This window comes from Kribbella sp. NPDC058245, assembly GCF_042882005.1.
In the GTDB taxonomy this organism is placed as follows: Bacteria; Actinomycetota; Actinomycetes; order Propionibacteriales; family Kribbellaceae; genus Kribbella.
Map to the genome: position 1 here is coordinate 82,019 of NZ_JBHVWY010000020.1, position 57,671 is coordinate 139,689.

Sequence of the window (57,671 nt, forward strand, 5' to 3'; positions counted from 1 at the left end):
CTGCCGTGTCGGAGCTGACCCCGTACGACGCCCTGGTCGCGAAGGGCGTTGCCTGATGCCCGAACCCGGCGCTCCCTATCGCCCCGGCCTGTGCGTGATCGACACGAGCGACTGCAGGTAGTCCCGCCTCCGCGGCTCCGCGCCACGCCCCGACCCCGCGTCCGCGCGTGCCGCGTTCACTACCTGCAGTCCTTCGTGCTGCCGTGTCGGAGCTGACCCGTACGACGCTCTGGTCGCGAGGGGCGCTGCCTGATCCCCGAATCCGGCATCCCTATCACCCCCCCGGCCGGCGCGTGATCGACACGAGCGACTGCAGGTAGTCCCGCCTCCGCGGCTCCGAGGCACGGCCCCAGCCCTCGTCGGCGCCTGCCGCGTTCACCACCTGTAGTCCTTCGTGCTGCTGCGGATGGTGGTCCGGTTGGCGACCGCCTGGCCGTCTGCGCATTTCAGCGGATATCCGTTCAAGTGGCTCCTTCTCCCCTCAAATCTCGGGGGGAGAAGGGACAACTTCAGGGGTTATCCGTTCAAATTTCTCGACGCGAGGCGCGAGGCGCGAGGCGCGAGGCGGGTGGGCGGGGAGGGCGGGAGGGCGTGGACAAGGGGTGGGGGTGGGGCGGGAGGCCCAGGCTCGGGAGTACCTGCAGTCGTTCGTGTTGGTCGGGCGCATTGGCCGGGATGGCGGAGGCCGTGGGGGCGGGCGTGGACGAGGGGCGGGCGTGGACGAGGGGTGGGGGTGGACGAGGGGTTGGTGGGGTCGGGATTGGGGGATGGGCGGGGAGTTATCCACAGGGGGTGGTGGGTGGACTGCGGTTGGGGGGTGGGGGCGTCTAGGGTCGGGGGCATGGCTGACAGCAATGCGAGTTTGACCCTGACTGAGGCGCGCGCGGGGATTGCGGGTGGCGTGATCCAGGCGATCGCGGGGGAGGGCGCGCGGCTGCGCGACGACCAGGAGACTGCGGTTGCGGCGCTGTGTGAGCCGGCGGCGCGGGTGCTCGTCGTACAGGCGACGGGGTGGGGCAAGTCGGCTGTTTACTGGGCAGCTACTGCGATCCGGCGGGCGGAGGGTGCGGGGCCGACGTTGGTGGTTTCGCCGCTGCTGTCGCTGATGCGGGACCAGGTCGGTGCGGCCGGGCGAGCGGGTCTGCGGGCGGCGACGCTGAACTCGAACAACGTGGACGAGTGGTCGGGGATCGAGCAGGATCTTCGCTCTGGAGCGATCGACGTACTGCTGGTGTCGCCCGAGCGGCTCGCGAACCCCGGCTTCGGTCGCCGGGTGCTGGACAGCCTGGCGGGTGAGGTCGGGCTGCTAGTGATCGACGAGGCTCACGCTGTTTCCGACTGGGGTCATGACTTCCGGCCGGACTACCGCCGAGTCTCCGATGTGCTTCAGCACCTGAACCCCAAGACACCGGTCCTCGCGACGACAGCGACCGCCAACGAGCGAGTCACCGATGACGTCGCCCACCAGTTGGGCGAGTCCACGCTGGTACTACGTGGGCCGCTCGCGAGGTCGAGTCTCCAGCTCGCAGTGGTGGACAGGTTGTCGCCGTTGCAGCGGTTCGCGTGGGTGGTTGATCACCTGCCGAAGCTGCCGGGATCGGGCATCGTCTACGCGCTGACGGTCGCGGATGCGCAGCGGCTGGCCGCGACGATCCAGGAGATCCACGGCCGCGACTTACCAGTGGCGGCGTACACGGGTCAGTTGGAGGCCGGGGAGCGGCATAGCCTCGAAGACGCGCTGCGCGAGAACCGGTTGAAGGCGCTGATCGCGACGTCTGCCCTTGGCATGGGATACGACAAGCCTGACCTCGGGTTCGTGGTCCACGTCGGTTCACCGCCGTCGCCGGTCTCGTACTACCAGCAGGTCGGGCGTGCCGGCCGCGGCATCGACCACGCGATCGTTGCCCTGCTGCCCTCGGATGCCGACTCCGGCATCTGGGACTACTTCGCCACCGCGACCATTCCCGTCCCGGAAAACGTGAACCGTCTCCTTCACGCCATGGAGGCCTACGGGCCGGACCAGCCGGCGTCCGTACCCGCGCTCGAGGCCGAGACCGGCCTGCGCCGGACCCGCGTCGAGCTGATGCTCAAGCAGCTCGCCGTCGACGGCGTCACCGAGCGGCTCGAGAAGGGCTGGATCCGCACCGGCAAGGACTGGACGTTCGACGCTGCACACTACGACGGCATCGTTGCGGTACGGCGGCGCGAGGCCGACATCATGCGCGCCTACACCCGCGGCGAACGTTGCCTCATGCAACTGCTCCAGGAGTCCCTGGACGACGCGTCAGCGGAGCCCTGTGGCCGCTGCTCGGTCTGCCTCGGCGCGTTGCCGGAGCCGTTGTCAGCAGCGCCTAATGCCGACACGGTCGCCACCGTCACCGGTCTGCTCCGTGGTGAGGTGCACGTCCTCGAACCCCGCAAGATGTGGCCGGGCGGTTCCTTCGGGCCGCGCGGGAAGATCCCCGCGAACCTGTCCGCCGACCACGGTCGCTCCCTCATCTACGCCGACGCCCCGGAATGGCGCGAGGTCCTCGCCGCCGCCTTCGGAGGAGGCGGCGAGCCGTCCGCCGACGCAGTCGAGGCGCTCCAGGCGGGCGCGGTCGCCGCGCTGTCCCGCTGGCGCAGCACGTGGTCCAGCCGACCGGAGGTGGTCGTCCCGCTCGCCGCAGCCGGTCACACTGCGGTCACCAATGCGGTCGCCGACCGGATCGCCACCGTCGGCCGCCTGGATCGAGCCGACCTCACTGTGGATCGCTCCGGCTACACCGATGACCTGTCCTCGGCCGACGAGGCCCGGGTCTGGCGTGACGGTCTCGCGGTCGATCCCACCACCGCACAGACGATTGCCGGTCGCACCGTGCTGCTCCTGGTCGACGCCAGCTCGTCCCAGTGGCCGGTCACCGTCGCCGCGGCCAAACTTCGAGAGGCCGGAGCATCCGCCGTACTGCCACTGCTCCTGCACAAGCGCCCCTGAAACCGGATTGACGACGCAGGAAGGATAGTTGGGTGGAGATCAACAGCCTTGGCTACCGTACCGACCTGTTCCTGCTGGGCCTGGGCGGCAGCGAGATCAGCGACACCGGCCCGTACGTCGTCATCCGCACACCCGCCAACCCGACGTTCTGGTGGGGTAACTACCTGCTGCATCGCACTCCGCTCGAGCCCGGGGATCTCGAGCGGCGCGTGACGGAGTTCCGCGCTGAGTTCCCCGCGGCGAAACACGTTGCCCTGGGCATCGACACCACCGACGGGGTGCTGGGCATCGACCCGCAGGAGGTGATCGCCGCCGGCGGCCGGGCGGACCCCAGCGTGGTGATGACGACGTCGAGCGTGAACGCGCCCAAGCGCCCGAACACGACCTCGACGTTCCGGTTCCTCGACGGTGACGACGACTGGCAGCGGGTCGTCGACCTCACCCTCGCCACCAGCACCATGACGGTCGACGACGGCCATCGCGAGTTCACCCGGCTGAAGGTGGCGCACGAGCGGGAGCTTGTCGAGGCCGGACACGGGAAGTGGTTCGGTGCGTTCGACGGCGACCGGCTGCAGGCGTCGCTGGGCCTGATGCTCGACGGCGAAGGCCTCGCCCGGTTCCAGAACGTGCAGACCCATCCCGACGACCGCAACCAGGGCATCGCCAGCACCCTCATCCACCGCGCGTCGACGTATGGGTTCGAGCAAGGCGCGAAGACCCTCGTGATGGTCGCCGACCCCGGCTACCTCGCCATCCACATCTACCGCACCCTCGGCTTCAACGACACGGAAACCCAACTGGCGATCACGATTCCGCCGGCCTGACCATTCAGGGAGACTGCCATGCGCCCGACCCACATCATCGCGAATCTCTCGGTCCCCGACATCGGAGCGGCGCGCGAGTTCTACGCGGACTATCTCGGGCTCAGTGACGAGGGAATCACAATGGACTGGGTCTCCAGATTCCAGTCCCCGGACGGCCGTGCTGCCGTCCAGTTGGTGACGCACGACGCGACCGCTCCGCAGGACTCAGTGCTCTCGGTCGCGGTCGGCGACGAGGTCGAAGAGGCGTACGCGGAAGCCCAACGGCGCGGCTTCGAGATCGTCCATCCGCTCACCACCGAACCGTGGGGTCTGCGGCGCTTCCTCGTGCGCGCTCCCGACGGCAACGTGATCAACATCAACAGCCACCGGGACGAGTGAACACGCCTTCTCCTAGGCTGGGCGGTATGACGGACTCTGGGGTCGTACTGGTGACCGGCGGTAGCCGGGGGATCGGCGCCGCGGCCTCGATCGCCTTGGCGGCGGACGGCTGGGATGTCGGCATCGGCTATCGCACCCGCGACGACGAGGCTGCCCGCGTGGTGGAGGCAGTCGAGAAGCTCGGTCGCCGCGCGATCGCCGTACAGGCAGATGTTGTCGAGCCGGAAGACGTCGAGCGCCTCTTCGACGCCGTGACCACCGCGCTCGGGCCGATCACCGCGCTCATCAACAACGCCGGCGTGGTCTCCCCTGCAGGCAGGGTGGACCAGTACGACGTCGCCCGGCTCGACAACGTTTTCCGGATCAACGCGATCAGCGCGTTCCTGGTCGCGGGAGCCGCGGTGCGGCGGATGTCCACCCAGTACGGCGGAAGCGGCGGCGTGATCGTCAACGTGTCCTCGCGAGCCGCCGTCCTCGGATCGGCGGGGGAGTACGTCGACTACGCAGCCAGCAAGGCCGCGGTTGACGCATTGACGGTCGGCCTGGCCAACGAGGTCGCGAAGGAAGGAATCCGCGTCCTCGGCGTCCGCCCCGGCCTGATCGAGACCGACAGCCATGAACCAGGCCGGCTCGATCGACTCGGTACGACGCCGCCACTCGGCCGACCCGGTACGCCGGAGGAGGTCGCCGAGCTGATCACCTTCCTCGCCTCGGAGCGCTCGTCGTACATGACCGGCACGACCATCGATGTCTCGGGCGGCCGCTGACGATGGGGTTGCGGCCGGTCGACCTGGCACGGCGGGCGGGCGTGTCCACGCAGCTCATCCGCAACTACGAGGCGGACGGGATCCTGCCGCCGGCACCGCGCACGGACAGCGGCTATCGCCAGTACGGCGAGGAGCACGTGTCGGCGCTACTCACCTATCGCGCGCTCGCGCCGGGGTTCGGCGCAGAGATCGCGCGGTACATCATGCAGGCGGTTCACGCGGGGGACGAGGAATCGGCGTACCGGCTGGTGGACCAAGCCCACGCTGGTCTCTACGAGCAGCGCCTTGCGACGGACGCCGCGAGCGAAGCGCTCAACTCGGCCGCGGCGGAGTTCCGCGACGAGCCAGCACCGACCGGCCCAGCTCTCCTGGTTGGCGAGTTGGCGCACCGCCTTGGTGTGCGAACCTCGGCCCTGCGCGTGTGGGAGGCGGCTGGCCTGCTGCTGCCGACCCGGGAGCGAACGACGAAGTACCGTCGCTACGAACCCGAGCAGATCCGCGACGCTCGCATCATCCACATGCTCCGCCAAGGGCGGTACTCGTTCGACCAGATCCGACCGGTCCTCGAGGGCCTGCGTCAGACCGGCAGCACCGAAGCGCTCCGGAACGCGATCGCCGAACGCCGGGCCGCGCACGACCGGATCACGAAGGCGATGCTGTACGGCGCGGGTCTCCTCCATCAGCTGGTCGAGGAGAAGCGAGCTGAGTCGGTTCCGACCGCCCTCTGACCGTCACCCGATCACCAGGCTGCCAGTGCGCACCCTCGGTCGGTCCCGCGTCCTCGACCGCGGACATCGAGGCGATCAGTCGCGACGGCGTGCCCTTGGCCAGCTCGCTCAACCGGGCCGCCTCGTTCACCGGATCACCGATCACCGTGTACTCGAGCCGCCGCACATCGCCGACAGTCCCGGCCACCACGATCCCGGCCGTCACCCCGATCCCAGCCGTTGCCTCAGGCAACTCCGCACTCAGCCGCCGACTCAGCGCTCGTCCAGCGCGCAATGCCGCACCCGCAGGATCGATCAGCTCAGCCGGCGCCCCGAAGATCGCCAGCGAGGCGTCACCGGCGAACTTGTTCACAAACCCGCCTTCACGCGCCACCTCGTCGACCACGATGGCGAAGAAGCGGTTGAGCAACTGAACCACCTCAACCGGCGGCCGCTCCGCCGCGAGCTTCGTCGACCCGACGAGGTCAACGAACAGCACCGCGACGAACCGCTCCTCACCACCGAGCCGGTCACTGGTCAACGCCTCCCGGACGACCTCAGGGCCGACGTACTTGCCGAAGACCTCGCGGATTCGTTCGCGCTCGCGGAGCCCGGCCGCCATCCGGTTGAACCCGGCCTGCAGCGAACCGAGCTCGGTCCCGTCGAAGACCGGGATCCGGATGTTCAGCTCGCCCTCACCGATCAGGGTGAGCGCATTGCGCACCGACCGGACCGGGGCAACCACCGAGCGGGCCGACAGCAGGATCAGCAGCCAACCCATGCCGATGGCAACGATGCCCAGGGCAAGGATCATCACCGACAGCCGGGTCGCCGAGACCGTACCGTCGATCAGCGCGAGGATCGCTGCCAGCATCAGGCCCGCGACCGGCGTCGCCGAGCCGGCCGCCCAGAACAGGACCACCCGCGCCTTGAGGCCGAAGGCCAGCAGCCGTCGCGGGGGAGCGGCGTCGGCCAGCGCCCGCGCGGCGACCGGCCGCAGGGCGAACTCGGTCAGGAGGTAGGAGACCGCGCAGGTGACGATCATGCCGTCGAAGATGGTCACGGCGATCCGCAGCGCGTTCTCAGGCTGGATCACCACGGTGACCGCCGTAAAGGCGATCGTGGCAACCATCCACAGCACGGCCTCGATCACGGTCAGGCGCAGCGGGAGCCGGAGCGTGGAGATCTGCTCCTTGCGGGTGGCCGCGCGGTCCTCGTCGACCCAGGCGGTGTAGCGGAGCGCAACCCTGCTGGACCAGACCACGCCGACGATCAGGGCGAGCAGGAAGTACGCCGGTACGCCGATCGCCTCGATGTGCTGCAGTTCGTCGCTCAGCGGGGGACCGGGGAGCACGAACACGGCCAGCACGAAGACCACGGCCGCGCCGATCAGATTGGTACCGATCGAGAACGTTGTCATCAGCACCCGGAGCCGGATCCGCAGCATCCGGGTGCTCTGATCGGCCGGCCCGAGCAGCCAGGATCCGAACGGCCGCCGGTTCAGGACCAGCTCGGCATCACCGTGCGATGTCATGATCACAGTCTGCTCCGGGCCTTGCAGCTTCGTGCAACAACCCCGCCGATGAGGCGCGATGACACCGGGTATTTGGCACGGTGGTGCGGGTGGCCCAGATCGGCCGCCTGAGACGCCATGCCCGTGGGTAATGTTCCCCGGACGCACTCACTCGGGAGCTTTCCGTGACGCACGATCGCCACTCTTATGCCGAACCACTCGTGGTCCGGACCACCCATCTCGAGCTCGATCTCGAGCTGGATTTCACCGCGAAGGTGCTCACCGGCACCGCCACGCACACGCTCGACTGGGGCGGGTCCAGCGACCGGCTCGTGCTCGACACGCGTGACTTGACCGTGCTCGCGGTCGAGGGCGAGACGCCGGACGGCTGGGAGCCGCTCGAGTACAGCCTCGCGGTGCCGGACAAGGAGCTGGGATCGGCGCTGACGATCCGGACCTCACGGCAGGAGCGGGTCCGGGTGAGCTACCGGACGGCGCCGACCGCGACCGGGCTGCAGTGGCTGGAGCCGTCGATGACGGCCGGCGGCGTGATGCCGTTCATGTTCAGTCAGTCGCAGGCGATCCACGCGCGCAGCTGGGTACCGATCCAGGACACCCCCGGCGTTCGGTTCAGCTACGCCGCGCACGTGACCGCGCCGCCCGAGCTGATGGTACTGATGGGCGCGGACAACGGGACCGCCTCCCGCCGTACCGGCTCGTATGACGTCGTGATGCCCGAGCCGATCCCGTCGTACCTGCTGGCGATCGCGGCCGGTGACCTCGTGTTCGAGCCGATCGGTGAGCGATCGGGCATCTGGGCCGAGCCGACAATGGCCGGGCGGGCGGCGCAGGAGTTCGCCGACACCGAAGAGATGATGCGGGTCACCGAGGCGCTGTTCGGCCCGTACCGCTGGGGCCGCTACGACATCCTCGTGCTGCCACCGTCCTTCCCGTACGGCGGGATGGAGAACCCGCGGATGACGTTCGCGACGCCGACCGTGGTGATCGGCGACAAGTCGCTGGTCAGCCTGGTGGCCCACGAACTCGCGCACAGCTGGTCGGGCAACCTGGTCACCCAGGACAGCTGGGACGACATCTGGCTGAACGAAGGCTTCACGGCGTACGTCGAGAACCGGATCGTCGAGGCGGTCTACGGGACCGAGTTCGCGATGATGGAGACCGCGATCAAGCAGCACGCGACCGTGGTGAAGCTCGACCCACTCACCCCGGCCGAGCTGGCCGTCGAACTGCCGGGCCTGAACCACCGGTCCGAGTACCACGGCATCACGTCGCTCGGCCCGTTGAAGGGCTCATGGTTCCTGACCTGGCTGGAGGAGCGGTTCTCGCGGGACGTGTTCGACCCGTTCATCCGCGGCTACTTCGATCGCTTCGCCTTCCGCAGCATCAACTCCGACGACTTCGTCGGCCACCTGCAGGAGCACCTCCTCGACCCGCACCCCGGAGTTGTCACCGACGCCGAGCTGGCCGCCTGGCTCGAAGAGCCCGGCATCCCCGCCTTCGCCGAGCGCGCGGTCTCCGCCCGCTTCCAGGTCGTCGACGAGGCCCGCACCCAATGGTTCGCCTCCGGCGAGCTCCCGGCCGGCGCATCGAGCTGGACCACCCAGGAGTGGCTCCGCTTCCTCGACGCCGCCCCCGACATGCTGAGCCCCAACCAGCTCCAGCAACTGGACCGAGCCTTCGGCCTCACCGGCACCGCCAACGGCGAGATCGCCCGCCGCTGGTACCAGATCGTCGCCGCCAGCAGCTACGAGCCCGCCTACGCCGAACTAGCCGCCTTCCTCACCGAAGTAGGCCGCATGAAGCTAGTCCTCCCCGTCTACCGAGCCCTGGCCGGCAGCGACCGAGCCTTCGCCTCCGAAGTCTTCGCCAAAGCCCGCCCCGGCTACCACCCCATCACCACCGCCGCAGTCCAAAAGATCCTCGGCCAGTAGTTCACTGCGGTACGTGCAGGACGCAGCGGTGGAGGGTGTGGGTGGGGGTGTAGCCGAGGGTGGCGTTGATTCGGCGCATGGGGTGGTTGGTGTCGACGGTGTCGGTTAGTACGGCGGGTAGGTCGGGGAAGCGGGTTTGGGCCCAGCGGATCTGTTCGGTCTTGACCCAGCGGGCTAGGCCTCGGCCGCGGTGGGCTGGGAGGACTGCGGTGCCGTAGTTCTGGGCGTCGGTCTTGCCGTCGCCTGGTACGACGAGTTCGGTGAAGGCGACGATCTCGCCGGTGGACTCGTCGAGGGCAGCCACCGTCATCAGGTGCTCGCCGCGTTGGGCGATCAGCTCGGCGGCGTGCCGGGTGCGGGCGACGTCCCACGGGTCGGGGCCGTAGGTGATCCCGCCGGTTGGGGCGTCGTCCATGCCGGTTCGTGCGTTTGTGAACGTCTGTGCGAGCTCATCCGGTACGACGTCTGCCCACGTCAGCAGGCGGTACCCGGGAGGCGGCGGCATCGGGGTGACCGCGGTCCTGAGGTCGAGGCGGCTGTAGATGAGCGTCATGCCGATCGTGAACCCGTGCCGCACCAGGAACTCGTACGACGGTGAGTCCGCGCCGACCTCGGCCACGACGAGCCGCGCGTGCTGATCACGGGCAGCAGCGACAGCGGCGTACAGGAGTTGGCTTCCGACACCACGGCGGCGCTCGGCCGGGTGGACGGTGATCTCCAGATCGGCCAGGTGTGCGATCGAGTCGCGGCTGTGCAGGCGGAGGAAGGCGGAGCCGACCGGGTTGCCGGCGGCGTCCGCGGCGAGCCAGGCGATGCGGTGGCTGAACGGCCGGTAGTCGGGATCGGTCAGCGGAGTCAGTCGAATGCTCAAACCGCGACGATAGCGCCCGAGCGGGCCACGTGCCGCGAGACCCCGAATCGGCTACGGTGCTGCGGAGCTGACCGGGGTACACGCCGCATGGGGAGACAGGAGCATTGGGTGGATGAGCTGAGTGCCGACGCGATCCGGACGATCGGGGCCGACCACATCGCACTACGCGAGCAGGTCCTGTTGGAGCTGCGCCGGCGGATCGTCGACGGTGATTACGCGCAGGGCGAGCGGCTGACCGAGACCCGGCTGGCCGACGACTTCGGCGTCTCCCGCAACCCTGTCCGCGAAGCGCTCCGCGTCGTCGAGGCCGAAGGCTTCGTGCAGATCCTGCCCCGCCGCGGTGCCGTCGTCGCCACGCTCGACGAGACCGCCGTCCGCGACCTCTTCTCGGTCCGCGAACAGCTCGAGACCCTCGCCGCCGGCCTGGCCGCCGAACGGGCCAGCGAGGAAGACATCGCCCGGCTGCGGGGCGTGTGCGACCAGGCTCGCGTCGCCACCGACGCGAAGGACTTCGACCGCGTCGCCGAACTGAACAGCGACTTCCACCGCGCCGTCATCGAGGTCAGCGGCAACCGCTGGCTGCACTCGATCTCCGCCGCCATGTACCACCACGTGCACTGGGTCTTCCGCGTCGGCGCCGCCCAACGAGCCCCCCACTCGTCAGAGGAGCACGTCCGCCTCGTCGACGCCATCGCCGCCGGTGACGCCCCCGCCGCCACCGAAGCCGCCCGCCTCCACGTAGAAGCCGCCGCCAAAGCAGCCCTCGGCCACCGCCCCACCCCCTAACGCAATTTCCCTGGCTAGGCACCCACCTTGGGGGTTCTCCACCCATAACCGGGGTGCTTAACCCCCAATCTCACTGCCTAGCCAGCCAAATGCAGCCGTGGCGCCGCCGCCCGCGCCGCCCTGGACCGCCAATCCACCGGCTAAGCCCATTTCCCTGGCTAAGCACCCGCGTGGGGGGTTAAGCACCGATAACCAGGGTGCTTAACCCCTGATGGGGGTGGCTAGCCAGGCAAATGAGGGGGAGGGGTTCAGCGGCCGACGGCGTAGCCTTGCATGCCGCGGGGGTTGGCGGCCGCGGACAGGACACCATCCGGGTCTCGGCGTACGGCGCAGAGGCGGCCGAGGCTCCACGGGTCGGACTCGGTCACCACGTGGCCGCGTCGTACCAGCTCATCCCGTACGGCGTTCCCTAGCCGGCTCTCGATGACGAGCCCGCCCGGCTCGTTCGCGCGCGGGTAGAACGACGACGGGAACCCGGTCGTGTGCCAGGCCGGCGCATCGATCGCCTCCTGCAGGTCCATCCCGCCACCGAGGTGCCGCAGCAGGAACAGCAGTTGCCACTGATCCTGCTGATCCCCGCCCGGCGAACCACACGCCAGTACCGGCCGCCCGTCCCGCAGCACGAGCGTCGGCGTGAGCGTGGTCCGCGGACGCTTGCCCGGAGCAAGGGATGCGGGCAGCCCTTCCTCGAGCCAGAACATCTGCGCCCGGCTGCCCAGGCAGAACCCCAGCGACGGGATCGTCGGTGATGACTGCAACCACCCACCACTTGGCGTCGCCGAGATGATGTTGCCCCAGCGATCCACCACATCGACATGACAGGTGTCGCCCCGCGTCACGCCGTCCCGCGCCACCGTCGGCTCACCGACACTCGCATCGATCGCATAGTTGCCCTCAGCAATGGATGGCAGCCGCGGCGCACGACCGTCCGGCGACCCCGGTCGCAGCTCGAACGTCGCGTCGGAACCGACCAGCCGCGCCCGCTCAGCGGCGTACGCGGGGGAGAGCAACGACTTCAGCGGTACGTCGCCATCGCCGTACCAGGCCTCGCGGTCCGCATACGACAGCTTCATCACCTCAACCGTCGTGTGCACCCCCTCAGCACTCGCCAGGTCCACATCACCCAACTCAGCCAGCACCGCCAGCGACTGCAGCAACGCCGGTCCCTGACCCCAGGCCCCGGTCTTCGCGACCGTGTGCCCGTTCCAGTCCAGCGTCGTCGCGTCTTCCCAATGAGCCTCAAACCCAGCCATGTCGGCCCCGGTGATCAACCCGCCATGGTCCGAACCACTCGAGTCCCGATGCGGCAGCCGCGAGAACTCATCAATCGCCTCGGCAACGAAACCCTCGCGCCAAGCCTTCCGAGAACCCTCCAGCTGTACGACGCGATCGGCCCCAGCCGCCTCGCCCTCCACCACGAGTCGCTCCAGAGTCTCGGCGTACGCCGAGTTCCGGAAGAGCCCGCGGGGCGGCTGCCCGTCGACCAACCACAGCGCAGCCGACGTCGGCCAGTGCTCCGAGAACAACCCCTGAACCGTCGCCACGGTGTCGGTCACCCGCGGCACCAGTGGATGCCCGTTGCGGGCGTAGTCGATCGCCGGTTCCAGTACGACGCGCAGCGGCAGCGTGCCGTGGTCGCGCAGCAACAGCAACCACGCATCGACCGCCCCCGGCACAGTCGCGGCCAGCGGCCCGGACCCAGGCACCAGCGTCAGCCCCAGCGACGTGTAGTGCTCGATGGTCGCCCCAGCCGGCGCAACCCCCTGACCACACAGCACTCGCGGCGTCGGGTCGTCTGCCGTCGCCACGATCGCCGGTACCTCACCGCCAGGCCCATTGAGATGCGGCTCCACCACATGCAGCACGAACCCCGCGGCCGCCGCCGCGTCGAACGCGTTCCCGCCGAGCTCCAGCATCCGCATCGCCGACTGCGACGCCAGCCAGTGCGTCGACGAGACCATGCCGAACGTGCCACGCAGCGTGGGCCGGGTGGTGAACGTCATCAGGCAACTCCTTCAGCTGTTCGTACGTCGGGACCGCTACCGTCGGCCGCCACCAGGTGACAGGCCACCTGATGATCACCCGATCCGATCACACGCCGCTCCGGCACGACAGTCCGGCACTTGTCGATCGCCACCGGACAGCGGGTGTGGAACCGGCAACCGTCCGGCGGATCAATGGCCGACGGCAGGTCATCACCCAGCAGCACTGGCTTGCGCTGCCGCTGTGCCACCGGGTCGGGAACGGGCGCGGCCGACAACAACGCCTGCGTGTACGGATGAGCCGGCGTACCGAAGATGCGCGCCCGCGGCCCCTGCTCAACCAGCTGACCCAGGTACATCACGGCGACCTCATCAGCCAGGTACTCCACCGCCGACAGGTCGTGCGTGATGAAGAGGCACGCGAACCCAAGATCGCGCTGCAGGTCAGCCAGCAGATTCAGTACGGCGGCCTGCACCGACACGTCGAGTGCACTCGTCGGCTCGTCCGCCACGAGCAGCCGTGGCTCGGAGATGAGCGCCCGGGCGATGCTGACCCGCTGGCGCTGTCCGCCCGACAGCTCATGCGGAGACCGCTGAGCGACCTCCGGGCGCAGCCCCACTCGCGTGAGCGCCTCAGACACCTGCCCTGCAATGTCCTTGCGGCGCATCAGCCGCAGTGGCTCCCCAATGATGTCTCCGACCGACAGTCGCGGATCCAGCGAGCCTGCGGGGTCCTGGAAGACGATGGAGACATCTCGTCGGTGCGAGCGCAGTTGGCGGCGGTTTAGGTGGGTGATGTCCGCACCGGCGAGTCTGACCGTGCCTCCGGTCGGTTCGAGCAGTCTGACGATGCAGCGGCCGACTGTGGACTTTCCAGAGCCGCTCTCGCCGACCAGCGCGACCACTGAGCCTTCACGGATCCGCAGGGTGACACCGTCGACCGCACGGACCGGACCGAAGTGCATGACGAGGTCTTCGACCTCCAGTGCGTTCATAGGGCTCCCACCGGGTTCCAGCATGCCAGTCCGTGCGCATCACGCGTCAGCTCCGGCTGAGACGCCGTACAGGTGTCTAGAGCTTGTCCGCAGCGGTCGGCGAACGTGCACGCGTCCGGTTGCTCAGCCAGCACCGGCACCAGCCCCGGAATCTCCGCAAGCCGGTGCGTGCCCGCGTGACGGCCGGCGGCGGGTGAGGCGCCCAGGAGGCCGGTTGTGTACGGGTGCTGTGGATGCGCGAACAGCTCGTGCACCTCGGCCGTCTCGACCACGCGACCGGCGTACATGACCGCGACCCGGTCCGCGAGATCGGCCACCACCCCGAGGTCGTGCGTGATCAGTACGACGCTCGTCCCGAGCCGTTCGCGTAGTCCTCGCAGAACGTCGAGGATCCCCGCCTGGATGGTGACGTCGAGAGCCGTGGTCGGCTCGTCGGCAATCAGCACCTTCGGATCGCAGGCGACCGCCATCGCGATCATCACCCGTTGCCGCATCCCGCCTGAGAGCTGATGCGGATAGTCGTCGACGCGGCGTTCGGCCGACGGAATCCCGACCAGCTTCAGCAGCTCGATCGACCGCGCCCGGGCTGCGTGCTTTCCCAGCTTGAGATGCGTGCGCAGGACCTCACCGATCTGTGAGCCGACCGTGAAGACCGGGTTCAGCGATGTCATCGGCTCCTGGAAGATGTAGGCGATCTCGCGGCCGCGGATCGAGCGCAGCGTGCGCTTGTCCGCGCCGATCAGCTCAACACCGTCGAGCCGCACCGAACCCTCAACGCGCGCCGATCGGGGGAGCAGCCCGGCCAGACTCATCGCCGTCACGCTCTTCCCGCAGCCCGACTCGCCGACGATCGCGAGCACCTCACTCGCACCGACCTCTAGACCAACCCGATCGACAGCTGACAGCTGACCGTCCTCGGTCCGGAACGACACGGACAGATCCCGCACTTCCAGTACGGCGCTCATCGGCGACTCGCCTTCGGATCGAGGGCGTCACGCAGACTGTCGCCGACGATGTTGAACGCCAGCGTCAGCAGCATGATCGCGAGACCCGGCATCACCGCCGCCCACGGCGCTCGCGCGGCGAACTGCTGCGCATCGGACAGCATCGTGCCCAGGCTCGGCGCCGGCGGCTGAATCCCGAGGCCGAGGAACGACAACACGGCCTCGCCGAGGATCGCGGCCGGAATCGCGACCGTCGCCTGGACGATGATCACCGACGCCGCGTTGGGCAGGATGTGCCGGCCGAGTACCCAGGCGTCACTCGCGCCCTCGACGATCGCTGCGGCGACGAAGTCCAGCGACTTGAGCCGCAGCGTCTCCGACCGCACGATCCGGATCACCCCCGGGATCTGCGCGATCCCGATCGCGATCGCCGCATTCCCCAGACTCGCGCCGCGGATTGCGGCCAGGCCCACCGCGAGGATCAGGAACGGGAAGGCCAGCACCAGATCGGTCATGCGCGAGATCAGCGCGTCGATCGCCCGGAAGTAGCCAGCCATCAGCCCCAGCGGTACGCCGATCACCAGCGAGGTCGCGACCGCGAGCAGCCCGACATGGAGCGAGGCGCGCAGCCCGAACATGATCCGCGAGACCACGTCCCGGCCGAGATCATCGGTCCCGAGCAGATGGCCCGCCGTACCGGGTGGTGCGAAGGCTTGCTCCAATGCGGTCTGCGTCGGTTCGTGCGGTGCGAGGAAGTTGGCGAAGACCGCGAGGATGATCGCAAGCACGAGAACCACGAGCCCGGTGATCGCGAGCGGGTTGCGCAGGATGCGCCGTACAACCTTGTGCCTCATGCCTCACCCCGGACGCGGATCCGCGGATCGATGACGGAGTACAGGAGGTCGACGAGCAGGTTGATCACGATGTACGCCGTTGCTGTCACCAGCACGACCGCCTGGATCACCGGATAGTCGCGCTGGAACACCGCGTCGACCGTGAGCTTGCCGAACCCCGGCAGCGCGAAGATCCGCTCGGTCACGACCGCACCCGAGATCAACGCACCCAGCTGCAGACCGACGATCGTCACCACAACGATCAGGCTGTTGCGCAGCGCATGCCGGCCGATCACCGCACGCGGCGACAGGCCCTTGGCTTCGGCGGTGCGGATGTAGTCGGCCGACAGTGCGTCGAGCATGGACGATCGGGTCTGCCGCATGATCACCGCGGCCAGGCCGGTGCCGAGGATCAGCGCCGGCAGGACGAGGTGGTGCAGATTGGCGACCGGGTTCGTGAAGAACGGGACGAACCCGGAGGCCGGAAAGAGGCCGAGGGCAACGGACAGGTAGAGGATCGCCATCAGGCCGAGCCAGAAGTTCGGCACCGACAACCCGAGCAGAGCGAGTGCGTTCGCAGCCCACTCGGCCGGACGACCTCGCCGTACGGCGGCAACCACGCCCGCGCCGATCCCGATCACACCGGCCACGAGGAGCGCGAGCACCGACAGCTCGATCGTCACGGGAAGCGCGCCGGCGATCATCCCGCCGACCGGCTCACCGGTCCGGATCGATTGACCGAGATCACCGCGCGCCGCGTGACTGATGAACTGCCAGAACTGCACCAGCCACGACTGGTCGAGCCCGTACTGCTCCCGGATTGCCCGCAGCGATTCCGGATCGCGGTCCTCACCGGCCAGCGCCAGCGCGGGATCGCCCGGGAGAGCGCGCACTCCGGCGAACACCACGATCGTCGCGAGGATCAGCGTCACCGCCGACTGCCAGAGTCGATGCAGGAGGTACCGGCTCATTTCGCGAACCCGGCGAACGCCGTCCGGATCACCCCGTCCGGGTAGGTCTGCACGCCGAGCAGCTTCTTCGAGACGCCGGTCAGGTTGCGTTGCCGGTACAGGTAGATCAGCGGCTCGTCCTGCTGCAGCTTGGTGACGACATCGCCGTACAGCTTGATCCGCTGCGCCTGGTCGGTCGACTGCCGCGCGTCGGTGAGCAGCTTGTCGACCTCGGGGCTGCTGTACCCGGCAACGTTCTGGCTGCCCGTCGTACCGACGAAGTTGAAGATGTTCGCGTCGGGGTCGACGCGGCCGGACCAGCCCAGCTGGAGGATCTCGAAGTCGCCGCGGTCCTGCTGATCGAGCAGCGAGGCATACTCGACCGGCTTGATCACCAGGTCGAATCCACCGTCCTTCACCATCGCCTGCAGCGCCTGCGCGAGCCGCAGACTGTCCGGGTTGTTCGAAGTGATCATCGAGACCTTGTACGGCGTGCTCACGCCGGCCGCCGCGAGTAGTTCCTTCGCCTTGGCCGGGTCATGGGCCGGACACGCCTGCGCGGCCTCGGAGGTGAACTCGCTTCTCGGCGAGATCGGTGAGCAGGCAACGGTGTTGAGCCCGTTGAAGATCGTCTTGACCAGTGCCGCGCGGTCGATCGAGAGGTCGAACGCCTGCCGGACTCGCGGGTCCTTCGCGATCGGGGTGTCGAGCTGCTTGAGCGGATTGCCGACGCCGTTCGCGTTGGCAATGTTGATCGTGATGCCCTGGTAGCCGAGCGACTGCGACTGCAGGACGCTGATCGTGCTGTCCTTCTGCAGAGCGGGCGCATCCTGGCTCGAGAGCGAGTCGGCGACCTGTGCATCGCCGGATCGCAGGTTGGCCGAGCGGATGCTGGAGTCGGTGATGATGCGGTACTCGATCGTGTCCAGGTGCACCTTGGCGGCGTCGTAGTACTGGGGATCCTTGACGACCTTGATCGAGTTCTGCGCGACCCGGTTGGCGAACTTGAACGGGCCGACACAGGCGGGCGCCGTGGAGAAGTTCGCACCGAGCTTCGCGACCGCGGTCGGGCTCAGCACCATGCCGGCCCGGTCGGCCAGCGCCGCGGTGAGCGGAGCGAACGGCTTCGACAGCTTGATCACCACGGTGTTCGGATCAGGTGTATCGATCCCGCTGATCGGGCCGAGCTCGCTCTTGCGCGCCGATCCGGCGAGCGTCAGGCCACGCTCGATCGTCGTCTTCACGGCGGCCGAGTCGAAGGTGCCGCCGTCGGAGAACTTCACGCCCTGACGCAGCGGGATCGTCAGGCTGAGTCCGTCCGCCGCGACCGTCGGAAGTGCAGTCGCCAACTGCGGTACGACCTTGGCATCCGGACCAAGGTCGTACAGCTTCTCGCACATGGTGTGGAAGACATACCGCGAGTACAGGCTGCGCGACAGCGTCGGATCCAGCTTGTCCGGATCCGCGGAGAGCGCGACCGTCAGCGTCCCGCCCGCCTTCACCTGCGCCGGATCCGCCGGGTCCCCGAACACGTCCTGTCCAGCCTGGCTGGTCGTCGTACCGGGGGAGTCCCCGGCCGGCTGCACCGGCGAGCAGCCGACCGTGACGAGGGCGATCGCGGTCGCGAGAACGAGCGGAAGTCGAGGAGTCATCAGGTGCTCCCATGCGTAGGCGGTTCCCCGACTGTTTCATGTATACAACCCACCTGCGCAAGTGATTGGGCGAGTTTTCCCGAACCTTTGCTCTCGGTGATCAGCCCTCGACGGGATAGGTCAGCAGCCCGGCCGGTACGGCGCGATCACCGACCGCGAGCGCCATCAGATGCGGCCCGTCGTGCTGCGGATGGTGGATCCCGAAGCCGGTCGCCTGCCGGAACCCGAACCGCGGGTAGTAGTCCGCGTGCCCCAGCACCACGACGGCCGGTGCGTCATAGTCGGGCGCCAGCCTCAGCACAGCTCGCACGGCCGCGTTGCCGGCCCCTCTGCCCTGGTACGCCGGTAATACGGCAACCGGGCCGAGCGACAGCACCCGCGTGGATCCCACAGCGGCGTGGGTCAACAGCGCATAAGCGATCGGCTGGTCGTCAGCGATCGCCACGCACACGAGTTCAGGAATCCAAGCCGCTGGTTCGGCGCGCAATGCGTCGAGGTAGTCGACCTCGTACTGCCGACCGAACGCTTCCCGGGTGATGTCACGCAGTACCGGCTCGTCGGCGGGCGTCGCGACACGGGTCTTCCAGGTAATGGACAACGGAGAATGCCTCTCGGAGAGAGCGACCCGCTCAGGCGGATCAGGGGTGAGTTGGATGACCGTCCGGCTGTCGCGGCTACGCGACAGCGCCGGCGCGCGCGGTCATCAACCCACCTCCTCAGATCTCCGAAGTCGCCATCACCTTATCCCTGCTTGGACTTCTTCGGAATCGGTTTTGCCGGACTCGGAAAGGACTGGACGAGGTGACGCTTGGGCTTGTAGCTTGCGACGACCGCGACACTGCCCGAGGAGGTGGTACCCGATGACCGCAGTAGCTCTGTGGGTGCTCCCTGCCCTGGCGCCGTCGGGCAACTGACGGAGGCGTCGCCGGGAGCGCTTCGACGACTCCCGAAAGGCAACACCTCATGGATTCTCCTCAGTTCGATGTGATCATCGCCGGGTGCGGGCCGACCGGCGCGATGCTGGCCGCCGAGTTGCGGCTGTACGACGTACGGGTGCTCGTGCTGGAGAAGGAGACCGAACCGGCGTCGGCCGTGCGCATCGTCGGGCTGCATATCCGCAGTCTCGAGCTGATGGCGATGCGCGGTTTGCTGGATCGCCTTCTGGAGCAGGGAAGGCCGCGGCCGGCTGGCGGGTTCTTTGCCGCCATCAACAAGCCCGCGCCGCCGGATCTGGATTCCGCACATGCCTATCTGTTGGGTATTCCACAGCCGGTGATCGTTCAGCTCCTTGAGGAGCATGCTGTCTCTGGCGGTGCGTCGGTACGACGCGGTTGCGCGGTGACCGGTGTCTCGCAGGACGCCACCGGCGTATCGGTCGAACTGGCCGACGGTGAGGTGCTGCGGTCGCGGTACCTCGTCGGCTGCGACGGCGGGCGCAGTGCGGTTCGGAAATTGGTCGGCGTCGGCTTCCCGGGGGAGCCCGCCCAGACCGAGACGCTCATGGGTGAGCTCTCGCTGACCATGCCTGCGGATGAGCTTGCCGAGGTGGTGCGCTCGGTCCGCTCGTTGCGCAGATCCTTCAGCGTGACGCCCTTCGGAGACGAGGTCTATCGCGTCGTGATCCCGACCGGGGGAGTCAGCGGACGGGATGAGCCGCCGACCCTCGAAGACTTCCAGCAGGCTTTACTCGCTGTCGCCGGAACCGACTTCGGCGCGCACTCGCCGCGCTGGCTGTCCCGCTTCGGCGACGCGACCCGCCTGGCGGAACGGTACGTCGTAGGGCGGGTGCTGCTGGCCGGCGACGCGGCCCACATCCATCCGCCTCTCGGCGGTCAAGGACTCAACCTCGGACTCCAGGACGCCTTCAACCTCGGCTGGAAACTGGCCGCCGAGATCCGCGGCTGGGCCCCACCTGGTCTGCTCGACACCTACGAAGCCGAACGCCACCCGGTCGCCGCCGACGTCCTCGACAACACCCGCGCCCAGATGGAACTGAACGCCATCGGACCTGGTCCACAAGCATTGCGCAGGCTGTTCACCGAACTGATGGACTTCGACGAGGTGAACCGCCTCCTGATCGAAAAAGTCACCGGCCTCAACATCCGCTACGACTTCGGCGAAGGCCCCGACCTCCTCGGCCGCCGCCTCCGCGACCTTGAGGTCAAGTCCGGCCGCCTCTACGACCACCTCCACCGCGGCCGCGGCCTCCTCCTCGACCGCACCACCCACCTGACCGTCGGCTCCTGGTCAGATCGAGTCGACCACCTCGCCGACCCGACCGCACCCATCGACGTACCGGCCCTCCTCCTACGTCCCGACGGCCACATCGCCTGGATCGGCAACAACCAACCCGACCTCAACCACCACCTCACCCGCTGGTTCGGCGCCTAACCGAACACCGGCACACACTGACCACGGCCCGCGCCGGCGGTGGTGGCGGCACGAAGGACTGCACGTGGTCGGCATCCGCCTCAGCCACCGATGGGTCGTCCCGCGCCACCACTGGCGGCAGGAGACAGGAACTTGCGGCCAGAGACCTCAAGCAACAGGTCTCCGGCCACCACAACCTGTCTCAGGCCATCACAGATGGCGCGGACCTGGTCATCTCCATGGTCTGCAATGTGCATTGTGCAAGAGGTCTTGTCTAACCGCTGAGGCGAAATTGCCTCTCCGACAGGAAACCAGCAAAAGCAGCAGTCAGGCGTCGAGTCGCCAGGTGTCGGCTCGGAGGAGGTCGATGGGGCCGCTCGGTGTGGTGGCGGTGACGGTCAGGCCTTCTCCGCCCAGGACGACGTCGGTGTGGATAGACGAGTTGTTCAGTCCGCGGGTGTATCGCTCTTCCGCCGTCATGGTCGTGCCGCCCTCGAGGGCGAAGGGGAAGCTCTGGCCCCAGGCGATGTGGGAGCCGGCGTTCTCGTCGAACAAGGTGTTGTGAAAGACGACCTTCGCCTGGGCGATCCGGGAGTCTCGGTCGACCAGCGCCACTTCGCCGAGGCTGCGGGCGCCTGGGTCCGTGTCGAGCTGGGCGCGAACAACATCTGCGCCGCTGCTGGCCGAGACGTCGGTGATCCGGCCGCCCGCGAAGGTGAGTTGCAGGCCCTCCACCAGTTGCCCGGCGATCACGACCGGTCTGGTCAGCCGGACCGCCCCGTCGGCACGACGTCGATCGGGGCTGGTGAAGACTTCCTCGGTCGGGATGTTCGGGAGATACGGGATGCCGGCCGGATCGACGATCGAACCGCCGGTCCAGCGGCAGTCGGGCAGCAGTCCGACGGTCAGGTCGGTACCTTCGCCGACGTACCGGAGTTCGCTGATCTGCAAGGCGTCGAGCGCGGCGCACCGAGCGGCGAGGGCTGCCGCCCGCTCCCGCCAGGCGGTGACCGGATCCACCTCGTCGAGCCGCATGGCTCGAGCGATGACGTCCCAGAGTCGATCGACGTCCGGCTCGCCGTACACCTGGGTTGCCCAGTGCTCAGTCGGCGCGGCCACCACGGTCCACCGCGACTGCCCGGTCATCGCCGCCTGCTGCCGGGCGATCCGCTCCTGGAGTCGTACGGCGGCCATCCGTGCGGGGTCGATTCCGGCGTACAGGCTGGGATCCGGCGTACCGACCACGTCGATCGATGCGACGCCCTCCTCGGTCCAGCCCCGCGTGCGTTCGAGCGCCCAGGCCCGGTCGGCCGTCAGTGTCGGCAGGTCGCTGTGCATGAGGTCGGACCGGCGGGTGACGGCGTCGGACCAGACCACCTCCACCCATCGTGCTCCGATTCGGTAGGCGCTCTCGACCACCGCCCGCGCTACCTCGGCCTGAGCAACGTCGGCGTTGATCACCACGCCCTGCCCGGGTTGGACGTTCACGCCGACCTGCACGACCAGATCGGCGAATCGCTGCAGCAGTTGTTCCTTCATCCCCAGCCCCTCACATAGCTATTCACGTTGGCGTGAACATTGGCAGATGTGTGAACATTGCACAAGACACGACGATGAAGGAGCCGCTATGCAGCGTCCGGCCGAGCCTCGCCCGGTGCGGGTGATCACCGACGTCGAGACGATGCGGGTGCTGTCGGATCCGACCAGGGTCGCGATCCTGCGCCTGTTGATGAGTGGTGATCGGAGTGCGCCGCCGGTGCTGTCGGCCAAGGAGATCGCGGCAGCCCTCGGCGAACCGCAGACCAAGCTGTACCGCCATCTCAAGCAACTGGAGGCGGTCAGCCTGATCGCGGTGGCTGAGACGCGGCTTGTCTCCGGCATCCAGGAGCACCGCTATCGAACCGGTCAACTCGACTTCACCATCAGCCGCGACCTGGTCACCAACGAAGGGTCGGCCGAGTTCGCCGACACCCTCACCGCCCTCTTCAGTGAGTTCCGCACCGAATTGATCGCGAACCTCAGCAAGGGCCGGGTGCCGGTCGGCTCAGCGTCGGAGGATCCGCTTGGCCTCGTGGTGGGGCGCGGGATGGTGACCAGGGTGAACCCAGGCCGCGCCGCCGAGTTCCGGCGCCGCCTGGTCGCGCTGCAGGCCGAGTTCGATGCCCTCGAGGACGACGATCCGGACGGCATCCCGGTCCACCTTCTGGTCGGCTGGTACGCCGTTACCGAGCCTGAGTGACGGCCTCCTCCAAGGCGAGGAGTGGATCAGGTGACGCGAGTGCGGCTGGGGTCCAGACCTCGTCGATCAGGCGATAGGCGTGCCAGTTGCCGTGGTGATCCAGCCGCAGTTGGGCGTCGGGTCGCACGGTCAGCCGGTTGCCGGTGATCCCGATGGTGTCGATCTCCTCCGCGAGGAGATCCATCCGTGCCCTGGCCAGCTCCGCGGGCGTCGGTTCCCAGGGGCGCTCGAGTACGTCGAGTCCGGCGACACCGCCGTACCGCCAGGCGTGAACGCCGAGGCCGAGCTCGGTCGGTCGCGCGGTCGCTTCGGCAAGGCCGGCGAGCAGTTCGGGGAAGTCGGCAGCCAGCCGTACGGCGTCCTGCCATTCGTCCAGCGGTTGTGGTTCCGGCGTTCCGTTGAGGAGGGCGATGAGCAGTGCACGCGCTCGCCGGGAGGCGTCGAGGACGAGGATCGGCAGTACGCCGGGAGCCAGCGGCGGCGGTGGCTCGATCCCGCTGACCGCCAACTCCTCCAGCGATACCTTCCGTGGTACGTCGGGCAACTCCGGCAATGAACCTCGGGGTGAGCTGACCTGAACCTCAGGTCGAGCCTCAACCTCGGCAGCCGGACCGGCGGAGCGGGCGACGAGTTGGTCGAGCAGTACGTCGCGGGAGCGGCCTCGCAGGTGGAGCAGGACGAAGGGATCGGAGTCGAGCAGCCAGGCGACTTGGTAGGACAGGCCGGCGGCGTGTTGGCACGGCAGTTCCCAGGCGTCGCATGTGCAGCTCGGGTCGAGATCGCCGATGCCGGGCAGCAGCGCGATGCCGGCGGACTCTGCGGCCTCGACCAGGTCGTGCGGCATCTCACCGTCAAGGAGAGCTGCAATGTGCCCGGCCCGCGACGCGACCTGGTCCAGGAACCGCTCCCACTCGGGCTCGGTCAGCTCGTCCACCCGGACGGCGACCTCGTAGGTGTCGTCGGGGGAGTAGACCGTCGCGCCGATCCGGCCCGGGCTGATCGTGATCGTCCCGACGTACCCGGAGTTCGCGTACCGGCGGCCCTTCTTCAGCTGCATGTTGTCCAGCGAGGTGTCCTCCAACGCCTGCACCCACGCGCGCGCCCACCACGACTGGCCGCGGGTGCTCCGCCGCTGCGCCGGGAAGGCCGGGTACCCCTGCGCGGCGCTCATCGCAGACCTCCCCGCAGCTCGACGAGGTCGGCGAGCTCGTCATTCGACAGCTCGGTGAGGGCCGCTTCGCCGCCGGCCAGTACGGCGTCGGCCAGCTCGCGTTTCGCGGCGAGCATGGCCGCGATCCGGTCCTCGATCGTGCCTTCGGCAATCAAGCGGTGGACCTGCACGGGCTTGGTCTGTCCGATCCGGTACGCGCGGTCGGTCGCCTGATCCTCGACCGCCGGATTCCACCAGCGGTCGTAGTGCACGACGTGGTCTGCCCGCGTCAGGTTGAGCCCGGTCCCGGCTGCCTTCAGTGACAGCAAGAAGACCGGTACGTCGCCTGCCTGGAACCGCTCGACCATCTCCTCGCGCCTCCGGACCGGGGTCCCACCGTGCAGCAGTTGGGTCGCGATGCCACGCGCCGCCAGATGACGCTCCAGCAGTCGCGCCATCGCGACGTACTGGGTGAAGACCAGGACCGCGCCGTCCTCGGCGACGATCGTCTCGAGCAGTTCGTCGAGGAGTTCGAGCTTGCCGGAGCGGCCGGTCAGTCGTGCGTCCTCGCCTTCCTTCAGGTACTGCGCGGGGTGGTTGCAGATCTGCTTGAGGCCGGTCAGCAGCTTCACGATCGCGCCGCGGCGGGCCATTCGATCGCTGGCGGTGACCGCTGCCATCAGTTCGCGCACGGTCGCTTCGTAGAGGCTGGCCTGTTCCCGGGTGAGCGAGACGGCCTGATCCGTCTCGGTCTTCGGGGGCAGCTCGGGTGCGATCCCTGGGTCGGACTTCTTCCGCCGGAGCAGGAACGGCCGGACCAGTTTCGCGAGCCGCTCCGCGACCTCTTCGTCTTTGTCGGCCTCGATCGGCGTTGCCCACTGGGTCCGGAACGTGCTGAGCCGCCCGAGCAACCCGGGTGTCGTCCAGTCGAGAATCGCCCAGAGCTCGGACAGGTTGTTCTCCACCGGTGTGCCGGTCAGCGCGACCCGCGCCTGGGAAGGCACGGTTCGCAGCGCCTTCGCCGTCCCGGATGAGGGGTTCTTCACGTGCTGCGCCTCGTCCGCGACCAGGAGACCCCAGCGATGGGCGCCCAGTCGGGCGGCGTCGCGCCGAAGTGTCCCGTACGTCGTGAGCACGAACCCCTCCTCGGCTCCTTCGAGTGATCGAGCCGAACCGTGGAAACGCCGCACTGGTGTGCCGGGGGCGAAGCGGTTGACCTCGCGCTCCCAGTTCCCGAGCAGGGAGGCCGGGCAGACAACCAGCGTCGGACCGGCAGTCCCGGCGGACTCCTGCCGATGCAGGTGCAGCGAGATCAGCGTGACCGTCTTGCCGAGACCCATGTCGTCGGCGAGGCAGCCACCGAGTCCGAGCGACGTCATCCGGGCCAGCCACCGCAGGCCGCGCAGTTGGTAGTCGCGCAGTGTCGCCTGCAGCCCGGCCGGTACGTCGATGAGCTCGTCCGCGTGCTCGGGATCGGCGATCCGGGTGCGCAGCTCGGACAGCCACTCGGTGGGCTCGACCTTGATCTGCTGACCGTCCACCTCGGTGGTGCCGGTCAGGGCAGCGCTCAAGGCGTCGATCGGCGTGACCGGTTTGAGGATGCGATCGCGGGCCTTGCGGGCCAGCTCGGGGTCGATCAGCATCCACTGGTCGCGCAGCCGGACCACCGGGCGGGTTGCCTCGGCGAGCTTGTCCAGCTCGTCTTCGGTCAGCGGGTCGTCGCCGAGCGCGACTTGCCAGCGGAAGTCGAGGGTGGCGTCGCCGCCGAAGAAGCTCGGCAGGTCGCTTGGCCGGCGCTGTGGTGCGGTGATCGCGGCTCGCGCCTTGAGGTCGCGACCGAGGCTGCGTGGCCAATGAAGCTCAACCCCAGCGGCGGCCAGCCGCTGGGCAGTGCCGGTCAGGAGGTCGCCGACCTCGTAGTCGGCCAGCTCGATCTGATCGGGTACGGCGGAATCCAGCAGCCGCGCCAACGGCGCCCAGACTCGCCCGGCCCGGCGGAGTGCGAGGGTCACGTCGATCCGGGCGCGTGGACCGAACCCGGGGACCACGGCGGCCCAGACGTCGTCCGCGTCGCGCACGAGCGTTGGGTCCTTGAGGCTGTGCAACTGGACGACGGCGTGAAATGCCTGCGATTCCGACATCTCGATCCGCAGTGAGACTCGGACCCCGCTGTCGAGCCCGACCGACACCTCGTCGGCCCAGCGCCGCAGTCCTTCGGCCCGCTGTGGAGCCTTGGCCGCGAACAGACCACTGCCCTGTGCCTTCGCGGCGGCGGGGGAGCGCGGCATCCCGTCGGCCACCGCATCCCAGAACGCCCGGACCAAGGCTTCGGCCTCGAGCTCGCCAGGGATCTCAAGAGCCGGCATCGCGGAGGCGAGCGCGACCAGCCGGGTGACGTCAGCCGACTCCAGTGGTCCCATCCGCCAGGCGTCGTACCCGTCGGGGGAGACCCCGGGCAACAACTTGCCCCGGGCAACCAATTGCAGCGCCGCGACCGCCGCGGAACCCCAGAACGCCGCCGACGGATGCGCGCCCGGCTCGCGCCGCATCCGTCCGAGCATCGGTACGGCGTCGGCCACGCGCACGCTGATCGCGCGCACTGAGCCCGTCTCCAGTTCGACCTGGACCTGCTCACCAAGACCGAGCGGGAGCGAGCCGCCGTCCGGATCCCAGAACAGGACCTTCCCCTCGCGCGGTGGATCCGATGGCACGAACCCGACCGCACACCCCGACAACTCAGACAACCGAACTCCCCAACAGTCCCGACCGATCAGTCCCCGTCACCACAGTTCGCTCAGGCCGTGACCACCTCGACCTCAGCCGGGTCGGCGAACTGTGTGCGGTAGAGCTCTTCGTAGCGACCCTCGGCCGCGAGCAGGGCGGTGTGCGTGCCCTGCTCGACGATGCGGCCGTCCTCGATCACGAGGATCTGGTCGGCGGCGCGGATGGTGGAGAGCCGGTGCGCGATGACAACCGCCGTACGGCCGGCAAGCGCTTCGGTGAGTGCAGCCTGCACGGCCGCCTCGTTGGTCGAGTCCAGCGCGGCGGTTGCTTCGTCGAGGATGACGACGCGCGGTTGAGCCAGCAGCAGGCGCGCGATCGTCAGTCGCTGCCGCTCACCACCGGACAGCCGGTAGCCACGCTCGCCGACGACCGTGTCGAGGTTATCCGGCAGCGACCGGATCAGGTCCTCGAGCCGGGCGCGGCGCAGTGAATCCCACAGCTCGTCTTCAGTCGCCTCGGGCCGGGCGAGCAGCAAGTTCTCCCGGATCGAGTCGTGGAACAGGTGGCCGTCCTGCGTGACCATGCCGAGCGTTTCCCGCAGCGATTCGGCCGATACATCCCGTACGTCGATGCCCGCGAGCTGCACCGAGCCCGAGTCGACGTCGTACAGCCGGGGGATGAGCTGGGCGATCGTGGACTTGCCGGCACCGGAGGAACCGACGAGCGCGACCATCTGTCCAGCCTCGGCCCGGAACGACATGTCGTGCAGGACCTCGACTCCGCCGCGCGTGTCGAGCTTCGCAACCTCCTCGAGCGAGGCCAGTGAGACTTTGTCGGCCGATGGGTAGGCGAAGCGGACGTTGGTGAACTCGACCGAGACCGGTCCGGCCGGCACGGTGCCCGCGTCGGGCTTGTCCTGGATGAGCGGCTTGAGGTCGAGGACCTCGAAGACCCGCTCGAAGCTGACCAGCGCGGTCATCACCTCGAGCCGCGCACTCGCCAGCGCAGTGAGCGGCGCGTAGAGACGCGTGAGCAGGAGCGCCATCGAGACGACGGCGCCGGCGTCGAGCTGGTCACGCAGGGCGTAGAACCCGCCGAGGCCGTAGACCACGGCAAGCGCCAGTGCCGACACCAGGGTCAGCGAGGTGACGAAGATCCATTGCACCATCGCCGTCCGGACACCGATGTCGCGCACCCGCCGGGCCCGCGTGGCGAACTCGGCCGACTCGCGCGCCGGGCGGCCGAAGAGCTTCACCAGCGTCGCGCCGGGCGCGGAGAACCGCTCGGTCATCTGCGTGCTCATCGTCGCGTTGTAGTTGGCGGCCTCGCGCTCGAGCGCGGCCAGCCGTCGCCCGACCCGCCGGGCCGGAATCACGAAGATCGGTAGGATCACCAGCGCGAGGAGCGTGATCTGCCAGGACACGCGCAGCATCACCACCAGCGTCAGGGCGAGCATCACGAGGTTGCTCACCACGCCGGACAACGTGTCGCTGAACGCGCGCTGCGCGCCGATCACGTCGTTGTTCAGCCGGGAGACCAGCGCGCCGGTGCGGGTGCGGGTGAAGAAGGCGATCGGCATCCGCTGGATGTGGTCGAAGACCGCGGTCCGCAGGTCGAGGATGAGCCCTTCCCCGATCCGGGCCGACAGCCACCGGGTGAGCATGCTGATGCCGGCCTCCGCGACCGCGATCACCGCGATCAGCACGGCCAGGCGCACGACGATCTCGACGGCCTTGTTGCCGACGATGGCGTCGACCACGCGGCCGGCCAGCACCGGCGTGGCCACGGCGAGCACGGCCGCGCCGATGCTGAGGATGAGGAACGAGATCAGCTGGCGTTTGTGCGGGCGCGCGAACGCGAGGATCCGGAGCAGGGTCGCCTTCGAGAACGGGCGTCTGTCGTCTGAGGCGTGCATCGCGTGGTACAGCGAGTTCCACGCGGTCATTTCCATACTCACAGCTGGCTCCACGGCGTCGGTCGATCGGGTGAGTCGATGATTCCCTACCTCACCGACAGTTTCCGACCGTAGAACCTCGACACAGCTTGAGGTCAATCCCCGATCGAACTGGGTACAGTGTACGAAGAATATCCGATCCGGCAGAATCGCGCACATGACGCAGGAGTACAGCGGTAGCGGGGACCCGGCGAAGAGCCTCGAGCTGCTCTGGCGCAAGCAGAAGCAGCCGACCCGGGGCCCGAAGCCGGCGCTGACCGTCGAAGGCATCGTCGAGGCGGCGCTCCGGATCGCCGACGCGGAGGGGATCGGCGCGATGTCGATGCGCCGGGTCGCCGACGAGGTCGGTGCCGGTGCGATGACGCTCTACCGCTACATCCCCGGAAAGGCCGAGCTTCTCGACGTCATGCTCGACACCGTGTACGGCGAGCTGCCGCGTCGCGTCGTACCGGGGGATTGGCGGGCGAAGCTGGATGAGGTGGCTCGGGAGAACCGGGAGCTCTACCTGCGACATGCCTGGATGCTGCAGGTGGCGGTGAGTCGCCCGCCGCTCGGTCCGCACGTGATGGCGAAGTACGAGTACGAGTTGGCCGCGATCGAAGGGATCGGGCTGACCGACGTCGAGATGGACGCCACGGTCGCCCTCGTCAACGGTTACGTGCACGGCGCCGTACGGGCGGCTGTGGAGGCGCGGCAGGTCATCCAGCATTCGGGGATGACCGACAAGGAGTGGTGGCTGGCCCATGTGCCGCATCTGGACCGGATCGCCGATGTCGAGAGCTTCCCTCTGTCGACCCGCGTCGGGAGTACCGTCGGCGAGGAGTTCGACGCGCCGTACGACTCCGATTACGCCTTCGAGTACGGACTGGCCAGGCTGCTCGACGGGATCGCGACTCTGGTGCGGGATCGCCGGTAAATACAGTTGTGAGTGAGTACTCACTCAGTTAGTCTCGACGCGTGACCCCACGAGCCACTCCCATGCCACCCGACGAACGGCGCGCAGCCATCGTCGCGGCCGCGTTGCCGTTGCTCGAGGAGTTCGGCGCGGATGTGAGCACCAAGCAGATCGCCGACGCGGCGGGAATCGCCGAGGGGACGATCTTCCGCGCCTTCGGCAGCAAGGACGCCCTCATCGACGCCGCGCTCGCGAAGGCCTTCGACCCCAGCTACCTGCTGACCGAGCTCACCGCCGTCGACAGCTCGCTGCCGCTGCGCGAGCGCATGGTGGCGATGGTCGACGTCAGCCAGCAGCGGCTGCGCGGGGTGTTCCGGCTGATGTTCGCGATGCGCGTCGCCCGGCCGCCGGAGCTGAAGTCCACAGCGCTGGACCAGGCCCGGCGCAAGCGTCAGGGCGACCTGGTGAACCTGGCGTACGCAGACCTGCTGCGCCCGGATGCCGACCAGCTGCGCTTCTCGCCCGAGGAGGTCGTGCACCGGCTGCGGATGATCACGTTCTCCGCGACCCACCCAATGATTTCCGATGGCCACGCACTGACTGCCGAGGAGATCGTCGACTTCGCCCTCGACGGTGTCCGCAGGAACGCAACAGGTCAGTCATCGGTCACCGAGGAGATCGCCGAATTCGCACTCGGCGGTCGCCAGTCACACCACCCAGGGGATGATTGATGTTAGTTCGACTCTTGCGTACGCACCTGCGTCCGTACGCGGGAAACCTGACCCTGGTGGTCGTCCTGCAGCTGGTCGGGACGATCGCCTCCCTCTACCTCCCCAGCCTCAACGCCGACATCATCGACAAGGGCGTCGTGACCGGGGACACCGGTTACATCCTGCAGACCGGCAGCTGGATGCTCGGCGTCAGCCTGGTGCAGATTCTCTGCACGGTCGTCGCGGTGTTCTTCGGGGCCAAGACCGCGGCGCTGTTCGGTCGCGACGTGCGCGCCGCGGTGTTCCACAAGGTCGGCGAGTTCTCCGCCCGTGAGGTGAACCAGTTCGGTGCCCCGACGCTGATCTCGCGCAGCACTAACGACGTCACCCAGGTGCAGATGCTGGTCGTCACCACCTGCACGATGCTGGTCGCCGCGCCGATCACGATGATCGGCGGCATCTTCATGGCCGTCCGTGAGGACGCCGGCCTGTCCTGGCTGGTCGCTGTCGCGGTCCCGCTGCTGGCAGTCTGTATCGGCCTGATCGCGAGCCGGATGGTGCCGCAGTTCCAGCGGATGCAGAAGTACGTCGACGGCGTGAACCGCGTGCTGCGTGAGCAGATCACCGGCATCCGGGTCGTCCGCGCGTTCGTCCGCGAACCGCACGAGACCGAACGCTTCGGTACGGCGAACGGTGACCTGACCGACTCCGCGATCCGGGCCGGCCGGCTGATGGCGCTGATCTTCCCTGTCGTGATGCTGATCCTGAACCTGTCCAGCGTCGCGGTGCTGTGGTTCGGCGCCTCCCGCGTGGAGAGCGGGGCGATGGAGGTCGGTGAACTGACCGCCTTCCTGAGCTACCTGATCCAGATCCTGTTCTCGGTGATGATGGCGACGTTCGTGATGATCATGGTGCCGCGCGCTACCGTCTGTGCGGACCGGATCACCGAGGTGCTCTACACCGACTCGTCGGTGGTGGTGCCGCTCAGCCCGATCACGGAGTTCACCGGTCAGGGGCAGCTGGTCTTCGAGAACGCGTCGTTCTCGTTCCCGGGTGCTGCTGAGCCGGTCTTGCGCGACGTCAGTTTCGTGGCGTCGCCAGGGCAGACGACCGCGATCATCGGGAGCACCGGCGCCGGTAAGACGACGCTGCTCTCGCTGGTCCCGCGCCTGATGGACGCCACCGAGGGACGCGTGCTGGTGGACGGGATCGATGTACGGGACATCGAGCCGGAGGCGCTCTGGGAGCGCATCGGGCTGGTGCCGCAGCGTCCGTACCTGTTCTCTGGGACGGTGGCGAGCAACCTGCGCTACGGCAATCCCGAGGCCACCGACGAGGAGCTCTGGACGGCGCTGGAGATTGCCCAGGGCAAGGACTTCGTCGAGTCGATGGCGCAGGGGCTGGAGTCGCCGATCGCGCAGGGCGGCACGAACGTGTCCGGCGGTCAGCGGCAACGGCTGGCGATCGCTCGGGCGCTGGTCCGCAAACCGGAGATCTACCTGTTCGACGACTCGTTCTCGGCGCTCGACCTGGCCACGGACGCCCGCCTGCGGGCGGCGCTGCGGCCGGTGACGCGCGAGGCGTGTGTGGTGATCGTTGCCCAGCGGGTGTCCACGATCGTGGATGCCGACCAGATCATCGTGATCGAGGACGGCGCGATCGTCGGCCAGGGCCGGCACGACGAGTTGCTCGACACCTGTCCGACGTACGTCGAGATCGTCGAGTCCCAGCGTTCTGCGGAGGAGGCAGCATGAGTGAGGAAAACGCTGTCCCCGAGGGGGAGCCGAAGACGGTCAAGGCCACGGAGCGGCCGACCACGGGCCGGGCGTTCGGGCCTCCGGGAGGGATCCCGGGGGACAAGTCGATGAACTTCGGTCCGTCGGCCAAGCGGCTGCTCAAGCGGCTGCGCCCGCAGCGGGTGCAGGTGTCGGTCGTCGTCGTACTGGCGATCTGCAGTGTCGGCCTGTCGGTGCTGGGCCCGAAGATCCTCGGCCGGGTCACCGACATCATCTTCGCCGGCTTCATCGGCAAGAAGTTCCCGAACACCATGACCAAGCAGCAGATCATCGAGCAGACCCGCGCCTCGGGCAACGGCCGGCTCGCCGACCTGTTGCAGGGGATCGACCTGGTCCCCGGCGCCGGTATCGATTTCGATGCCTTGCGCAACGTTCTGATGCTGGTGCTGGCCCTGTACGTCGGCTCTTTCTTCCTGTCCTGGATGCAGGGCTACATCCTGAACGGCGTCGTCCAGCGGACTGTGTTCAGCCTGCGGTCCGAGGTCGAGGACAAGCTGAACCGGCTGCCGCTGAGCTACTTCGACGGTGCGCCGCGCGGTGAACTGCTGAGCCGGGTCACCAACGACATCGACAACATCTCGACCAGCCTGCAGCAGACGCTGAGCCAGTTGCTCACCTCGCTGCTCACGGTGATCGGCGTACTGACGATGATGTTCGTGGTCTCGCCGTTGCTGGCGCTGATCGCACTGGTGTCGATCCCGATCTCGATGATCGTGACGGCCTTGATCGCCAAGCGGTCGCAGGCCAGGTTCGTCGCCCAGTGGCGGCACACCGGCGCGCTGAACGGCCAGATCGAGGAGGCGTTCACCGGGCACGAGCTGGTGAAGGTGTTCGGCCGGCAGAAGGAGATCGAGGCGTCGTTCGCGAAGAAGAACGAGGAGCTATACCAGGCCGCGTTCGGGGCCCAGTTCATCTCGGGCCTGATCATGCCGCTGATGATGTTCGTCGGGAACCTGAACTACGTGGTGATCGCGGTCGTCGGTGGTCTGCGGGTCGCCTCCGGTCAGTTGTCGCTGGGTGACGTGCAGGCGTTCATCCAGTACTCGCGCCAGTTCACCCAGCCGCTCACCCAGGTCGCCTCGATGGCGAACCTGCTGCAGTCGGGTGTCGCGTCGGCCGAGCGGGTCTTCGAGGTCCTCGACGCCGAGGAGCAGGTGCCGGACGACGCCACCCCGGAGACCGTCACGCAGGCCCGGGGCCGGGTCGAGTTCGAGCACGTGTCGTTCTCGTACAACCCGGACAAGCCGCTGATCACCGACCTGAGCCTGGTCGCCGAACCCGGGATGACGGTCGCGATCGTCGGCCCGACCGGCGCCGGCAAGACCACCCTGGTCAACCTGATCATGCGGTTCTACGAGCTCAACGGCGGCCGGATCACGCTCGACGGTATCGACATCACCGAGCTGACCCGCCACGACCTGCGCTCGCGGATCGGGATGGTCCTGCAGGACACCTGGCTGTTCGGCGGCACCATCCGCGACAACATCCTCTACGGCAACCTGAACGCTACCGAGGAAGACATGCTGGCCGCGGCCAAGGCGACGTACGTGGACCGCTTCGTGCACAGCCTGCCCGACGGCTACGACACGGTCATCGACGAGGAAGGCAGCAACGTCAGCGCCGGTGAGAAGCAGCTCCTCACCATCGCCCGCGCGTTCCTGGCCGACCCGCAGTTGCTGATCCTCGACGAAGCGACCAGCTCGGTCGACACCCGCACCGAGGTCCTGGTCCAGCGCGCCATGGCCGCACTCCGGTCCGATCGCACCAGCTTCGTCATCGCCCACCGGCTCTCCACCATCCGGGATGCGAACCTGATCCTGGTGATGGAGAACGGCGCCATCGTCGAACAGGGCAACCACCGAGAGCTGCTCGCCCTCGACGGTGCCTACGCCAACCTCTACAACGCCCAGTTCAGCGGCGCGGTAGCGGACATCGACGCCGAAGCTGTAGCCGTCGGCCCCGGAGGAGCACCGGTCCTCCGCAGCTGACCTGTAGATAACTGGCCCGCAGTTGTTGGGGGTGTGGACAGGAAATGGGTGCCTTGAACAAGGCATAACTTGTTCAAGGCCCCCGCAGCCAGTGCACACCCCCGGGATCTGCCCCGGGGATTCCCGCTGGAGTCCCGACGGGTCGAGATCTCGATGTCGGTCAGCGTCGACTACCAGGCGGTCATGGCTTGGCTTGATGCGGCGCTGGCGTGATGGGTCAGCCATTCCCGGAACGCGGCGGGGGCCGAGTACATGGGCATGTGGTCGGCGTGGGGGAGCACCGACAGCGTCGTGTCGGGCGCTTCGGCGGCTAGGCGTTGGGCCCAGAGCTGGGTGCCTTGGAAGTCGTGTCTGCCGACGAGGACGTGCACCGGTACGGCGAGTTCGGCGAACCGGGTCTTGATCGGCGGGTCGAGTTCTTGGCCGTGGGCCTCGGGCATGGTCAGCACGCGGGCGTTGGCGACGGCGAGCCCGGTCAGGAGCCGGCGGTCGGCCTCGGCGACCTGTGGGCACCAGCCGTCGATGTCGTGAGCTGCCGCCGCCGGGATGCCTTCGGTCTCGAGGAGGTCCGCGATCTCGGCGAAATGCGCGCGCATCACGACGCGAGCGCCTCCTCGACCGGCGACGGATCGGGGAACTCGCCGAAGGACGGGGCCAGCGCGCAGACCTTGGAGACCCGCTTGGGATGGCGGTGCGCGAAAGCCAGTGCCCGGCGGCCGCCGTCCGATGAACCGACCAGGACCGCCCGGGAGATACCGGCCGCGTCCAGTACGGCGAGCAGGTCCGCGATCTCGTCGTACGGGCTGAACGACGGGGACGACAGACCGTTGTCGCGATAGTCCCAGGTGGTGACGCGGGCGAACTTCGCGAGCCAGGCGACGGTCGGACCCCACATCCGGGTGTCGGCCAGGCCGCCGTTCAGGAGGACGACGTCGAGACCGCCGTCGCCGTGCTGTTCGTAGTAGAGGTACCCGTCAGGGACGTCGACATAGTGTCCGCGCATGCCCCGGAGTTTCTCGCTCGCCGGGGCATGCGCACATCGGGAAGATTCCCTAGATGCCGCGGGACAGGCGCCGTACGGCGAGTTCGGCCAGGAGGGCGGCGGCGTCGGGGAGGACGGAGTCGTCGAAGTCGGCCAAGGGGGAGTGGTTGTCGGCGGCCTTGTCGGGGTCGGCGGCACGGCAGGCGCTGAGGTTGAGGTAGACGCCCGGGACCTCGTTCAGGACGTAGGACATGTCCTCGGAGCCGCAGCGCGGGTTGGCGCGCTCGCGGAAGCGATCGGCACCGAAGAGATCGACGATGGTGTCGCGGGCGAAGGCGAACTCGTCAGGGTTGTTGACGGTGACCGGGTAGCCGATGCGGTACGCGACCTCGGCGACCAGACCGTGGGCGGCCGCCATCGCCTCGACCAGCTGCGTTGACGCCTGCTGGACCTTGGCCCGGGTCTCCTCGGAGAACGTCCGGACAGTCGCGTCGAAGAACGCGTCGTCCGGGATGATGTTCTCCTTGGTGCCACCGGCGATCCGGCCGACGGTCAGCACGACCGGGTCGAACACGTCGAACTGCCGCGTGATCATCGTCTGCAAAGCGGTCACCATCTCGCAGGCGACCGGGATCGGGTCCTTGCCACGGAACGGTGTCGACCCGTGCGTGCCGGCGCCGACGACGCGCACCGAGAGCTGATCGGCCGCGGCCATGAAGGGACCGGGCCGGCTGCTCCACATCCCCAGCGGCTGGACGGCGGAGCCGACGTGCAGACCGTAGGCGGCGTCCGCCCGGCGGCCCGCGGCTTCGAGCACGCCCTCGCGGATCATGATCGGCGCGCCGCCGGTGGTCTCCTCGCCGGGCTGGAACATGAAGACCACGTCACCGGTCAACGTGGCCTGCAGCGCGGACAGGATCTTGGCCGCACCGACCAGGCCGGCCACATGCAGGTCGTGGCCGCAGGCATGCATCATGCCGGGATGCTGCGACACGTACGGTACGTCGACGCGCTCGGTCACCGGCAGCGCGTCCATGTCGCCGCGCAGCAGAACGACCGGACCAGGCCCGCCGCCACCACGCAGTACGGCGGTCACAGAGGACAGCTCCTTGCCCAGCGTGATCTCCAGCGGCAGACCGGCGAGCGCGTCGAGGATCAGGCGCTGGGACTTGGGCAGCTCCAGGTCGTACTCGGGGACCTGGTGCAGGGCGCGCCGGAGCGCGATGATCTCGTCGCCGAAACCGCGGGCGAGATCCTGCGTGGCCGTCATGACCGCGGTCCGAGGTTGAGGGCGTTCATGACCCGCTGAGCGCTGCTGCCGAGCTCAAGCAGTTCGACCAGGTCGAGCCATTTCTCCGGGTCGTGCACCTGCTGCGGCATCTGGAAGTTGGCGATCGTGACCGGCGCGTCCTTGGCGACCGCGACCACCTTCGGCGCGACGTCCAGATAGTCGGCCGCGTCGAGGATCTTCCGTTTCACCCCGGCGGCCATCGGCGTACTGGGATCGGCGGCAGCCGCGCGGATGCTGTCCAGATCGCCGTACGACGTAATCAGTGAGGCGGCGGTCTTCTCGCCGACCCCCTTGACGCCGGGCAGGCCGTCGGAGGCGTCACCGCGCAGGGTAGCGAAGTCGGCGTACCGGTTCGCGGGGATCTCATACTTCGCGAGCAGCGCCTTCTCGTCGTACACGTCCGCACGGCCGACGCCCTTGGCCGCGGTGTAGATGATGCGGATGCGGCGGCTGTCGTCGATCAGCTGGAACAGGTCCCGGTCACCGGTGACGACGTCGACCGGCATGGTCGCCTGGTGCGACAGCGTGCCGATCACATCGTCGGCCTCGTGATCGGCCGCACCCACGATCGCGATGCCGAGCGCGTCCAGGCAGGCGCGGATGTACGGCACCTGCACCTCGAGCCGGTCCGGCACGTCCTCGACCTGGTCGCCCTTCGGCGACACGTACTCGACCCGCTGCGCCTTGTACGACGGGATCAGCGCGACCCGCCAGGACGGCCGCCAGTTGTCGTCCCAGCACGCGACCAGATGGGTCGGCCGGTGGTTCTCGACCAGGCGGGCGATGAAGTCGAGCAGCCCGCGGATCGCGTTCGTCGGCGTACCGTCGGCGGCCTTCATCGTGTCCGGTACGCCGAAGAACGCCCGGAAGTACAACGACGCGGTGTCGAGCAGCATCAGCCGCTGTCCGGTCCCAAGATCCATCTCAGCCATGAGGGGATGCTTTCATGCCGGGGTCCCACGGCAGTAGGGTCTCCAGGATGGAGGACCTGGACCGCAAGATCGTCGGCCTGCTCGCGGCCGACGGCAGGATGAGTTTCACCGACCTGGGCAAGGCCACCGGCCTGTCCACCTCGGCGGTGCACCAGCGGGTGAAGCGCCTCGAGCAGCGCGGCATCATCCTGGGGTACGCCGCGCTGATCGACCACACCGCCCTCGACCTCCCGCTGTCCGCGCTGATCTCGATCCGCCCGATCGACCCCTCCCAGCCCGACGACTCGCCCGAACGCCTGCGCGACGTCCCCGAGATCGAGTCCTGCTACTCCGTGGCCGGTGACTCCAGCTACATCCTGATCGTCCGGGTCGCCTCACCCGGCGCGCTGGAGAACCTCCTGGCCGTGATCCGCGCCCGCGCCAACGTCTCCACCACGACCACGATCGTCCTCAGCACGCCGTACGAGCACCGCCCGCCCGCGCTCAGCTGAGCAGGTTGAGCAGTCGCAGGTCTGCGACGTACTTCGCGATCAACTCCGCCGACAGATGCGGAAGGTCGAGCTTGGCGTCCTGTACGGCGGTCTCGAACTCGGTAGCCGGTACGGCGCCGCCGGGGACCGAGGGTGCTGGGTCCTGGAAGGCGTGCAGCAGGGGGAGCAGCGAGTGTTGCTTCTCCTGGTCCGGTAGCGCGCGGAGCTTCCCCTCGAACCGGGTGAACCAGGCGCGGTAGTCAGGGACCCGGCTGATCGAGACGCCGGCTTCGACCAGCCAGTCGACGATGGTGTCCAAGGAGATGCCGTCGTCGTGCGGGTTGAGGGTGTTGTAGGTGCTGAAGCCCTGACCGGTCTGCTCGCCGATCGTGGTGATCGCCTCGGCGGTGAAGTCCACGGGCAGGCCGTCGTAGTGCGCACGCTCGGGGTGTGACGCGTAGAACGAGCCAGGCGCGATCCCGGTGACGACCAGGCTGAACAGCAGCCGGGTGAACATGTCGGGGACGTTCACCTGACCGGCGTACCGGCTGTGCGCGAGGATCAGGTCCGACCGGAAGACCGCGACCGGTAGGCCATAGCGCTCACTGGCCTCGCGCAGCAGGACCTCGCCAGCCCACTTGCTCGCGCCGTACCCGTTGGCGTAGCCGTCGTTGAGGTGGCGCTCCGGGCTGCTGATCCTGATGTCGGCGGCCTCGTCCGTGGTGCTGACGTCCGCCATCAGTACGGCGATTGTGGACAGGAAGGTCACCGGCTTGATTCGGTCGGTCAGTGCCAGCCGGATCACCTCGGCGGTGCCGACGACGTTGGGACCGAACTGCTGGTCGTAGGGCAGCACGTGGTTGACCAGTGCGGCCGGGTGCACGATCAGGTCGACCGTGCTGGTGAGGCGATCCCAGGTCGGCTGGTCGAGGCCGAAGTCGGGCTGGGCGAGGTCACCGGCCAGCACTTCGAGATGGTCGGCAGCCAGCTCGTGGAAGCGGCGAAGCAGCTCCGGGTCGCCACTGTCGAAGACCTCCGTCAGGCGTGCCCGCGCAGCGTCGGCGTCGCGGCCGCGGACCACGCAGATCAGAGTGCCGTCGCGCTCCGCCAGTCGCTCCAGCCAGTCCAGGCACAGGAAGCGGCCGAGATAGCCGTTCGCGCCGGTCAGCAACACCGTCCGTACGGCGTCGGCCGGCTCCTGCCTCCGGGCATGAAGGATGACCGGGTCGATGAAGGTGTCCAGCTTCAGATCGGCCGCGCGGACCACCGTGGCGCCGGCACCGTGAACGGTCGACGCGGTCGGGCGAGCGGCGCCGAACTGCTGGGTCTTCTCGATGTGTTCGGCCAGGTCGCGCAGGGTTGTTGCCGGACTGACCACCAGGTTGACCGGTACGTCGACCTCGAAGATCTCCTGCAGCAGGCTCGACAACGTCAGGGCAGACAGGGAGTCGCCACCGATGTCGGCGAACCGGGTGTCCGGTGCGACAGAACCAGTCAGATTCAGTACGGCGCGGGCCGCGCGCTGCACCGCCTCCAGGGCCGGCTGGTTCGAGCCGGCCTCGCGCAGGGCGTCCAGCTCACCCGCCTCCGCGGTCGCTAGTTCGGCGTACAGTCGCTCGAGCTGATCGCCGTACCGGGCCTTGAGTTTGGGGCGGATGAGTTTGCGGACGCCGCTGAGCAGGCCGTTGTCCGTGCTGAACGGCTCGGTCTCGATGATGAAGTCGCGGGGAATCTCGTAGGCGTTGAGCCCGGCCTCGTCGGCGAGCTGCCGGATCGAGGCGCGCAATGCGGTCTCCAGATCCGGTACGTCGCTTTGGGTCGGGACGACGACAGCCAGCAGATAAGAGCGCGCACTGTTGCCGTAGACAAAGATCTGCCGGATCAGCGGGCTCGCGACGAACAAGGCCTCGAGCCTGGACACCGCGACGAACTCACCCTGGGCCAACTTGAGCACGTTCGAGCGGCGATCGACGTACACGTAGCGGTCTTCGCCGACCCGGGCCATGATGTCGCCGGTGTGGTAGTAGCCCTCGGCATCGATCACCTCGGCGGTGATGTCGGGTCGCTGGTAATAGCCGGGGAAGAGGTACTCGGTCTTGACCAGCAGCTCGCCGCGGGGATGCGGAGTATCGGTAGTGAAGTACCCGAGCTCCGGAACGTCTTCAAGCCGTACGTCGTGCACCCACGGCCGCAGGACCTTACTGTCCTGGAGTACACAGGCAGCCTCGGTGGATCCGTACACATCGCGCAGCGGTACGCCGAGCAGGGAATCCATGAACTCGGACATCTCGGCACTCATTGGTGCGGACCCGGTGCTGGCCCACACCACGCGACCACCGAGCAGGTGCTCGCGCATCTCGGCCTTCACCCGGGCTGCGTCACCGGAGTGGTGTAGCTGATTCGTGTAGTGCTGGAACAGGGTGTCGCAGACCCGGGGGACCAGGATCAGCTCGGTCGGGCCGGCCAGCTCGAGGTCCTCGAAGAACGTGGACATGTCGGCCGACGCCGTGAAGTACGCCGTGCCTCCGGCCGAGAAGGTGGTGTAGAGGCCGATGCGACCCATCATGTGGCTCAGCGGCAGGTAGTTGAGGCTGATTCGCGGGAGGTCGGCGTATCGCGGAAGGGCGTCGAGCCAGGCGTTCGCGACCATCCGGTCGGTGTAGATCGCGCCTTTGGGCGTGCCGGTGCTGCCGGACGTGTAGAGCAGCAGTGCGGTGTGGTCGTCGTCGATCGGGGCGCTGAAGTCCGGTGCGGCCTCGGTTTCGCGCCCGCGGTCGAGTAGTTCGGTTAGCGGCTCGAGCGTGATTCCGGCGGTTGCGAGGCGGGTGCGCGCGGCGTCGACGCCAGTGTCCACCGCGGGGTGGTAGTCGAACACGATCACGCGGCGCACCGTCGTACCGGCTAGTGCGCACTCGACTGCGGTCTCCAGCATGGCGGCACTGGTGGCCAGGACGCGCTGTTCGGTCTCGGCGATGATCGGCGTGAGATTGGCGATGGTGGCGCCGGTCTGCAACGGCACGGAGACCGCGCCCAGCCGCAGGACGGCGAGGTCGACGACGGTGAAATCGATGCTGCCGGTACCGATGATGCCCACGAAGTCGCCGGCCTTGACCTGCTGGGAATGCCATTCGGCGGCGAGCGCGCCGGCGCGCTCCCAGAGCTCGCCGTAAGTGATCGTCTCGAAGCGAGGCTCCAGCTCCAAGGACGCCTGGCCGGTCGCCGGGTCGGTCACCAGTGTTCGTGCCCGCTCGCCGACCGCGGGCCGATCGGCGTACGACGTCATCAGCGTCCGCACGAGATCGACCAGCGGCAGCCCCGGCCGATGGACGGCCTCGGTGACCTCGGCGAGCGGGCGCGCGGCGCGGATCTCCGGGTCGGTGTCGTACAACGCGGCGAGGAGCTGGTCCTGACGGTCGGTACGGACGGCGGGCACGATCGGCATCGGTGGGGTCCTCTCGGGGGCAGCGCGTGGTGGTTCAGTTGCTCACCGTTACTAGACGACATCGTCTAGACGATTCCGTCAAGCGTCTTTAGGGTGATGTGATGATCGCCACCGAAGGCCGAACGGGCAGTGCGGACCGCCCTGTCGAGACGCATCGCGACCGGCTGCTGCGCGAGGGGCTGGCGCAGCTCTACGCCCGCGGCTTCCACGGCACCACCGTGGACGGGATCCTGACCAGCTCCGGCGTCCCGAAGGGGTCCTTCTACCACCACTTCGGCTCCAAGGAAGCCTTCGCCGCCGAGCTGCTGCGCGGCTACACGAGCCGCCAGCTGGAGCGGATCGATCGGTGGAGCGCGACCCCCGGTCTCAGCACGGCCGACGCTCTCACCGGGTACTTCGGTGAACTGACCGGCATGCTCGTCGAGTCCGGGTACCGGCGCGCCTGCCTGATCGGCAAGCTCGCCACCGAAGTTGCCGTCAGCAACGATCAGTTCCGCGACCAGCTCAGCCTGGACCTCGACGTCTGGAAGCAACGCCTCACCGTCCTGTTCGAGCGCGGCCGCGAGCGCGGCGACGTCCGCACCGACCAGCCCGCCGCCGAACTCGCCGACGTCGTCCTCGCCCTGATCCAAGGCGCCTTCGTCGTCACCCTCGCCACCCGCGACCGCAGCTCCCTCGAATCAGTCGCCCACGCCCTGAAGATCCTCATCGCCCCTACGGCCTGATCCTCAGCGCACTGAATCGCTGGGTGAGGTCGTCCACCCACGCTTCGGGGGTGCGGTGGTCAGGCAGCGGCACTCCCGCTTCGCTACGCCAGAGCGCGTCGCCGAGGACTGTGCGCACATGCCACGCCATGATGCGGCCGACGTTCAGAGGGCGACCCGTGTAGTGCCAGAGGGTGCTGGCCAGGACTTCGAGGCGTGGGCCGGTGCTGGGGAAGAGACGGAGGTCGTACTCGGGGTCGGCCAGACCAACAGTCTCGAAGTCGACGACCACACGGAGCTGACCGTCGTACCAGACCTGGTTGCCACCGTGCAGATCGCCGTGCACGAGCACCTGCGGTTGCGGTGTGGCCAGTACGTCGTCCGCCCAGTCACACCATCGCCGTACGGCGGAACGCTGGTCCGGGCGCACCCAAGTGGGGAACCGCTCTCTGATGATCTCAGCGGTGGCCGGCGGCAACGCAGCCGGAGGCGGATTCTCGATCGAGGACCCATGCAATGCAGCGAGGAACTGCGCGAGCTGCCGACCCGCGTCCGCGCGATCGATGGAGTCCACGACGTCGAACAACGTCGCACCCGGCACCAGTGCGGTCACCAGCAGCACCGGATCAGTGCTGCTCGCGACCACCTCGGGCAGGAACGGAATCTGCAACGACGCCAGCACCGCGATCTCGTGGGCCAGCCTGAGTGCGGCCGGCTCCGACCAGGCGAACTTCACCACGAACCGCCTACCGACCACAGCACTCGCCGACCACCACACCGGATCGGCCTCAACCCGCCCAGCCCGGAACACGATCGGCTTGTCACCGAGCTCCGGGGCGACCAGCCGTAACGCCGCGGACACGGCTTCCGGCGTACCGGCTTCCAACCACCGCACAGCGCGAGGCTACTGTCCACGCCGCACCATTTCCAGCGCCTTGGTGCCGAGGGTGACGTAGGGTCTGGGGATGCGTCGAGTGCTCCTGAGTGACTTGTTCAGCACGTTGATTCCCGGTGGAGATGCCGAGCGGAGTGTGCTGAACGAGACCATGGCACGGCTGCTCGGAGTCGACACCGCCCGCTTCGTGCGTGAGTTCGACGCCGCGGCCTACGAGCGGTTCACCGGCGTGTACGGCGATCTGGAGACCACCGTGCGCGTGATCGCGGAGCGCGCCGGCGGCGAGCCCACGGACGAAGAGGTGCTGGAGGCAACCAATCTCCGTCGCGCCCTCACCCGCCGCCTCCTGTTCGCCCCGCCCTCGGCGACCCTCGGTACCCTCGCCAAGCTCCGCGCCGACGGCTGGCGGATCGGTCTCATCAGCAACATCACCACCGAAACCCAGCTCCAATGGCGTGACAGCCCGCTGGCCCCGTACTTCGACACGACTGCCTTCTCGTCTGAGTTGGGCGTCGCCAAGCCCGAGCCCGCTATCTACCTCGCCGCCTGCGGCGCCCTCGGCGTCACCCCGTCCGACTGCGTCTACGTGGGTGACGGCCACGACAACGAACTCCCCGCCGCCGCCTCCCTGGGCATGCACGCCATCCGCACCCTCGAGCACTCCAACAGCCACCCCGCCTGGCCCGGCGACACCATCAACACCTTCGCCGAACTCCCCGCTCTCCTGATCTGAACCGCGCGACGCGATCTCGCCAGCTGTCCGCGACCTAACGTCCGAAGGACTCGCGCACCTGGTCGGCGATCCTTCGGACGTTACGCGATGGGTCCGCCGCGCCGGGCCGGTCTGGGGAGGATCCCCGACCGGTTCGGGCGGTGAATCCTCCCCAGATGGTCCGTCCGCAGGAGCAAACCCTCCCCAAACCGGTTTGGGGAGCACACAGCGGCGGTGAGCTACCGCGAATCGACCCCGACCGGGGCGAGTACCGCTAACGTCCGAAAACACGCCGACCAGGTGCGCGAGTCCTTCGGACGTTGGGGGGCCGGGGTTAGGGCTTGAGGACGATCTTGCCCAGGCTTGTGCGGCTGGCCAGGTGGTCGTAGGCGGCTGCGGCTTGGTCCAAGGGATAGGTCGCGGCTATGGCTGGGTGGATGGCGTTGGTGGCCAGGAGTTGCCAGAGGTCGTCTCGCCAGGCGCGGATGAGGTCGGGGCGGTGGCGGTGGATCTGGCCCATTGAGAGGCCGGTGACGGTGCGGAGGCCGGTCAGGAGAGTGTGGGACTCGATGTGGGCGGGGGCTGCGCTCAGGGTGATGAGGCGGCCGAAAGGGGCGACGCGGTCGAGCGCGTCGTTGAGGACCTGTCCGCCGACGCCTTCGATGACGATGTCGACGGGTGCGGTGCCGGCCAGGTCGTTGCTGAGGACAACCTCGTCGGCTCCTTGGGCGCGGACGAAGTCGGCCTTGGCCGGGTCGCTGACTGTGCCGACCACGCGGCCGGCGCCGAGGGCGCGAGCGAGTTGGACGGCCAGGTGGCCGACGCCGCCGGCCGCGGCGGTGACGAGGACTGACTCGCCGGCGGCGAGGTTGGCGGTGCGGAGCGCGGCGAGGGCGACCAGGCCGCTGCGGACGATCGTCAACGCGATCGCGGGATCCACTCCGTCCGGTACGACGTCCAGCAGTATGGCGGGAGCGACGGCGTACTCGGCCATGGCACCGCTCATCGTCAGCCCGGTGACCCGCTGACCGACCGTGAAGCCGGCCACATCGGGGCCGAGGGCAACGATTCTCCCGGCGAGTTCGCCGCCGGGGCGCTGGGGGAGCGGCAGGTCGCGAAGGTGCAGCAGGCCGGGCAGAGTGACCCCGACCGCCTCGACCTCGACCAGCACCTCACCGTCAGCCGGCGACGGGACGTCAGCCTCCTCCACCTGCAGTACCGACGGGCCGCCGTGTTCGTTGTGCCAGATCCTGCGCATGGGCCCCACTGTTTCACGCCTGGAGGGTCGCTCTGGGTGACCTTCTCCGGATGCTTGTCAGGACCAGTGATCGTCGACTAGCTTGTTTATTAAAGCCGGTTGGATAATTGGTTGGGGTCGATGGAGACTGCACCAGGGACTGCTCATGCGGAGCGGTCGGCGAACCAGGTCGCGTGTCTGCGCTTCCTGGCCGATGCGGGAGTTGCCCAGACGGTCGGCGTGATCAGCGCCGAGACCGGACTGTCGCGACCCACGGTGCACGCCGTACTGGACGATCTGGTCGCCGCCGGCCTGGTGGAGCCGAGCAACGCGGCGTCGGCCGGGCCCGGGCGACCTGCGCGGTCGTTCCGGTTCGTGCGCGAGGCCGGGATGGTCGCCGGGGTCGACATCGGGCCCCGCGGCGCGCGGGTCGTGCTCTGCGATCTGGCCGGACACAGACTCGGGTACGCCGAACTCGGTCGCGAGGGCCGTTCCGTCGACGAGACGACGGTCGCTGCAGTCGAAGCGGTCGCCAAGGAGGCCGGTGCAGACCTGGCCAGCCTCAAAGCCGTCGGCGTCGCGCTGCCGGGCGTGGTCGAGGAGAGCGGCCGGCTCCGGGCGAGCCTGGTCCTACCCGAGGTCGTCGGCCAGCCAATCGCGGAGACCGTCGCAGATCAGCTCGGCTGCCTGGTCACCGTGGACAACGACATCAAGCTCGCAGCCCTGGCCGAGCAGCGCGGCGGCGCAGGGCGCGGGCACTCCGACGTTCTCTATCTGCAGGTCGGCAACCGGCTGTCGCTGTCGATCGTCCTCGACGAGGAGATCCGGCAGGGCAGTCACCGGATCGCCGGCGAGCTCGGTTCCCAGCGCGGCATGCGCTGGACCCGCAACGCGCAGCGCGGCCAGCTCGTCTGGACGTCGCGGCCGACCGGCGAGGCCGTCCTGCAAGCCGCCGCCGCTGGTGACGCGGAGGCCAAAGCCGAGATCAAGGATTTCTGCGGCCAGATCGCGGGCCGGATCGCGACCGTCGTCCTGGTCGTCGATCCCGATGTCGTCGTGGTCCGCTGCGGTGGCGCCGCCGAGACCACGACACTGCTCCGCCCACTGGAAGCAGCCGTCGCGAAGGAACTCGTCGTTCCGGAGCGACCCCCGTTCGTCGCCGCCGCCTTGGGCCGTGAGGCAGCGGTGCTGGGAGCCGCCGGTCATGCGTTCGACCGGTTCGGCTCCGCGATCTACGGCGTTCAGAACTACCCGAGTCCGTGGAACAAGCTCACGCATGACGATGAGAGGAACTACCAGTGAAACTGGGAGTCAGTTCGTACAGCTTCAGCAAGCTCATGGCCCGCGGCGAGATGGACCTGGTCGGGGTCGTGGACTGGGTGGCCGACTCACCCGCCGAGCACCTGGAGATCGCCGCGCTCGGTGACGACCTGCTGACCGACGACAAGCTGGTCGAGACCGTGGTCAAGGCCGCGTCCGACCGCGGCGTACCGATCCTGAACTACCTGATCGGCGCCGACCTGCGCGAAGGCAGCACCGAGGAGATCGACCGGGTCAAGCGGCACCTCGACGTCGGCCACCGGCTCGGCGCCCGCCTGTTCCGCCACGACGTCCTGCCGTGGGGCTGGCGCGAGGAGAACCAGGGCGAGTTCGAGCGCGTCTTCCCGCACCTGGTCGAGGGCGCTCAGGTACTCGCCGATCACGCCGCCGGGCTCGGCATCACCACGACCGTCGAGAACCACGGCATGTCGATGAACGGCAGCGAGCGCGTCGCCCGCCTCGTGCACGCCGTCGACCGCCCGAACTTCCGCGTCACCCTCGACCTCGGCAACGGCCTCTGCGTCGGCGAGGTCCCCGGCCGCACCGTCGCCGGGCTGCTCGACGTCGCGGCCGCCGCGCACGTCAAGGACTTCCATGTACGGCGTTCTGTCCCGGGCGACGGCTGGCTGAAGACGCTGGCGGGGGAGTACCTGCTCGGCACCATCCCGGGTCACGGCGACCTCGACCTGCGCGCGCTGCTCGCGCTCGTACAGACCAAGCCGGACCTGCCCGTCACGCTGGAGTTCGAGGGCCTCGAGGCTGCTCCCGGCGCGGTCGAGTTGGGCCTGAAGAACGTTCTCGCTCTGGCCGAAGGAGCCTGACATGACCATCCGCATTGCCGTGATCGGCGTGGGCACGATCGCGCAGGAACACATCAAGGCCTACCAGGCGAACCCCGGCGCCGAGGTGGTGGCGCTCTGCGACATCGACATCGAGCGGGTCAAGCAGCGCGGCGAGCAGTTCGGCGTGGCGCGGGTGACCGGTGATCGCAACGAGATCCTGTCCGACTCCGAGATCGATGCCGTCAGCATCTGTGTGCCGAACAACGTGCACGCCGAGATCGCCGAGGACGCGCTGCGGGCCGGCAAGAACGTGCTGCTCGAGAAGCCGATGAGCGTGTCGGTCGCCGAGGCCGAGGCGCTGGTCAAGGCCACCAAGGAGACCGGCAAGTCGCTGCAGATTGGTTATGTCCGGCGGTATGCGCCGAACGCGCTGGTCGCGAAGCGGTTCCTGGACGAGGGCGAGTTCGGCGACATCTACGCGGCCCGGACGACGATCCTGCGCAACGCCGGCAACCCCGGCGGCTGGTTCGGCGACAAGGACGTCGCCGGCGGTGGACCGCTCATCGATCTCGGCGTCCACGTCGTCGACCTCTGCTGGTACCTGATGGGCCAGCCGGCCGCAGCCTCCGTCTCCGGCGCGACCTTCGACCCGATCGGTGCCCGGGACAACATCCAGAACCTGTCCCGCTACCGCGCCGCCTCACCCACCCTCGTCAACAACGTCGAGGACTACGCCACGGCGCAGATCCGCTTCGGCAACGGCGCCGTACTGAACGTCGACGTCTCGTACTCGCTGCACACCCGCAACGAGACCCGCGTCGAACTGTTCGGCGACAAGGGCGGCGTCGAGATCGAGCCGGCCCTGCACATGGTCACCGAGCGCCATGACACGCTGCTCCACATCGAGCCGCAGATCGACTCGCTCGGCTTCGACTTCACCGTCGGCTTCGCTAACCAGATCGAGAACTTCCTGCGCATCTGCCGCGGCGAGATCCCCGCCGACGCCCCCGCCGAACACGGCCTCGAGATGGCCCGCATGCTCACCGCCATCTACGAGTCCGCCTCATCAGGATCAGAGGTCAAGATCACCCACTAGCGGCAGGAGCCACGATGTGGTGGCCCGGGACCTGTGGCCAGAGGGTTCCGGCCACCACAAGCTGTCCCCGGCCACCTATCTCCGCCTCCGCAGGCTGTCGCCGGCCCCCGGCTGCTCCGCGGCCTGCACCAGCACACGCATTTCGCGGTTATCCGTTCAGCTTGCCCTTCTCCGGTCGTATGACGGGGGAGAAGGGGCACTTTCAGGCTCTCCTACCCGATGCGTGGGTGACGCCGGGGCTGCGGCCGCTCCGGCGCCTGAGATGGATCCGCCGGTTGCGTACACACCGACTGTTGCTACGCCTACCAGCCGCTCTTTTCGGCGCCTCCGTAACGCTGCAGCACGCCCACTCCGTCCGCCTACCAACAGTCGGTCTGTACAGCCCGATCACCGAAGCGCCCTACTGTCGCCGCACCCAAAGCCCGTCACCCCCGACCAACTGCGAACCCGCCCACCGTCTTTCCGGACCGCAACCACAACCCGTCAGCCCCAGGCAACGGTGACCGCGGTCGCCGACCGAACCATCCCCCTCAGCCACCGCATTGCCCAGCCATCCCGTCTTTGATCGGCCGCAACCAACCTCAGCCACAGCGCGACGTGGCCGGCCGAGTCGCTGACCTGGCCCGCCGCGCGACCTCGGCCGCCTCCGGCGGTCGACTGAAAGCTTCGCGCGCGCCAAGTAGATGGTTGAGGGGGATGGTGCGGCCGGCGACCGCGGTGCACGTTGCCTGGGGCGTCCGGGCTGTGGCTGAGGTACGTGATGCCCGGAGCTTGCGCTAGCGGTGAGTTTTTCGGGTCCAGGCGACGAAAAACTCACCGACAACCGCACCCGACAACCGCACGCACTCCCACCCCGCGAACCCACGATCGCCGGACCGCCGCCCCCACCCCCGTAAGCCACCTTGAGCACCCCTCAACAGCGAGGCCGGTCGGAGTGGTTGGGGCGTGCTCAAGGTCGGGGGGCGGGGTCACCTTGTGCACCCCTCAACCACGCGAGGCCGGTCGGAGTGGTTGAGCCGTGCTCAAGGTCGGGTGGCGGGATCACCTTGTGCACCCCTCAACCACGCGAGGCCGGTCGGAGTGGTTGAGCCGTGCTCAAGGTCGGGTGGCGGGATCACCTTGTGCACCCCTCACGCGACACCCGCCGAAATGGCTGAACCGTGCTCAAGGTCGGGTGGCGGGATCACCTTGTGCACCCCTCAACCACGCGACACCCGCCGAAATGGCTGAACCGTGCTCAAGGTCCGATGGGGGGATCACCTTGTGCACCCCTCCACGCGACACCCGCCGAAATGGCTGAACCGTGCTCAAGGTCCGATGGCGGGGTCACTCAGTGAGGGGAGAACCGGCAACTTGAGCGGAGCTCCCCTCACTTTCAGGGGTTATCCGTTCACATTGCTCTGCGCGGAGGGGCCGGTGCGGCGAGGGTCGGAGGTGGTCGCCGTTGGCGGGCTGCACCTCATCCGGGGAGGATCCACCCCCCGAATACGTCCTGGAACCTCCCCAAACCGGTTTGGGGAGGTTCCAGCAAGGAGGAACGGGCTTGGAGCGGAAGTCGTGATCTGGCCTAGTAGCCACCCGCGGAAACGAGCTGCGACTCGTAGGCCGCGATGCGGATCTTCCCCTTGCCCTTCGGGGGAACGATGAGCACGACGTCGTGGAGTGCCGTGGACTTCAGCGCACTCTTGTAGTGGGTCGCCGGCAGGCTGAAGGCAGTGGCCTCGCCGCTGCCCCAGTAGAAGTAGGTGTCCGGGTCCTGCCCTACTACCAGCAGGTATTCCTGGCTCAGTGTCGCCAGCACCACTGCTTCACCGGCCTTGGTGATGAACACCGAGGACGGGGAAGCGGCGCTGTACGTGCTGGTGATCTTCTGCACGGCCTTCGGGTCGTTCTTGTGCCAGTACTGCCGCGCGACCGCGAGTTCCTTGAAGGACGTGGCGAACTGCGGGATGACGGCGAACGACGCGCCCTGCGGCGACTTGCCCTCTGCGGTGAGGTACTGGCTCAAAGCAGCGGGTGCGGTTTGCGGGGCCATCGCGAAATTCTTGCTGTCGGCATTGGTCGCCGGCCGCAGGCCGGTGAGGTCCGGGAGCTTCGCTGACTTCAGCAGCGTGGCGCTGAGCGTTTGCATCCACGGACTTCCCGCAGCGTCCCGCTGCCACACCCCGACGGTCGACCCGGCGGTGCTGACGAACCGCATCGGGTAGGTGCCGTACTCCGGTACGGCGAAGGTGGGCTTGGTGATCGGAGCCGGCTTGGGGAGGGGGCGCTTGAGGCTGCGCCCGATGGCGTAGGCCGCTCGCGTCTGCATGACCAGGTCTCCAGCCTCGACCTGACCGATCTGCACCTCGTTCCGCGCGCGCCCAGCCGCCGTACTGACCTCGTTGTACCGCTTGATCACCGCCTGCCCCGCCTCGGGAGTGATCGCCGGCCGAGTCAGTGTGGTGACGGTGTCGCGCTCGGGCACGACCGAGCACCCGGTCAGCAGACCCAGTACGGCGGTTCCCGCGATCACCCGGTACGTCGTACCGAACGGGGCCGGTGCCGCAGCCTCCTGTACGACGGGAGCCGGGCGGGCGGGTCGACGTCGAACCACGATCAGAACGATGCCGAGGGCAAGGATCACCAGTCCGCCGATGAAGATGGCGAGCGCGATCGCGAACGCGTGCGGAAGCTCGATCCCCAGCCGCACCTGGACATCCGGCGCGGTCTTACCGTCCGCCGACATGATCACGACGTCGTACGGCCCGTCGGCGATCGGCCAGCTGAGCGAACCCGTGCCCTTCGCCACCCACCAGTCCAGGCTGTCCGGTGCGGGCAAGGGAGTCACCGCACCCTTCGACTCCTGGGTACTGAGCGCGATCGGATACGTCAGCTGCACCAGCGACGTGTGCGCCGTCTCCTTCAGATAGCTCGCGACATCGAAGTCGCGCCCGACCCCCACGAACACCGGCTTCCCGTTCGCCGACCGGGCATCGACATGCAGGATCGGGCCATGCAGCTCGAGCAATTCCGGCGTACTGGCGATGGCCAGTCCCTTGCTCACCAGGTGCTGATCACCGGACTGGACGGTGTCGTCCGGCCCGATCACGAAGAAGGCCGCCGCACCACCCGCGATCGTCAGCAGAAGACCCACCAGGCCCAGCAGAACACCAACAGACACCCGAACAGCCCGCACGAACAACTCCCCGAATCAGCAACCAACCGGCTCCAGATCGTAGCGGTCGATCACGGTCGGTCCGGCCCGAAAACCGGCAGATTGCACGAAGTTGCAATGGAAGACCTCAGTAGCCGTCGGCCTTGAGGACCTGGGTGCTGAAGGCAACCACTCGCGGATTGCCCTGGGCCGGGACGACCATCACCACCGAGTGCGAGTACACCGCGTTCAGGCCGTCGTCGTACTCGCGGGTGCTGAGGACGGACTCATCTCCGTCGGCCCAGGCGACGACGTGCTCGCCGTCGGTGGCGACGATCAGCTTCTCGGTCAGGGTGAAGAAGGCCAGCGACTCGCCGGACGGCGCCAGCAACGTGACCGGGCGCGTGGCGGCGAACCGGTCGGTGGTCGACCGGATGGTGGCGCCGTGGATCTTGGCCTGGGACCGGCGGGCCTGCTGCATCTTCAGCAGAGCGTCGACCCCAGGGTTGAGCGTGAAGGCCTTGCCGTCCACCGGGTTACCGGTGACCACCGGGGAGTTGCCACTCTTCCCCAGAAACTCCGCGAACCGGTCCGCCAACGGCGCCGTCCGGTCCGACGAGATCTCCCGGGCGCCGGTGATCGACGGCATCTTCGCGGCCGGGTCCGCGGTCGCGGCGAAACTGCGCCGCCAGGGGACTCCGGCACTCGGGCGGACCCACAGGCCCAGTTGACGCCCGCTGGTGAGTGCCGCGAAGCGCATCGGGTAGCTGCTGTACTCGGGCGCCGCAACCGTCGCTTGGGCGAAGGGAGCTGGCGGCTTGACCGCGGCCTTCCGCAGACCGGCGAGCTGGTACGACGCCTGGGTGCGCTCCAACTGGTCATCGGCCTCGACGGCGGAGGCGGCTTTGAGATCGCGCGTGCGAGCTGCCTTGACCACGACCTCGTCGTACCGGGCGAGAACCGCATGAGCAGTGTCAGCAGTGACCGCGGGACGGCTGAGGGTGGTGACGGTGTTGTCCACCGGGAGTCCGCCGCAGCCGGCGGTGAGCGTGAGGACGGCCGCTACGGACAGCGCCGTACGGAGGTTTGCGGGTGTCTTGTCCGGCGCCGATTCCTGCGCGACCGCATCAGTTGCTGTACGACGCGGCCGGCGGCGGAACGTCAACCAGGCAAGGGCGATGAGCACCAGGCCGATCAGCAGTACGGCGAGCGCGGCCAGGAACGCATATGGAATCTCGATGCCGAACTCGAGCTGGACGTCTACCGGTGCATTGCCGGCTGCAGGCATCACGACGACCTGGTACGGGCCGTCCTGGATCGGCCAGGCGAGCGACTGCTGGCCGGGACCCGAGGCCTTGGCCATCCACCAGTCGAGCGTGGCCGGTGCGGCCAGGGGAGTGGTGGCGCCGACGTGTTCCTCGGTGCTGAACGCGATCGGGTACTTGATCTGCACCAGCGAGGTGTAGGCATCAGGCTCGACGTAGCTCGCCACATCGAAGTTGCGTCCGACCCCGATGAACACCGGCTTGCCGTCGAGTGACCGTGCCCGGACGTGCAGCGTCGGTCCGTGCTGGTCGACCAAGTTCGGGGTCGTGACAAGAGAACGCCCCTGAACCGCCAGATGCTGCTCACCGGAGTAGACCGTGTCGTCAGGACCGATCAACCAGAAAGCCGCCGCCGCGCCCACGACCGTGACGAGCAGACCTAGTACGGCGAGCAGAACGCCGAGGACACCACGAAGAACCCGCACCACAACCCCCATGAAGAACAACGAGGGCGTGATCCTAGTACCTCAAGCCACCGTGAAGGGGCGAATTGCACGAAGCTGCAAAGACGCCTCCGGTGCCATCCCCTGCATTGATGGCACCGAAGGCTGATCGGGGCGGTTAGACGAGCGGGAGGAGCTTCTGGGCCTCGGCGGCATTGCGGGAGGCGGCGGCGCGAGCTTCGGCGTCGGCCAGCGAGGTGGGGGCGTGCTGGGTCCACCAGGCCTGACCCTCGGCGGGCAGGGTGTCGATCGGGTCGTAGTACTCGTAGGTGCGGTTCAACGCGTCCGGGTCCTGCTGCTCGATACCGGTGCGGTAGTTCTTCTTCCAGTACGAGACGCCGCGGACCTCGTCGTACTCGGAGAGCTGGTGCACCCAGCGCTTGCCGACGTACGGGACGTCGCAGACGATGCGCGGGGTGGCGAAGCCGGGGAGGTAGCCGAGGATGCCGTGCTGCAGGTGCTGGGCTTCCTTGACCGAGACCCGCCAGTGCTCGGAGAACGGGATCATGTCGCACATGTAGAAGTAGTACGGCGTGATGGTCGCTCCGTCGAGCAGCGCGAAGCAGAGGTCGAGCAACTGCGGGATCGAGTCGTTGACGCCGCGCATCAGCACGCCCTGGTTGCGGACGTCGCGCAGGCCGGCCTCGAACATCGCCTTGGTTGCCTCGGCTACCAGCGGAGTGACGGACTGGGCGGCGTTGACGTGGGTGTGCATCGCGATCATCACGCCGCGCTGGCGGCCGACGGTCGCGACCCGCTCGACGCCGGCGCGGACGTCGTCGGACAGCCAGTGCTGCGGCATGCCCATCAGCGCCTTGGTGGCCAGCCGGATGTCGCGGATGTTCTCGATCTCCAGCAGGCTGGTCAGGAACGACTCGAGCCGCGGCCAGGGCATGTTGGCCACGTCGCCGCCGGAGACCACGACGTCGCGGACACCCGGCGTACGGCGCAGGTAGTCGAGCATGTCCTCGACCCGCTGGCCCGGCTTGGTGACGAACTTCAGCTTGTCGATGACCGGGGTCGAGTTTCCGACCAGGTCCATCCGGGTGCAGTGCCCGCAGTACTGCGGACAGGTCGGCAGCAGCTCGGCCAGCACCTTGGTCGGATAGCGGTGGGTCAACCCCTCCGTGGCCCACATCTCGTGCTCGTGCAGCGAGTCGCGCGTCGCGTGCGGGTGCGACGGCCAGTCGTCACGCCGGTCGGTGAAGACCGGCAGCATGTAGCGCCGTACCGGGTCGGCGTAGAAAGCCTCGGTGTAGTCGGCGGCACCGTTCGGGACGATCGTGTTCAGCATCTGCGGCGGCAGCAGCATCGACATCGTCGCGCGCTCGGCCTGGTCCCGGGTGAGGTCCTCGTAGAACCGCTCCTCGACCAGGTCGCCCATCACGTCACGCAACTGCTTGACGTTCTTCACGCAGTGCGAACGCTGCCACTGCGCCGAGCGCCATTCCTCGGCCGTGACGTCCTTCCAGCCGGGCAGCCTGGTCCAGTCGGGCTCCACGAGCTCGGCCCGGCGGTAGGCATACGGCTGTTCCGCAGCACTGCCGGGGTCGATCAGGTCAGCGGGGCTGATCAGGTCGGTCACGAAGTCCTCCGAAGAGCATCGAGGCATTGTGGTCAGATGTGAGGATAGCGATAGAAACTGCTCTGAAAGCAAGAGTATGCCGGAAGAATTCTCGTCACACGCGTCTATGAGTAGTATTTTGCCCGACCGTTCAGAGGAGGACAGGTGCCGTCGAGCCCGGTAGGACTACACCGCGTGATCACGCCGTCGGGCGTGTTGCCGCAGGCAGCGGAGCGGCTGGACGCCCGCGCCGAGATCTGGCCGGACGAGATCCGGATCGCCGTCGAGCGGCTGAACCTGGACGCCGCGTCGTACCGGCAGCTGGCCGGCGCGCACGACGGCGACGGTACGGCGATCCGCCGCGCGGTGCTGGAGATCATCCACACTCGCGGCAAGATGCAGAACCCGGTCACCGGTTCCGGCGGCATGCTGGTCGGCGTCGTCGACGAGGTCGGCCCGGACTCACCCCTCGGCCTCGCGCCGGGTGATCGGGTCGCGACCCTGGTGTCGCTGACGCTCACCCCGCTGCAGATCACCGACGACCTCCAGAGCTGGGACGGCCAGGGGGAGCAGGTTCCGGCTGAGGGGCACGCGATTCTGTTCGCTCGCTCGATCGTCGCGAAGCTGCCGGACGACCTGCGGCCCGAGCTGTCGCTGGCCGTGATGGACGTGTGCGGTGCACCCGCGCTGACCGCTCGTGTCGTCCGCTCGTATGTCGACAAAGGCATTAAGCCTGTCGTGTCAGTAATTGGCGGCGCAGGTAAATCCGGCTCGCTGTCACTGGCCGCCGCGCGCGACGCCGGCGCGGCCCGGACCATCGGCATCGTCCCGGTCCAGCACGAGGCCGACACATTGAACGCGGCCGGTCTGGCCGACGTCGTCGCGCTCGCTGACGCGCGGGATCCGGTCGCCTTGAACGCCGCCGTCGAGCAAGCCGGGGGACCGGCCGACATCACCGTCGTCTGCGTCGATGTCCCCGGTTGCGAGCATGGCGCCGTACTGTCGACGGCCGCTGGTGGCACGGTGATCTTCTTCTCGATGGCGACGTCGTTCTCGGCCGCCGCACTCGGCGCGGAGGGGCTCGCGGCCGACGTGACGATGCTCGTCGGGAACGGGTACGTCCCCGGTCACGCGGAGTACGCGTTGCAGCTGTTGCGGACCGAGCCGGGTGTCCGCGGTCTGTTCGAGAGCAGGCTGGCGGAGGATTAGCCCGTGCGCACACTTCTGACGAACGGTTCCGTCTACTCACCCGCCGACCCGCATGCGACTGCGATCGCCTTCGATGACGGGGTGGTGACGTGGCTCGGCGACGACACCGGCGCTGCCTCGTACGCCGACGGTGCGGACGAGGTGATCGACCTCGACGGCAAGCTCGTCACGCCGGCCTTCGTCGACGCCCACGTCCACACGGTCGGCATCGGCTTCCTGCTGAACGGCCTCGACCTCACCGGAGCCCGCAACCTGACCGAAGCTCTCGATCGCCTCGCGGCGCACGCGGCTTCGCTGCCTGCCGATGCGGTCATCGAGGGGTCGAACTGGGACGAGACCCGCTGGCCCGAAGGACGTCCGCCGACGGCTGCAGAGCTGGACCGGGCCGCGGGTGGCCGACAGGTGTACCTGTCGCGGGTCGACGGTCACTCAGGTGTCGTGTCGTCCGCGCTGGTCGCCGCCGTACCGGGGCTGACCACGCGTGAGGGGTACGACGAGAGCGGCCGTGTCGAACGAGACGCGCATCACGCCGTACGGGATGCATTGTCGGAAAGCGTCGCCACTGAGGACGACGTACTGAAGGATGCTCGCACCGCGGTCCAGGCGATGGCTGCGAAGGGCATCGGCGCGTTCCACGAGATGGCGGCACCGCACATCGGGCCGCGGTGGGAGCTGCCGCTCGTGCGCCAGGCTGCGGAGGAACTCGGTCTGCACTCCACCCTGTACTGGGGTGAGCCGGGCGCCTTCGAGGTGCTTGACCAGTACGGCGTCCTCGGGCTGGCCGGCGATCTGAACGCCGACGGTGCGCTCGGCTCCCGCACGGCCGCACTGCGCGAGGCGTACGCCGACCGCACCGACCACCGCGGGCACGCCTACCTGACGGCCGAGCAGATCGCCGAGCACGTGATCGCCTGCACCGAGCGCGAGGTCCAGGCGGGTTTCCACTGCATCGGCGACCAGGCCCTCGACAACATCGCGCGCGGCTTCGAACTCGCCGCCGAGCAGGTCGGCGCGCAGGCGCTCGTCGCTGTCCGGCATCGCCTCGAGCACGTGGAGATGCCGAGCCCGGAGGCGATCGCCACCTTCGCCCGGTACGGCGTGGCCGCGAGCGTGCAACCGATGTTCGACGGTCTATGGGGCGGCCCGGACGACATGTACGCCGAGCGACTGGGCGACCGGTGGCGGGCGATGAACCCGTTCGCGTCGCTGGCCCGGGCGGGCGTCGTACTGGCGTTCGGTTCGGACTCGCCGGTGACCGAGCTCGGTCCGTGGGAGGCCGTGCGGGCGGCGGCGTTCCACCACAACCCGGACGAGCGGATCACGGTTCGCGCTGCGTTCCAGGCGCACACCCGTGGCAGTTGGCGGGCGGCCGGCATCGACGATGCGGGCGTGCTCGCGCCGAACATGCCGGCAACGTACGCGATCTGGCAGAGCGAGGCCGACCTCGTCGTCCAGACCCCGGATCAGCGCGTCGCCGCCTGGTCGACCGACCCGCGCGCCGGCGTACCGGTCCTTCCGGACCTGTCCGAGGGCTCGCCGGTACCTACTTGTCTGCGCACCGCGGTCGGCGGTCGCATCGTGTACGACTCCGAAGGATGGGCGACGCAATGACGCGTGCCGAGAAGAAGCTCGACCTCGACCCGGTCACCGTCCGGAAGGCGCGCACCCTGGCGCGCAAGGCCGGGCGGCCGATCGTCAACCTGGCCAAGCAGCACACAACGGTGTCGGTCGAACGCGCCGTACTGCGGCTGGCCGGGCTGGCCGGTGCCGACTCCGAAGGCATTCCGTGGGTGAACAGGCTGGCCGACACCGTCCGCGCGGACGTCGGCCTGGAGCACGGGTTCGCGCTGCCGGTGTGGGACGCGCTGCTGCGCGGAGAGGCCGAAGACCTGAACGTCCTCGCCCAGAAGGCCGCCTCGGGCTCCGTCACCTTCCGCCTGCCGGAGGGACGCGACGCAGCAAAGGCCCGTACGGCGGCCCGCAAGGCGGCGGCCGGCGGGTTGAAGCTGATCGACGGGCGGCGCCGTGAACGCGACCGGCTGATCAAGAAGCACGGTGATCCCGAGCAGCGGCCGTGGATCTACCTGATCGTTGCCACCGGCGACATCTACGAGGACATCCCGCAGGCGCAGGCAGCGGCCCGGGCCGGCGCGGACATCATCGCGGTGATCCGCTCG

Annotated in this window: 45 protein-coding genes (1 of these 45 cut by a window edge); 22 read left to right on the forward strand and 23 right to left on the reverse strand. The window is 68.3% G+C overall.

What is annotated here, in order from left to right; genetic code table 11:
- Nucleotides 1–841 precede the first annotated feature (841 nt).
- The 5 genes from ACFVWG_RS36020 to ACFVWG_RS36040 are packed head-to-tail and all read left to right on the forward strand — an operon-like array spanning nt 842 to nt 5,671.
- Nucleotides 842–2,974 (forward strand): RecQ family ATP-dependent DNA helicase, encoded by a 2,133-nt coding sequence (locus ACFVWG_RS36020; RefSeq protein ID WP_391547960.1) that lies wholly within the window; start codon nt 842–844, stop codon nt 2,972–2,974.
- A 32-nt stretch (nt 2,975–3,006) separates the two neighbouring features.
- Nucleotides 3,007–3,798 (forward strand): GNAT family N-acetyltransferase, encoded by a 792-nt coding sequence (locus ACFVWG_RS36025; RefSeq protein ID WP_391547961.1) that lies wholly within the window; start codon nt 3,007–3,009, stop codon nt 3,796–3,798.
- An 18-nt stretch (nt 3,799–3,816) separates the two neighbouring features.
- Entirely contained in the window at nt 3,817–4,176 is a 360-nt protein-coding gene (locus ACFVWG_RS36030) for a VOC family protein (protein WP_391547962.1), read from the forward strand.
- A 26-nt stretch (nt 4,177–4,202) separates the two neighbouring features.
- The gene (locus ACFVWG_RS36035; protein ID WP_391547963.1) at nt 4,203–4,943 is read left to right on the forward strand and encodes an SDR family oxidoreductase; all 741 of its coding nucleotides are present in this window, start codon (nt 4,203–4,205) and stop codon (nt 4,941–4,943) included.
- Between the two features lie 2 nt (nt 4,944–4,945).
- Entirely contained in the window at nt 4,946–5,671 is a 726-nt protein-coding gene (locus tag ACFVWG_RS36040) for a MerR family transcriptional regulator (RefSeq protein WP_391547964.1), read from the forward strand.
- Here ACFVWG_RS36040 and ACFVWG_RS36045 read toward each other — a convergent pair.
- Nucleotides 5,586–7,184, reverse strand: coding sequence for an adenylate/guanylate cyclase domain-containing protein (locus tag ACFVWG_RS36045; RefSeq protein ID WP_391547965.1), 1,599 nt, complete (start codon nt 7,182–7,184; stop codon nt 5,586–5,588). The genes ACFVWG_RS36040 and ACFVWG_RS36045 overlap by 86 nt on opposite strands.
- Nucleotides 7,185–7,348: 164 nt before the next feature.
- On the opposite strand from ACFVWG_RS36045, the gene ACFVWG_RS36050 reads away from it, so the two are divergent.
- Nucleotides 7,349–9,115 carry a M1 family metallopeptidase gene (locus ACFVWG_RS36050; RefSeq protein WP_391547966.1) on the forward strand — a complete coding sequence of 589 codons (1,767 nt, stop codon included), beginning with the start codon at nt 7,349–7,351 and terminating at the stop codon, nt 9,113–9,115.
- A gap of 1 nt (nt 9,116) precedes the next feature.
- On the opposite strand, the gene ACFVWG_RS36055 is transcribed toward ACFVWG_RS36050, so the two are convergent.
- Complete coding sequence (locus ACFVWG_RS36055) at nt 9,117–9,986, reverse strand: GNAT family N-acetyltransferase (protein WP_391547967.1); 870 nt, start codon at nt 9,984–9,986, stop codon at nt 9,117–9,119.
- A gap of 108 nt (nt 9,987–10,094) precedes the next feature.
- Here ACFVWG_RS36055 and ACFVWG_RS36060 point away from each other — a divergent pair, with 108 nt between their 5' ends.
- The gene (locus ACFVWG_RS36060; RefSeq protein ID WP_391547968.1) at nt 10,095–10,772 is read left to right on the forward strand and encodes a GntR family transcriptional regulator; all 678 of its coding nucleotides are present in this window, start codon (nt 10,095–10,097) and stop codon (nt 10,770–10,772) included.
- A 248-nt stretch (nt 10,773–11,020) separates the two neighbouring features.
- Here the strand turns inward: ACFVWG_RS36060 and ACFVWG_RS36065 are convergent, their stop codons facing one another.
- The 7 genes from ACFVWG_RS36065 to ACFVWG_RS36095 all read right to left on the reverse strand — a co-directional run bounded on the left by ACFVWG_RS36065 (nt 11,021) and on the right by ACFVWG_RS36095 (nt 18,726).
- Nucleotides 11,021–12,775: a gamma-glutamyltransferase family protein gene (locus ACFVWG_RS36065; protein ID WP_391547969.1), complete on the reverse strand. Its 1,755-nt coding sequence runs from the start codon at nt 12,773–12,775 to the stop codon at nt 11,021–11,023.
- Nucleotides 12,775–13,749 carry an ABC transporter ATP-binding protein gene (locus ACFVWG_RS36070; protein WP_391547970.1) on the reverse strand — a complete coding sequence of 325 codons (975 nt, stop codon included), beginning with the start codon at nt 13,747–13,749 and terminating at the stop codon, nt 12,775–12,777. Before ACFVWG_RS36070 ends, ACFVWG_RS36065 begins: the two co-directional genes overlap by 1 nt.
- Nucleotides 13,746–14,714 carry an ABC transporter ATP-binding protein gene (locus ACFVWG_RS36075; RefSeq protein WP_391547971.1) on the reverse strand — a complete coding sequence of 323 codons (969 nt, stop codon included), beginning with the start codon at nt 14,712–14,714 and terminating at the stop codon, nt 13,746–13,748. The genes ACFVWG_RS36070 and ACFVWG_RS36075 overlap by 4 nt, the downstream gene beginning before the upstream one ends.
- Nucleotides 14,711–15,547, reverse strand: coding sequence for an ABC transporter permease (locus ACFVWG_RS36080; protein WP_391547972.1), 837 nt, complete (start codon nt 15,545–15,547; stop codon nt 14,711–14,713). The genes ACFVWG_RS36075 and ACFVWG_RS36080 overlap by 4 nt, the downstream gene beginning before the upstream one ends.
- A complete protein-coding gene (locus ACFVWG_RS36085) occupies nt 15,544–16,497 on the reverse strand; it encodes an ABC transporter permease (protein ID WP_391547973.1) in 954 nt (317 codons plus the stop codon). The genes ACFVWG_RS36080 and ACFVWG_RS36085 overlap by 4 nt, the downstream gene beginning before the upstream one ends.
- On the reverse strand, nt 16,494–18,128 hold the full coding sequence (locus tag ACFVWG_RS36090) for an ABC transporter substrate-binding protein (RefSeq protein ID WP_391547974.1): 1,635 nt from the start codon (nt 18,126–18,128) through the stop codon (nt 16,494–16,496). Before ACFVWG_RS36090 ends, ACFVWG_RS36085 begins: the two co-directional genes overlap by 4 nt.
- 100 nt (nt 18,129–18,228) lie before the next feature.
- A complete protein-coding gene (locus ACFVWG_RS36095) occupies nt 18,229–18,726 on the reverse strand; it encodes a GNAT family N-acetyltransferase (protein WP_391547975.1) in 498 nt (165 codons plus the stop codon).
- A gap of 365 nt (nt 18,727–19,091) precedes the next feature.
- On the opposite strand from ACFVWG_RS36095, the gene ACFVWG_RS36100 reads away from it, so the two are divergent.
- Nucleotides 19,092–20,519, forward strand: a complete 1,428-nt coding sequence (locus tag ACFVWG_RS36100; RefSeq protein WP_391547976.1) for an FAD-dependent monooxygenase — start codon at nt 19,092–19,094, stop codon at nt 20,517–20,519.
- 306 nt (nt 20,520–20,825) lie between these two features.
- On the opposite strand, the gene ACFVWG_RS36105 is transcribed toward ACFVWG_RS36100, so the two are convergent.
- Nucleotides 20,826–22,037: an aminopeptidase gene (locus tag ACFVWG_RS36105; RefSeq protein ID WP_391547977.1), complete on the reverse strand. Its 1,212-nt coding sequence runs from the start codon at nt 22,035–22,037 to the stop codon at nt 20,826–20,828.
- A gap of 88 nt (nt 22,038–22,125) precedes the next feature.
- Between ACFVWG_RS36105 and ACFVWG_RS36110 the strand changes: the two genes are divergently transcribed.
- The gene (locus tag ACFVWG_RS36110; protein WP_391547978.1) at nt 22,126–22,737 is read left to right on the forward strand and encodes an ArsR/SmtB family transcription factor; all 612 of its coding nucleotides are present in this window, start codon (nt 22,126–22,128) and stop codon (nt 22,735–22,737) included.
- Here the strand turns inward: ACFVWG_RS36110 and ACFVWG_RS36115 are convergent.
- From ACFVWG_RS36115 to ACFVWG_RS36125, 3 genes are read right to left on the reverse strand one after another with little or no spacing between them, the layout of a single operon-like run.
- Complete coding sequence (locus ACFVWG_RS36115) at nt 22,721–23,908, reverse strand: hypothetical protein (RefSeq protein ID WP_391547979.1); 1,188 nt, start codon at nt 23,906–23,908, stop codon at nt 22,721–22,723. The genes ACFVWG_RS36110 and ACFVWG_RS36115 overlap by 17 nt on opposite strands.
- Complete coding sequence (locus ACFVWG_RS36120; RefSeq protein WP_391547980.1) at nt 23,905–26,631, reverse strand: DEAD/DEAH box helicase; 2,727 nt, start codon at nt 26,629–26,631, stop codon at nt 23,905–23,907. The genes ACFVWG_RS36115 and ACFVWG_RS36120 overlap by 4 nt, the downstream gene beginning before the upstream one ends.
- Nucleotides 26,632–26,681: 50 nt before the next feature.
- A complete protein-coding gene (locus ACFVWG_RS36125; protein WP_391548035.1) occupies nt 26,682–28,556 on the reverse strand; it encodes an ABC transporter ATP-binding protein in 1,875 nt (624 codons plus the stop codon).
- Between the two features lie 166 nt (nt 28,557–28,722).
- Here ACFVWG_RS36125 and ACFVWG_RS36130 point away from each other — a divergent pair, with 166 nt between their 5' ends.
- From ACFVWG_RS36130 to ACFVWG_RS36145, 4 genes are read left to right on the forward strand one after another with little or no spacing between them, the layout of a single operon-like run.
- Nucleotides 28,723–29,481, forward strand: a complete 759-nt coding sequence (locus tag ACFVWG_RS36130; RefSeq protein WP_391547981.1) for a TetR/AcrR family transcriptional regulator — start codon at nt 28,723–28,725, stop codon at nt 29,479–29,481.
- A gap of 41 nt (nt 29,482–29,522) precedes the next feature.
- Nucleotides 29,523–30,191 (forward strand): TetR/AcrR family transcriptional regulator, encoded by a 669-nt coding sequence (locus tag ACFVWG_RS36135; protein ID WP_391547982.1) that lies wholly within the window; start codon nt 29,523–29,525, stop codon nt 30,189–30,191.
- Nucleotides 30,191–31,924: an ABC transporter ATP-binding protein gene (locus tag ACFVWG_RS36140; protein WP_391547983.1), complete on the forward strand. Its 1,734-nt coding sequence runs from the start codon at nt 30,191–30,193 to the stop codon at nt 31,922–31,924. Before ACFVWG_RS36135 ends, ACFVWG_RS36140 begins: the two co-directional genes overlap by 1 nt.
- Nucleotides 31,921–33,954, forward strand: coding sequence for an ABC transporter ATP-binding protein (locus ACFVWG_RS36145; protein WP_391547984.1), 2,034 nt, complete (start codon nt 31,921–31,923; stop codon nt 33,952–33,954). The genes ACFVWG_RS36140 and ACFVWG_RS36145 overlap by 4 nt, the downstream gene beginning before the upstream one ends.
- A gap of 170 nt (nt 33,955–34,124) precedes the next feature.
- Here ACFVWG_RS36145 and ACFVWG_RS36150 read toward each other — a convergent pair whose 3' ends face one another.
- The 4 genes from ACFVWG_RS36150 to ACFVWG_RS36165 are packed head-to-tail and all read right to left on the reverse strand — an operon-like array spanning nt 34,125 to nt 37,123.
- Nucleotides 34,125–34,550, reverse strand: a complete 426-nt coding sequence (locus ACFVWG_RS36150) for an alpha/beta fold hydrolase (protein WP_391547985.1) — start codon at nt 34,548–34,550, stop codon at nt 34,125–34,127.
- Nucleotides 34,550–34,957 carry an alpha/beta fold hydrolase gene (locus ACFVWG_RS36155; protein WP_391547986.1) on the reverse strand — a complete coding sequence of 136 codons (408 nt, stop codon included), beginning with the start codon at nt 34,955–34,957 and terminating at the stop codon, nt 34,550–34,552. The genes ACFVWG_RS36150 and ACFVWG_RS36155 overlap by 1 nt, the downstream gene beginning before the upstream one ends.
- A 49-nt stretch (nt 34,958–35,006) precedes the next feature.
- Nucleotides 35,007–36,206, reverse strand: coding sequence for a M20 family metallopeptidase (locus tag ACFVWG_RS36160; protein WP_391547987.1), 1,200 nt, complete (start codon nt 36,204–36,206; stop codon nt 35,007–35,009).
- Entirely contained in the window at nt 36,203–37,123 is a 921-nt protein-coding gene (locus ACFVWG_RS36165) for a 5'-3' exonuclease H3TH domain-containing protein (RefSeq protein ID WP_391548036.1), read from the reverse strand. Before ACFVWG_RS36165 ends, ACFVWG_RS36160 begins: the two co-directional genes overlap by 4 nt.
- An 83-nt stretch (nt 37,124–37,206) precedes the next feature.
- Between ACFVWG_RS36165 and ACFVWG_RS36170 the strand changes: the two genes are divergently transcribed.
- Nucleotides 37,207–37,650: an Lrp/AsnC family transcriptional regulator gene (locus ACFVWG_RS36170; RefSeq protein ID WP_391547988.1), complete on the forward strand. Its 444-nt coding sequence runs from the start codon at nt 37,207–37,209 to the stop codon at nt 37,648–37,650.
- Here the strand turns inward: ACFVWG_RS36170 and car are convergent.
- On the reverse strand, nt 37,643–41,071 hold the full coding sequence (gene car / locus ACFVWG_RS36175; RefSeq protein ID WP_391547989.1) for a carboxylic acid reductase: 3,429 nt from the start codon (nt 41,069–41,071) through the stop codon (nt 37,643–37,645). The two genes, ACFVWG_RS36170 and car, sit on opposite strands and share 8 nt — an antisense overlap.
- Before the next feature lie 101 nt (nt 41,072–41,172).
- Between car and ACFVWG_RS36180 the strand changes: the two genes are divergently transcribed.
- Complete coding sequence (locus tag ACFVWG_RS36180) at nt 41,173–41,796, forward strand: TetR/AcrR family transcriptional regulator (protein WP_391547990.1); 624 nt, start codon at nt 41,173–41,175, stop codon at nt 41,794–41,796.
- Here the strand turns inward: ACFVWG_RS36180 and ACFVWG_RS36185 are convergent.
- Nucleotides 41,786–42,670 (reverse strand): aminoglycoside phosphotransferase family protein, encoded by an 885-nt coding sequence (locus ACFVWG_RS36185; protein ID WP_391547991.1) that lies wholly within the window; start codon nt 42,668–42,670, stop codon nt 41,786–41,788. The two genes, ACFVWG_RS36180 and ACFVWG_RS36185, sit on opposite strands and share 11 nt — an antisense overlap.
- A 70-nt stretch (nt 42,671–42,740) precedes the next feature.
- Here ACFVWG_RS36185 and ACFVWG_RS36190 point away from each other — a divergent pair, with 70 nt between their 5' ends.
- Nucleotides 42,741–43,403: an HAD family hydrolase gene (locus tag ACFVWG_RS36190; protein ID WP_391547992.1), complete on the forward strand. Its 663-nt coding sequence runs from the start codon at nt 42,741–42,743 to the stop codon at nt 43,401–43,403.
- Between the two features lie 313 nt (nt 43,404–43,716).
- On the opposite strand, the gene ACFVWG_RS36195 is transcribed toward ACFVWG_RS36190, so the two are convergent.
- Nucleotides 43,717–44,640, reverse strand: coding sequence for a zinc-binding alcohol dehydrogenase family protein (locus ACFVWG_RS36195; protein WP_391547993.1), 924 nt, complete (start codon nt 44,638–44,640; stop codon nt 43,717–43,719).
- A gap of 120 nt (nt 44,641–44,760) precedes the next feature.
- Here ACFVWG_RS36195 and ACFVWG_RS36200 point away from each other — a divergent pair, with 120 nt between their 5' ends.
- From ACFVWG_RS36200 to ACFVWG_RS36210, 3 genes are read left to right on the forward strand one after another with little or no spacing between them, the layout of a single operon-like run.
- Entirely contained in the window at nt 44,761–45,921 is a 1,161-nt protein-coding gene (locus tag ACFVWG_RS36200) for an ROK family protein (RefSeq protein ID WP_391547994.1), read from the forward strand.
- Complete coding sequence (locus ACFVWG_RS36205) at nt 45,918–46,760, forward strand: sugar phosphate isomerase/epimerase family protein (protein ID WP_391547995.1); 843 nt, start codon at nt 45,918–45,920, stop codon at nt 46,758–46,760. Before ACFVWG_RS36200 ends, ACFVWG_RS36205 begins: the two co-directional genes overlap by 4 nt.
- Nucleotide 46,761: 1 nt before the next feature.
- Entirely contained in the window at nt 46,762–47,817 is a 1,056-nt protein-coding gene (locus ACFVWG_RS36210) for a Gfo/Idh/MocA family protein (RefSeq protein ID WP_391547996.1), read from the forward strand.
- Nucleotides 47,818–49,384: 1,567 nt separating this feature from the next.
- Here the strand turns inward: ACFVWG_RS36210 and ACFVWG_RS36215 are convergent.
- The 3 genes from ACFVWG_RS36215 to ACFVWG_RS36225 all read right to left on the reverse strand — a co-directional run bounded on the left by ACFVWG_RS36215 (nt 49,385) and on the right by ACFVWG_RS36225 (nt 54,306).
- Entirely contained in the window at nt 49,385–50,953 is a 1,569-nt protein-coding gene (locus ACFVWG_RS36215) for a hypothetical protein (RefSeq protein WP_391547997.1), read from the reverse strand.
- A gap of 148 nt (nt 50,954–51,101) precedes the next feature.
- A complete protein-coding gene (locus ACFVWG_RS36220) occupies nt 51,102–52,703 on the reverse strand; it encodes a hypothetical protein (RefSeq protein ID WP_391547998.1) in 1,602 nt (533 codons plus the stop codon).
- A gap of 136 nt (nt 52,704–52,839) precedes the next feature.
- Complete coding sequence (locus ACFVWG_RS36225; protein ID WP_391547999.1) at nt 52,840–54,306, reverse strand: KamA family radical SAM protein; 1,467 nt, start codon at nt 54,304–54,306, stop codon at nt 52,840–52,842.
- Nucleotides 54,307–54,480: 174 nt separating this feature from the next.
- On the opposite strand from ACFVWG_RS36225, the gene ACFVWG_RS36230 reads away from it, so the two are divergent.
- The 3 genes in view from ACFVWG_RS36230 to ACFVWG_RS36240 are tightly spaced (at most 3 nt apart) and all read left to right on the forward strand, a layout consistent with a single transcriptional unit that may run on beyond the window.
- Nucleotides 54,481–55,494 (forward strand): L-erythro-3,5-diaminohexanoate dehydrogenase, encoded by a 1,014-nt coding sequence (locus ACFVWG_RS36230; RefSeq protein ID WP_391548000.1) that lies wholly within the window; start codon nt 54,481–54,483, stop codon nt 55,492–55,494.
- 3 nt (nt 55,495–55,497) lie between these two features.
- Nucleotides 55,498–57,105: an amidohydrolase gene (locus ACFVWG_RS36235; protein WP_391548001.1), complete on the forward strand. Its 1,608-nt coding sequence runs from the start codon at nt 55,498–55,500 to the stop codon at nt 57,103–57,105.
- Nucleotides 57,102–57,671: the 5' end (the start) of a lysine 5,6-aminomutase subunit alpha gene (locus ACFVWG_RS36240; protein ID WP_391548002.1), read on the forward strand. 999 nt of this gene lie beyond the right edge of the window; the window shows 570 of its 1,569 coding nt (coding positions 1–570); its start codon is at nt 57,102–57,104; the stop codon falls past the right edge of the window. The genes ACFVWG_RS36235 and ACFVWG_RS36240 overlap by 4 nt, the downstream gene beginning before the upstream one ends.

Coding starts and splice junctions, on each gene's coding strand:
- ACFVWG_RS36020 (WP_391547960.1), top strand. CDS start 842: ATGGCTGACAGCAATGCGAGTTTGACCCTGACTGAGGCGCGCGCGGGG.
- ACFVWG_RS36030 (WP_391547962.1), top strand. CDS start 3,817: ATGCGCCCGACCCACATCATCGCGAATCTCTCGGTCCCCGACATCGGA.
- ACFVWG_RS36035 (WP_391547963.1), top strand. CDS start 4,203: ATGACGGACTCTGGGGTCGTACTGGTGACCGGCGGTAGCCGGGGGATC.
- ACFVWG_RS36040 (WP_391547964.1), top strand. CDS start 4,946: ATGGGGTTGCGGCCGGTCGACCTGGCACGGCGGGCGGGCGTGTCCACG.
- ACFVWG_RS36045 (WP_391547965.1), bottom strand. CDS start 7,184: ATGACATCGCACGGTGATGCCGAGCTGGTCCTGAACCGGCGGCCGTTC.
- ACFVWG_RS36065 (WP_391547969.1), bottom strand. CDS start 12,775: ATGACGTTCACCACCCGGCCCACGCTGCGTGGCACGTTCGGCATGGTC.
- ACFVWG_RS36070 (WP_391547970.1), bottom strand. CDS start 13,749: ATGAACGCACTGGAGGTCGAAGACCTCGTCATGCACTTCGGTCCGGTC.
- ACFVWG_RS36075 (WP_391547971.1), bottom strand. CDS start 14,714: ATGAGCGCCGTACTGGAAGTGCGGGATCTGTCCGTGTCGTTCCGGACC.
- ACFVWG_RS36080 (WP_391547972.1), bottom strand. CDS start 15,547: ATGAGGCACAAGGTTGTACGGCGCATCCTGCGCAACCCGCTCGCGATC.
- ACFVWG_RS36085 (WP_391547973.1), bottom strand. CDS start 16,497: ATGAGCCGGTACCTCCTGCATCGACTCTGGCAGTCGGCGGTGACGCTG.
- ACFVWG_RS36090 (WP_391547974.1), bottom strand. CDS start 18,128: ATGACTCCTCGACTTCCGCTCGTTCTCGCGACCGCGATCGCCCTCGTC.
- ACFVWG_RS36100 (WP_391547976.1), top strand. CDS start 19,092: ATGGATTCTCCTCAGTTCGATGTGATCATCGCCGGGTGCGGGCCGACC.
- ACFVWG_RS36105 (WP_391547977.1), bottom strand. CDS start 22,037: ATGAAGGAACAACTGCTGCAGCGATTCGCCGATCTGGTCGTGCAGGTC.
- ACFVWG_RS36110 (WP_391547978.1), top strand. CDS start 22,126: ATGCAGCGTCCGGCCGAGCCTCGCCCGGTGCGGGTGATCACCGACGTC.
- ACFVWG_RS36115 (WP_391547979.1), bottom strand. CDS start 23,908: ATGAGCGCCGCGCAGGGGTACCCGGCCTTCCCGGCGCAGCGGCGGAGC.
- ACFVWG_RS36125 (WP_391548035.1), bottom strand. CDS start 28,556: ATGACCGCGTGGAACTCGCTGTACCACGCGATGCACGCCTCAGACGAC.
- ACFVWG_RS36130 (WP_391547981.1), top strand. CDS start 28,723: ATGACGCAGGAGTACAGCGGTAGCGGGGACCCGGCGAAGAGCCTCGAG.
- ACFVWG_RS36140 (WP_391547983.1), top strand. CDS start 30,191: ATGTTAGTTCGACTCTTGCGTACGCACCTGCGTCCGTACGCGGGAAAC.
- ACFVWG_RS36145 (WP_391547984.1), top strand. CDS start 31,921: ATGAGTGAGGAAAACGCTGTCCCCGAGGGGGAGCCGAAGACGGTCAAG.
- ACFVWG_RS36150 (WP_391547985.1), bottom strand. CDS start 34,550: ATGCGCGCGCATTTCGCCGAGATCGCGGACCTCCTCGAGACCGAAGGC.
- ACFVWG_RS36155 (WP_391547986.1), bottom strand. CDS start 34,957: ATGCGCGGACACTATGTCGACGTCCCTGACGGGTACCTCTACTACGAA.
- ACFVWG_RS36160 (WP_391547987.1), bottom strand. CDS start 36,206: ATGACGGCCACGCAGGATCTCGCCCGCGGTTTCGGCGACGAGATCATC.
- ACFVWG_RS36165 (WP_391548036.1), bottom strand. CDS start 37,123: ATGCTGCTCGACACCGCGTCGTTGTACTTCCGGGCGTTCTTCGGCGTA.
- ACFVWG_RS36170 (WP_391547988.1), top strand. CDS start 37,207: ATGGAGGACCTGGACCGCAAGATCGTCGGCCTGCTCGCGGCCGACGGC.
- car (WP_391547989.1), bottom strand. CDS start 41,071: ATGCCGATCGTGCCCGCCGTCCGTACCGACCGTCAGGACCAGCTCCTC.
- ACFVWG_RS36180 (WP_391547990.1), top strand. CDS start 41,173: ATGATCGCCACCGAAGGCCGAACGGGCAGTGCGGACCGCCCTGTCGAG.
- ACFVWG_RS36190 (WP_391547992.1), top strand. CDS start 42,741: ATGCGTCGAGTGCTCCTGAGTGACTTGTTCAGCACGTTGATTCCCGGT.
- ACFVWG_RS36195 (WP_391547993.1), bottom strand. CDS start 44,640: ATGCGCAGGATCTGGCACAACGAACACGGCGGCCCGTCGGTACTGCAG.
- ACFVWG_RS36200 (WP_391547994.1), top strand. CDS start 44,761: ATGGAGACTGCACCAGGGACTGCTCATGCGGAGCGGTCGGCGAACCAG.
- ACFVWG_RS36210 (WP_391547996.1), top strand. CDS start 46,762: ATGACCATCCGCATTGCCGTGATCGGCGTGGGCACGATCGCGCAGGAA.